The organism is Actinomadura roseirufa, from assembly GCF_900659635.1.
In the GTDB taxonomy this organism is placed as follows: domain Bacteria; phylum Actinomycetota; class Actinomycetes; order Streptosporangiales; family Streptosporangiaceae; genus Spirillospora; species Spirillospora roseirufa.
This window is the reverse complement of sequence record NZ_CAACVB010000040.1, coordinates 1-44590: the sequence shown is the minus strand read 5'-3', so window position 1 is coordinate 44590 and position 44590 is coordinate 1. Positions and strand designations below refer to the sequence as shown.

General features: G+C 71.7%; 44 protein-coding genes and 1 riboswitch. Of the genes, 26 read left to right on the top strand and 18 right to left on the bottom strand.

From position 1 onward, the window contains the following. Positions 1 to 439 precede the first annotated feature (439 nt). From E1291_RS11970 to E1291_RS43215, 3 genes are all read left to right on the top strand, one after another. Positions 440 to 1732, top strand: a complete 1293-nt coding sequence (locus E1291_RS11970; RefSeq protein ID WP_131737830.1) for a helix-turn-helix transcriptional regulator — start codon at positions 440 to 442, stop codon at positions 1730 to 1732. A gap of 719 nt (positions 1733 to 2451) precedes the next feature. Beyond that, positions 2452 to 3309 carry a tetratricopeptide repeat protein gene (locus E1291_RS11965; RefSeq protein WP_131737829.1) on the top strand — a complete coding sequence of 286 codons (858 nt, stop codon included), beginning with the start codon at positions 2452 to 2454 and terminating at the stop codon, positions 3307 to 3309. A gap of 808 nt (positions 3310 to 4117) precedes the next feature. Next, positions 4118 to 4669, top strand: a complete 552-nt coding sequence (locus E1291_RS43215; protein ID WP_207400693.1) for a hypothetical protein — start codon at positions 4118 to 4120, stop codon at positions 4667 to 4669. A gap of 713 nt (positions 4670 to 5382) precedes the next feature. On the opposite strand, the gene E1291_RS11955 is transcribed toward E1291_RS43215, so the two are convergent. Continuing rightward, positions 5383 to 6255: a LysR family transcriptional regulator gene (locus tag E1291_RS11955; RefSeq protein ID WP_131737828.1), complete on the bottom strand. Its 873-nt coding sequence runs from the start codon at positions 6253 to 6255 to the stop codon at positions 5383 to 5385. Positions 6256 to 6354: 99 nt separating this feature from the next. Between E1291_RS11955 and E1291_RS11950 the strand changes: the two genes are divergently transcribed. After that, positions 6355 to 7083 carry an SDR family oxidoreductase gene (locus tag E1291_RS11950; RefSeq protein WP_131737827.1) on the top strand — a complete coding sequence of 243 codons (729 nt, stop codon included), beginning with the start codon at positions 6355 to 6357 and terminating at the stop codon, positions 7081 to 7083. 6 nt (positions 7084 to 7089) lie between these two features. On the opposite strand, the gene E1291_RS11945 is transcribed toward E1291_RS11950, so the two are convergent. Next, positions 7090 to 8040, bottom strand: a complete 951-nt coding sequence (locus E1291_RS11945) for a LysR family transcriptional regulator (protein ID WP_131737826.1) — start codon at positions 8038 to 8040, stop codon at positions 7090 to 7092. Positions 8041 to 8125: 85 nt separating this feature from the next. On the opposite strand from E1291_RS11945, the gene E1291_RS11940 reads away from it, so the two are divergent. After that, on the top strand, positions 8126 to 8740 hold the full coding sequence (locus E1291_RS11940; RefSeq protein WP_131737825.1) for an ATP-dependent Clp protease proteolytic subunit: 615 nt from the start codon (positions 8126 to 8128) through the stop codon (positions 8738 to 8740). Here E1291_RS11940 and E1291_RS11935 read toward each other — a convergent pair. Both E1291_RS11935 and E1291_RS11930 read right to left on the bottom strand, forming a co-directional pair. After that, complete coding sequence (locus E1291_RS11935) at positions 8689 to 9402, bottom strand: FMN-dependent NADH-azoreductase (protein WP_131737824.1); 714 nt, start codon at positions 9400 to 9402, stop codon at positions 8689 to 8691. The genes E1291_RS11940 and E1291_RS11935 overlap by 52 nt on opposite strands. Before the next feature lie 90 nt (positions 9403 to 9492). Then, complete coding sequence (locus tag E1291_RS11930; protein ID WP_131737823.1) at positions 9493 to 9777, bottom strand: hypothetical protein; 285 nt, start codon at positions 9775 to 9777, stop codon at positions 9493 to 9495. Positions 9778 to 9854: 77 nt separating this feature from the next. On the opposite strand from E1291_RS11930, the gene E1291_RS11925 reads away from it, so the two are divergent. Next, on the top strand, positions 9855 to 10727 hold the full coding sequence (locus E1291_RS11925) for a sigma-70 family RNA polymerase sigma factor (protein WP_131737822.1): 873 nt from the start codon (positions 9855 to 9857) through the stop codon (positions 10725 to 10727). Between the two features lie 11 nt (positions 10728 to 10738). On the opposite strand, the gene E1291_RS11920 is transcribed toward E1291_RS11925, so the two are convergent. From E1291_RS11920 to E1291_RS11910, 3 genes are all read right to left on the bottom strand, one after another. Next, the gene (locus E1291_RS11920; protein ID WP_131737821.1) at positions 10739 to 11602 is read right to left on the bottom strand and encodes an Fpg/Nei family DNA glycosylase; all 864 of its coding nucleotides are present in this window, start codon (positions 11600 to 11602) and stop codon (positions 10739 to 10741) included. A 121-nt stretch (positions 11603 to 11723) separates the two neighbouring features. Next, positions 11724 to 12167 carry a hypothetical protein gene (locus E1291_RS11915; RefSeq protein ID WP_131737820.1) on the bottom strand — a complete coding sequence of 148 codons (444 nt, stop codon included), beginning with the start codon at positions 12165 to 12167 and terminating at the stop codon, positions 11724 to 11726. A gap of 121 nt (positions 12168 to 12288) precedes the next feature. Next, the gene (locus E1291_RS11910) at positions 12289 to 12483 is read right to left on the bottom strand and encodes a hypothetical protein (protein WP_131737819.1); all 195 of its coding nucleotides are present in this window, start codon (positions 12481 to 12483) and stop codon (positions 12289 to 12291) included. Between the two features lie 211 nt (positions 12484 to 12694). On the opposite strand from E1291_RS11910, the gene E1291_RS11905 reads away from it, so the two are divergent. Together E1291_RS11905 and E1291_RS11900 are read left to right on the top strand one after the other, a co-directional pair. Then, entirely contained in the window at positions 12695 to 13363 is a 669-nt protein-coding gene (locus tag E1291_RS11905) for a hypothetical protein (protein WP_131737818.1), read from the top strand. Next, on the top strand, positions 13360 to 14685 hold the full coding sequence (locus E1291_RS11900) for a WD40 repeat domain-containing protein (RefSeq protein WP_131737817.1): 1326 nt from the start codon (positions 13360 to 13362) through the stop codon (positions 14683 to 14685). The genes E1291_RS11905 and E1291_RS11900 overlap by 4 nt, the downstream gene beginning before the upstream one ends. 61 nt (positions 14686 to 14746) lie before the next feature. Here the strand turns inward: E1291_RS11900 and E1291_RS11895 are convergent, their stop codons facing one another. Further along, entirely contained in the window at positions 14747 to 15139 is a 393-nt protein-coding gene (locus E1291_RS11895) for a hypothetical protein (RefSeq protein WP_207400692.1), read from the bottom strand. Here E1291_RS11895 and E1291_RS11890 point away from each other — a divergent pair. Next, positions 15125 to 15466, top strand: a complete 342-nt coding sequence (locus E1291_RS11890) for a hypothetical protein (RefSeq protein ID WP_131737816.1) — start codon at positions 15125 to 15127, stop codon at positions 15464 to 15466. The two genes, E1291_RS11895 and E1291_RS11890, sit on opposite strands and share 15 nt — an antisense overlap. Here the strand turns inward: E1291_RS11890 and E1291_RS11885 are convergent. Further along, entirely contained in the window at positions 15455 to 16555 is a 1101-nt protein-coding gene (locus E1291_RS11885) for an endonuclease/exonuclease/phosphatase family protein (protein WP_242614093.1), read from the bottom strand. The two genes, E1291_RS11890 and E1291_RS11885, sit on opposite strands and share 12 nt — an antisense overlap. 642 nt (positions 16556 to 17197) lie before the next feature. Between E1291_RS11885 and E1291_RS11880 the strand changes: the two genes are divergently transcribed. The 4 genes from E1291_RS11880 (at position 17198) to E1291_RS11865 (ending at position 21559) form a co-directional block, all read left to right on the top strand. Then, a complete protein-coding gene (locus E1291_RS11880) occupies positions 17198 to 17404 on the top strand; it encodes a heavy-metal-associated domain-containing protein (protein WP_131737815.1) in 207 nt (68 codons plus the stop codon). Positions 17405 to 17437: 33 nt separating this feature from the next. Next, complete coding sequence (locus tag E1291_RS11875; protein WP_131737814.1) at positions 17438 to 18367, top strand: DUF8832 domain-containing protein; 930 nt, start codon at positions 17438 to 17440, stop codon at positions 18365 to 18367. 32 nt (positions 18368 to 18399) lie between these two features. Beyond that, the gene (locus E1291_RS11870; RefSeq protein WP_131737813.1) at positions 18400 to 20727 is read left to right on the top strand and encodes a heavy metal translocating P-type ATPase; all 2328 of its coding nucleotides are present in this window, start codon (positions 18400 to 18402) and stop codon (positions 20725 to 20727) included. A gap of 130 nt (positions 20728 to 20857) precedes the next feature. Continuing rightward, positions 20858 to 21559, top strand: coding sequence for a GOLPH3/VPS74 family protein (locus tag E1291_RS11865; protein ID WP_131737812.1), 702 nt, complete (start codon positions 20858 to 20860; stop codon positions 21557 to 21559). Between the two features lie 22 nt (positions 21560 to 21581). On the opposite strand, the gene E1291_RS11860 is transcribed toward E1291_RS11865, so the two are convergent. After that, on the bottom strand, positions 21582 to 22076 hold the full coding sequence (locus E1291_RS11860; protein ID WP_131737811.1) for a MarR family winged helix-turn-helix transcriptional regulator: 495 nt from the start codon (positions 22074 to 22076) through the stop codon (positions 21582 to 21584). 101 nt (positions 22077 to 22177) lie between these two features. On the opposite strand from E1291_RS11860, the gene E1291_RS11855 reads away from it, so the two are divergent. Both E1291_RS11855 and E1291_RS11850 read left to right on the top strand, forming a co-directional pair. Next, positions 22178 to 22570, top strand: coding sequence for a RidA family protein (locus tag E1291_RS11855; protein ID WP_131737810.1), 393 nt, complete (start codon positions 22178 to 22180; stop codon positions 22568 to 22570). Between the two features lie 30 nt (positions 22571 to 22600). Then, the gene (locus E1291_RS11850; RefSeq protein ID WP_131737809.1) at positions 22601 to 23683 is read left to right on the top strand and encodes an alkene reductase; all 1083 of its coding nucleotides are present in this window, start codon (positions 22601 to 22603) and stop codon (positions 23681 to 23683) included. Between the two features lie 4 nt (positions 23684 to 23687). Here the strand turns inward: E1291_RS11850 and E1291_RS11845 are convergent, their stop codons facing one another. The 3 genes from E1291_RS11845 to E1291_RS43880 form a co-directional block, all read right to left on the bottom strand. Continuing rightward, the gene (locus tag E1291_RS11845; RefSeq protein ID WP_131737808.1) at positions 23688 to 24296 is read right to left on the bottom strand and encodes a TenA family protein; all 609 of its coding nucleotides are present in this window, start codon (positions 24294 to 24296) and stop codon (positions 23688 to 23690) included. Between the two features lie 242 nt (positions 24297 to 24538). After that, complete coding sequence (locus E1291_RS11840; RefSeq protein WP_278045254.1) at positions 24539 to 26752, bottom strand: bifunctional polysaccharide deacetylase/glycosyltransferase family 2 protein; 2214 nt, start codon at positions 26750 to 26752, stop codon at positions 24539 to 24541. Between the two features lie 2 nt (positions 26753 to 26754). Then, positions 26755 to 27333 (bottom strand): hypothetical protein, encoded by a 579-nt coding sequence (locus tag E1291_RS43880; protein WP_242614096.1) that lies wholly within the window; start codon positions 27331 to 27333, stop codon positions 26755 to 26757. Positions 27334 to 27460: 127 nt separating this feature from the next. On the opposite strand from E1291_RS43880, the gene E1291_RS44590 reads away from it, so the two are divergent. Then, complete coding sequence (locus tag E1291_RS44590) at positions 27461 to 29131, top strand: sigma-70 family RNA polymerase sigma factor (RefSeq protein WP_278045253.1); 1671 nt, start codon at positions 27461 to 27463, stop codon at positions 29129 to 29131. After that, positions 29128 to 30030, top strand: a complete 903-nt coding sequence (locus E1291_RS11830) for a hypothetical protein (protein ID WP_131737807.1) — start codon at positions 29128 to 29130, stop codon at positions 30028 to 30030. Before E1291_RS44590 ends, E1291_RS11830 begins: the two co-directional genes overlap by 4 nt. Positions 30031 to 30489: 459 nt before the next feature. Here the strand turns inward: E1291_RS11830 and E1291_RS11825 are convergent, their stop codons facing one another. Then, positions 30490 to 30951 carry an SSI family serine proteinase inhibitor gene (locus E1291_RS11825; protein WP_131737806.1) on the bottom strand — a complete coding sequence of 154 codons (462 nt, stop codon included), beginning with the start codon at positions 30949 to 30951 and terminating at the stop codon, positions 30490 to 30492. A gap of 49 nt (positions 30952 to 31000) precedes the next feature. Here E1291_RS11825 and E1291_RS11820 point away from each other — a divergent pair, with 49 nt between their 5' ends. The 4 genes from E1291_RS11820 (at position 31001) to E1291_RS11805 (ending at position 35923) form a co-directional block, all read left to right on the top strand. After that, positions 31001 to 31333, top strand: coding sequence for a rhodanese-like domain-containing protein (locus E1291_RS11820; protein ID WP_131737832.1), 333 nt, complete (start codon positions 31001 to 31003; stop codon positions 31331 to 31333). 38 nt (positions 31334 to 31371) lie between these two features. Next, a riboswitch (TPP riboswitch) is annotated at positions 31372 to 31486 on the top strand. Continuing rightward, on the top strand, positions 31482 to 32888 hold the full coding sequence (locus tag E1291_RS11815; protein ID WP_131737805.1) for a purine-cytosine permease family protein: 1407 nt from the start codon (positions 31482 to 31484) through the stop codon (positions 32886 to 32888). It overlaps the preceding riboswitch by 5 nt. Positions 32889 to 33041: 153 nt before the next feature. Beyond that, positions 33042 to 34979, top strand: coding sequence for a sensor histidine kinase (locus E1291_RS11810; protein WP_131737804.1), 1938 nt, complete (start codon positions 33042 to 33044; stop codon positions 34977 to 34979). Between the two features lie 398 nt (positions 34980 to 35377). After that, complete coding sequence (locus E1291_RS11805; protein ID WP_242614092.1) at positions 35378 to 35923, top strand: ATP-binding protein; 546 nt, start codon at positions 35378 to 35380, stop codon at positions 35921 to 35923. Between the two features lie 256 nt (positions 35924 to 36179). Here E1291_RS11805 and E1291_RS11800 read toward each other — a convergent pair whose 3' ends face one another. Further along, positions 36180 to 37388: an arginine deiminase gene (locus E1291_RS11800; protein WP_131737803.1), complete on the bottom strand. Its 1209-nt coding sequence runs from the start codon at positions 37386 to 37388 to the stop codon at positions 36180 to 36182. A 67-nt stretch (positions 37389 to 37455) separates the two neighbouring features. Between E1291_RS11800 and E1291_RS11795 the strand changes: the two genes are divergently transcribed. The 5 genes from E1291_RS11795 (at position 37456) to E1291_RS41935 (ending at position 41622) form a co-directional block, all read left to right on the top strand. After that, on the top strand, positions 37456 to 38676 hold the full coding sequence (locus E1291_RS11795; RefSeq protein WP_165495080.1) for an MFS transporter: 1221 nt from the start codon (positions 37456 to 37458) through the stop codon (positions 38674 to 38676). A gap of 10 nt (positions 38677 to 38686) precedes the next feature. Next, positions 38687 to 38812, top strand: a complete 126-nt coding sequence (locus E1291_RS44585) for a hypothetical protein (protein ID WP_278045252.1) — start codon at positions 38687 to 38689, stop codon at positions 38810 to 38812. 138 nt (positions 38813 to 38950) lie between these two features. Further along, complete coding sequence (gene tuf / locus E1291_RS11790) at positions 38951 to 40132, top strand: elongation factor Tu (RefSeq protein ID WP_131737801.1); 1182 nt, start codon at positions 38951 to 38953, stop codon at positions 40130 to 40132. A 366-nt stretch (positions 40133 to 40498) separates the two neighbouring features. Next, entirely contained in the window at positions 40499 to 41413 is a 915-nt protein-coding gene (locus E1291_RS11785; protein WP_131737800.1) for an endonuclease/exonuclease/phosphatase family protein, read from the top strand. 44 nt (positions 41414 to 41457) lie between these two features. After that, entirely contained in the window at positions 41458 to 41622 is a 165-nt protein-coding gene (locus E1291_RS41935) for a hypothetical protein (protein WP_165495079.1), read from the top strand. Between the two features lie 19 nt (positions 41623 to 41641). Here the strand turns inward: E1291_RS41935 and E1291_RS43870 are convergent, their stop codons facing one another. The 3 genes from E1291_RS43870 to E1291_RS41930 form a co-directional block, all read right to left on the bottom strand. Continuing rightward, a complete protein-coding gene (locus tag E1291_RS43870) occupies positions 41642 to 42388 on the bottom strand; it encodes a class I SAM-dependent methyltransferase (protein ID WP_278045251.1) in 747 nt (248 codons plus the stop codon). A gap of 70 nt (positions 42389 to 42458) precedes the next feature. Then, positions 42459 to 44021 (bottom strand): long-chain-fatty-acid--CoA ligase, encoded by a 1563-nt coding sequence (locus E1291_RS11775; RefSeq protein WP_131737799.1) that lies wholly within the window; start codon positions 44019 to 44021, stop codon positions 42459 to 42461. Between the two features lie 88 nt (positions 44022 to 44109). Then, positions 44110 to 44280 (bottom strand): hypothetical protein, encoded by a 171-nt coding sequence (locus E1291_RS41930; protein WP_165495078.1) that lies wholly within the window; start codon positions 44278 to 44280, stop codon positions 44110 to 44112. Positions 44281 to 44590: the final 310 nt, after the last annotated feature.

Sequence of the window (44590 nt, the reverse complement as noted above, 5' to 3'; positions counted from 1 at the left end):
GCAAAACGCTCGGCTGGGAAACCCCAGCCGAGCGTCTCGCTAAGCTCCTCACACCAGCCAGTTGATCAACCGGTGTTGCGATCACCCCTAGAACCCAAGCCATATGCGTCGGGGTGCTCCACACTGTCGGGCGGTTCGAAGAGCTCCTCCCCACTCGCTTTGTTGCCCTTGCTCATAACTGGACCTCGTTTTCGGGCAGGCTCCGGTTTTCCCTGGTGAGAGCGCACCAGTCGGAGCGGGTCTGTCTTCATGGAAACGGCGATCATTAACTCCGGGGTACGGAGTCCGGCCGTGCTCTCAGTAAACCGCCGCGAAAGCGGTAACGGCCAGCGCGCAACCTGTGCATCATGGACCTGACGGCGAGGCAGTCCCGTGGCGTGATCAACGGTGATGCCTTTGTGGAGGCGGTCTCACGGCGGACCTGGGAGAAAGGTCACGAATGGCGTTGAAACGGCGCCGCCTGGCTCAACGACGGCGGTCAATGGGATATAGCCAAGAGGGCTTGGCCGAGCGACTCGGGGTGGAACGATCAACGATCGGCCGCTGGGAACGCGCTGACACCGATCCACTGCCCTACCTTCGGCCTAAACTCGCTCACGCGCTGAAGATCACGCTCGACGAGCTGACCGATGTCCTGAACGACATCGAAGAAGTCCGGAAGCGGTACGACGCACCCGGCATACCGGACGGTACCGTGGATCGGAGTCCAACTCCCGACCTCGGGGACGGCGACGTGAAACGTAGGGATCTTCTTCGCAACGCCACGGCTTTAACCGCGGGCGCGACCGTCGCGCCGGTCCTGACCACGCTCAATCAGGGGTGGCGGACCGGGGAGCGGCATCTACCTGGGGCGACGGTTTCCCAAGGCATGATCGATGATTGGGAGGACGCCTACGACATCCACGCGGCCAGCTATCGCTGCGATCCTCCCGGTGTCGTACTGGCCGCTCTTGCGGCGGACTGGTCCGACATCGCATCGCATCTCCCCCAGAACCAGCCCAAAGCGGTGGAACGCGACCTCGCGCACGCGGCCACTCGCCACGCGTTCTTGATCGCGGGCGGACTGTCGGAGATCGGGAATCGGCGCCATTCGCAACGCTGGTGGAACACGGCCCGGCACCTCGCGGACAAGTCACAAGATCGCGATCTCGCATCTCTGACCCGCAGTTTCGAGGTGACCACCCGGCTCAACGATGACCGCGCCGACCTCGGCCGCCTCATTCCGCTCATTCAAGACGCCCGACGTCTCGCGGGAACCCGTCCCACATACCCCTTGATCTACGCGGCGGCCGTAGAAGCAGAAGCACACGCAGGGGCCGGAGACTTCTCGCAGGCGATCACCGCGATCCGCGAGGTCGAAGCGCTCTTCGAGCGGCTTCCAGCGGCGGGCCCGCGCTGGGGTGAAGATCGCTTGCGTTGCAAGCAGAGCATGATCTACGCGTGGGCCGGGGACGTGAAGCGCGCCGACGAAGCCCAGGCCGCTGCCCGCGCCTACTTCGGGCCGAATGAGTACGCTGCCGTCCAGCTCAGCCTGCATGAGCCCCTGCTTCATGCACGAACCGACCCCGAACAGGCGCTCGGCCAAGCGCTCAACATCATCGACGCGGTTCCCAAGGAACGGCGCGTCGCGCGCATCCACGTGTACGCACGGCTGGTCATCTCGGTGCTTCCCGAGAAGGCACGGACTCTCCCGGCTGCGCGAGACCTGCGCGAGCTGACCACCGCCACCTGATCCCAAGGCACGACGCCCCCGGCCGTTCATCGCGACCGGGGCGTCGTCCTTGCGGGTTCATCACGCGCCAGCGCACGGGAACGAACGGCGATGGCCTCCTGTGTCGTGATGCACTGCGGCTGCTGCCGGGCCTGCTCAAAAGGCCGCACCCGGAGCCGGTGTTCATCACACACCGCTGCCCCGGACCGGGCAAGGCCCTGCCCCTGTGTCTGCCCCGACGCCGGTTGTGCCCGCCGGTCCTTTGGGCAGGCCCTCGTGCTGCTGTATGCCCACACTGCACTCGGCGGGCCGGGCACCGGCCGGGACTCGGACGAGCTGCGGCACTCGGCGCTGACTCAATCTCGGTGAGGGAGGCGCGAGCCCGCTGATGTTGATGGCCGAGTCCTGGCACAAGAAGCCCGAGAATGCGCGCCGCTACTTCCGCCCCTCGCCGGACGCGATCACCGGGGTCACCAGTCTGCTGGGCCCTGGCGATCGGTTGCCTTTTTCGAGTGTCCACCAGAAGCCGCACGGCGTCTCGGGCCGGTCCTCGGTTCCGTCGGGCGCGTAGTGCGAGCCGTGGCCGGCCCTCGCATCCTGGTCACCGAGACCAGCGCCATGCTGCGGCGCCTGGCCAGCGGCCATGAGCGGCACCGGCGAGTGGCGGAGTTTAGCCGGCGTCGAGGAGAATCCTGGCCTGTAACGCGGACTGTCCGCGACGTATGGGAGACTTCCGCTGTATGACGAACTGGCCCGAGCGTGTTCGGCGGTTGATCGACGCCAGGCGTCCGCCCCGCGAAATGCGGAAGGCATTGCAGGCGGATGCGGAGAAGGACCCGGATGCGGCACGAGACCTGGGGCACATGCTGCTGCAGGTGTCATGGTCGGATACGCAGACCGACGGTTACGGCTACCTTCCGGAAGCGGAGAAGTGGCTGCGACAAGCGGTGACGAAGCGGCCGCAAGACGCCGAGGCAACCCTCCTCCTGGCGACCTTGTTGTCGACGCAGTGTGGACAGCTCTCGGACATGGCTTTGGGAATGCGTCACCCAAAACGGTGGGACGAAGAAAGAAAGCGGAGGGCCAGCGAGGCATGTGACCTGTACGAACGGGCCCTGCAGTTCGATCCCCATTCCAGCGCCGCCGCCAGTGGGCTGGCCCTCCTCCACGAGACTCAGCGCCTCACAGGCCGTGACCGCTCAACTGTCAGTGCGGCCATAGACCTTGACGAAACCGAATCGTTTCGCTTCGACTACTTCGTCGTGCGGGCTGAGTTGCTGGTGACCAATAACGGAGACACGGTCACCCGATGGATCGTGCTACGCGACCTTGAGCAACTCTGGGGCTTTGAAATCTGCGCCTGGGAGATCAGCGAGCCAGTGACTTTCCAATACGAGCATGGGGTCCAGGTCGCACAGCATCGGCCAGCCCGGCTATCAGGCAGATCACTCTCCCAGCTCGCAGAGGAGTGGCTCGACAAGAGAGGCCCGGCGTCGCGGGCCACGCTCCTTCCCGTCGGACATCCAGCTCGCCATGACGGCGAGATTCTCCAGTACGGCGTCAACGGCGCCCAGATGGCGGACGGGTCTCTGTCGTGAACCCGACACTACGACTCCCGCGCCATCACCAAGACGGACAGGTGGTTACCTCGCCCCAGAGACCCTGGAAGCGGTGCCGCTGGGATAGCGCTCACGGGACCGGGTGCCCGCCGTCTGCTGATCGCCTCCCCTCGTCCTCGATCAGGGAGCGGGCCGTTGTGGTCCGGTAGGCCCGCGTGGTGGACGAGCGGCGAGGCTTGGATGCCCGAGGCGGGCGAGGATCCGGTTCGCGTGGCTCTTCACGGCCGGGGCGGTCAGGTTCGAACCGCTGCGTTCTTGACGCCATCAAGGCCCGCCTGGTGTCCCGCGGGCTGCCCAATGCGGACGTGACCTGCGGCTGGGAACCCCGACCGCGTCGGCGTCCTCGTGGCATTAGGCGTCCCTGCAAACGGCCTACGGCCATATAGGTCCGGCGACGTGTACAAGGTGCCGACCGTAATTGCCCTCGAAGCAGACCGAGAAGCCGTGCCGTGACCGTGACGGCGCTCTTTCTGACGACCCGGACAGCGGCCTCGGCCTTCGTGAGGACCACCCGGATGGAGGTCCACGGCGTGATCGTCAACCCCTGGAACAGGTGCTTGGGCAGGTTCGAGTGTCTCGTCCTCGAATAAATGTGAGAAAGATTCGGGATTGCTCGAACTTCTCCGTGCCGTTCGTAGATCCAGATGCCCGCATCGGGCGGTGAGTTCGTGCGGGAGCGGGTCGGGTTGATCACGTCCGGGCGGGCCAACCCCGCCGGGTGGTGTCCCATCTCACCCGGTACAGCGCGACCACGAGGGGCGCGCACCGAGGACGGGGAGCGGGACCCATGCGGAAGATCGTGATCACCGGTGTGGCGGCGGTACTGGCGCTCGGCCTGACGGCCTGCAACGGCACCGGCGACGGCAAGTCCGCGGCGGCGCCCTCCTCGCCGGTCGGCTCCGTGCCCGCGACGGGCGCCACCTCGACGCCGGGCGCCCCCAGCCCGGGCGGCGCCTCCACCCCAGGCGGCTCGTCCACTCCGGGCGGAGGGTCCACACCGGGCGGCTCGTCCGCGCCCCGGGGCTCGGGTGGGTCGGGTGCTCCGGTGGGCGAGCCCACCTCGCCCGAGCAGGCGGGCGGCAAACAGGTCAAGACGGCGTGGGGACGGCTGCAGTACCTGGCGCCGGGCAAGTTCACCGTCGGCAACGTCGTCTTCTTCACCGCCGGGGACACCGACCTGTACGTGGCGGGCGGCAAGTGCCCGGACGGCGCCGACACCCCGCCCGACGTCATGAAGTGCTCCATGACCGGGTTCGACGAATGGGTGCAGGCCGAGCCGCACAACGCGACCGTGAAGTTCTCCGGCCAGGCCGCCACCCTCATCCGGGAGACCCAGTAGCGACCGGCGCGCCGGCGAGCTCCTGTAGGCGCCGGGACGTCCGCCACCGGAATCCGGTCCGTGCCCCACGTGGGGCGTGGACCGGATTCGTGTTTTCGGCGTCACCTCAAAGAGGCTGCGGTCAGTCGTTGTGAGGCGATGTCCCATCGGGGCGTCAGGGGCAGGCGCCCGCGCCAGGTCGCCGCAAGCGAGATGTTAGGGCGCCTTTCTTACGATGCTGATGGATCTTCGCCAACGGATCCGGAAAGCGAGCAGGTCCATGAAAAGAACAGCACGCCTCGTGGCCGCGCTTGTGGTCGCGAGTTCCGCGGTCGTCACCCTGGCGGCTTCGCCGGCGTCCGCTACGGCGCCCGTTTCCAAGACAGATCCGTGGCCCGGATGTAGGGCGCACTATGTCCCGTGGGACCCCGACGAAGGGGCGGGTGCGGGGTGGAGCGACTGCACGACGCCCTACCAGGTCGCCTACCACATGATCGTCCTGAAGTGCTACTACGGTGGAGATTCCTATGGCAATTGGGCGCGGCCATGGGAAGCGTCGACTACGACCTGCGTGGACGGCAGCGGCGCGTATGCGAGTGCTGTCGCGGTCAAGTAGCTGAGCGCGCGATGCGAGGAAGCCCTGTCCCTCTGGTGAAGCGGAGGGCAGGGCTTTCCGGGCTTGTGCAGCAGAGCCACGTGACTACGAGTGCCGCCTTTCACCCGGAGACGTCACATCATGGCGGGGGGCCGGTGGTTTCGGCGATGGTGGCGAACTCGGCGATGAGCGGAGTGCGGCGCGCGGCGTCCCACACGAGGCTCACCTGGGACGGCGCCAGGTCAGCGACGGTGAAATAGGCGATGTCGGGACGGGTGTAGAAGGTCGCCACCGACAGCGGGACGATCACCAGGCCGTGACCCGCCGCGACATGTTCGAGTTTCTCCTCGACGCTGTGGAAGACGGGGGCGGGCTGCCGGGCCGGTGCGCGCATTTCCTCGGCGATGTCCCGCCATTCCGGGACGGCGTCGGGGTCCTGGAGCAGGTGCTCATAGGCGATCTCGGTGACGGGGACGTCCCGCTTGCCCGCCAGCCGATGGTCGGCGGGGACGACCGCGACTCGCGGCTCGGTGTACAGGCGCCGGATCGCCAGCCCGGTCCGGTCGACCGGCATGCGGACGAAGCCGACGTCGGCGCGGCCGTCGCGGACGACGTCGGTCTGGTCGTCCCACGTCGTCCGGACGAGGTGGACGGTGAGGTCGGGATGGCGCAGGCCGAGGGCCCGCACTGCGGCCGTCACGATCAGTCCGGGCATGAACCCGACGGTGAAGGTGCGGGGGCCGCGCGCGGCGCGCCGGACGCGCCGGGTCAGCGCGTCGGCGCCGGCCAGCAGCGGCCGGGCGTCCGCGAGCAGCTGCCGTCCGGCGGGGGTGAGCGAGGTCGAGCGCCGGTCCCGGTCGAACAGGGTCACCTTCAGCTCGTCCTCCAGTGCCCTGATCTGCCGGGAGAGCACCGGCTGGGCGATGTGCAGCGACTGCGCGGCGCGCCCGAAGTGCAGGTGCTCGGCGACGGCCACGAAGTACCGGAGCTTGCGGAGGTCCACGTCAGCCATGATGCCTTCAGGGTATTACAGCGGCGTGCACAGGTCTTGGACGCGCGAACCGGCCGGCACGCATCGTGGGAGGCGTCTCACCATCAGAAGGGAACCCCCATGTCTCTCGATGAACGGCTCACGGGCGAGCGCGTCGTGGTGCTCGGCGGCACGTCCGGGATCGGGCTCGCCGTCGCGTCGGCGGCGGCCGGGGCGGGTGCCGCCGTGACCGTCGTGTCCAGCCGGAAGGGCAACGTCGACGGCGCCGTTGAGCACCTCCCAGGCGCCGACGGCCGCATCGCCGACCTGACCGACGCCGCTCAGGTACGGGACCTGTTCGACGTGCTCGGCGACATCGACCATCTCGTGTACACGGCGGGCGATCCGCTCCTGCTCGCACCGGTCGCCGACCTCGACCTGGACGCGGCCCGGGACTTCTTCACGCTGCGCTACTTCGGTGCCCTGTCCGCCGTCCAGGCCGCCGCGCCGAGGATCCGCGCCGGGGGTTCGATCACGCTGACGACCGGCACGGCGGGGCCGCGTCCCGTCCCGGGCTCCTCGGTGACCTCCAGTCTCTGCGGCGCGCTGGAGGGGCTGACCCGCGCGCTCGCCGTCGAGCTGGCACCGATCCGGGTGAACGCCGTGATGCCGGGCGTGGTCCGCTCGAACCTGTGGAACCCACTGCCCGGCGACGTCCGCGAGCAGCTCTACAGCGACGCGGCCGCGGGCTCGCCGCTGCGCCGGATCGGCGAGGTCGACGACATCGCGGCGGCGTACCTGTTCTACATGACGCAGCCGCACGCGACCGGCGCCGTCCTCGTCCTCGACGGGGGCGCGGTCCTCGCCTGACGCGGGTCAGGGCCCGGCCTCCCGCGCCCAGCGGAGGTCGAGGGCGGGGAGCCAGAAGGACGGCCCGTCCGGCACGGCCGGGGGCTCCAGCAAGGCGAGCAACCGGACGAGGCTCGGCGCGCGGTTCTGCCGGTGCCAGACGATCGACCAGGGGAACAGCGGGACGGGCTCGACGATGGGAATCCGCACCATCCCGTCTCCGGAGGGAAGGGTCATCTCCTTCTCCGCGACGGCGACGGACCGGTTCTCGCGCTCCATCAGCTGCCGGTAGCCGAGCATGCCGATCGCGGGTTCGGCGAACCGGAGCGGGACGCCGAGCTCGGCGGCGAGCCGGGTCAGGTAGCCGTGCCACTCGGTGGAGGCGCCGGGATCGGGCATGACGATCCCGGCGTCCTTGAGCTCGGCGACGGTGAGCGCCCGCCGCGTCGCGAGGGGATGCCCGTCGAGCACGAACGCGTGCAGCGGGACGAGCGAGAACAACCGCCGGGCGAGCTCGTCCGGCCAGGGGCGGCCGAGGTCGTGGGCGCGGCCGAACGCCGCGTCGATCTCGCGGCGGAGCAGCGCGGGCACCGCCGCGGCGAGGCCCTGCCGCATGCTCGGCTCGACTGTGATCGACGGCTCCGCCGCGACGAGCCGGCGGATGGCCTCCATCGGCGTGAACCGCTCGTGGTAGACGTCGACGCGCAGCGGGACGGGCACGCCGCGGACCGCCTCGACGGCCGTGTCGAACGCGTCGAGCGCGTCGAGCGCGAGCGGCAGCAGGCGGTGCCCGGCGGGGGTGAGGGCGACCGAGCGCGTGGTGCGTTCGAACAGCGGCGCGCCGAGGGCCTCCTCCAGGCGGCCGATCCGCTTCGAAAGGGCCTGCTGGGTGAGGAAGAGCCGCGCGGCCGCCCGCCCGAAGTGCAGCTCCTCGGCGGCGGCCACGAAGGCCCGCATGCCCGCCAGGTCCGCGTCCATGCTCCCCAGATTAACAACCCCGGGTTGTGAAAGCGCCGGAAAATGTTGTTGGACGTGCGGTATGACCTGCGGATTTGCTGGGGACATGGTTGCTGACACGATCGCTCTTCACCGTCCTGCCGCCAGGGCCGAGGAGGCGGCGCTGGCCGCCGCCGAGCCGGTGTTCCAGCGGCTGCTGCGCCAGCGCATCATCGTCCTCGGACAGGAGGTCGACGACGCCATCGCCAACCGGATCTGCGGCGAGATGCTGCTGCTGTCCGCTGAGGACCGGACCCGCGACATCCACCTGTTCATCAACTCCCCGGGCGGCTCGGTGACCGCTGGGATGGCCATTTACGACATCATGCAGTTCGTCCCGAACGACGTCGTGACGCTGTCGATGGGATTCACCGCGTCGATGGGACAGTTCCTTCTGTGCGCGGGCGCGCCGGGCAAGCGGTACGCGCTGCCGCACGCCCGGATCCTGATGCACCAGCCGTCCGGCGGGATCGGCGGCACGGCGTCCGACATCAAGATCCAGGCGGAGAACATGCTGTTCACCAAGCGGCTGTTCCAGCAGCGGGTGGCGTTCCACACCGGTCAGCCGGTCGAGCGGATCACGGCCGACTCGGACCGGGACCGCTGGTTCACCGCCGAGGAGGCCCGCGACTACGGCTTCGTCGACCGCGTGGTGACGCACGCCGGGGAGGTCACCGCGTAGGCGGCGAGCTCGGTCACCGCCTCCCTCGCCGCGGTGAGGGAGGCTTCCCGATCGTCCTGGAAGGCGTGCAATGCCGGGATGTCCGCGGCCCGCGTGAACTCGGCGTGGACGAACCGCAGGTCCTCGACCCCGAGGTTGCCGAAGTATCCCCGCAGGTAGGGCTCCTGGAAGTCGAGGCCCTCGCGCGGCGCCCCGGGCCCGTAGGCGCCGCCGCGCGCGGTGACGATCACGACCCGGGTGCCGCGCAGCAGCTTGGCGCCCGTGTCGGGGTCGGCGAAGGCGCCCGGGAAGGAGAACCGGTCGATCCACGCCTTGAGAGCGGTCGTCACCGAGTAGTTGTACATCGGCGCGCCGACGAGCAGCGTGTCCGCCGACCGCAGCTCCTTGATCAGCGGCAGCGTCAGCGCCCACTCGCGCTCCTCGTCCGCGCCCTCCACCAGCGCGTGCACCTTCTCCAGCGGGACGACGCCGTGCCGCTCCACCCGGGTGCCGAGGGCGACGTAGGCCGGGGACACCATCGGGACGGGCTCGGCGAACACGTCGCGGTAGGTGTAGCCCGCCGTCCCGTTCCGTGCCCGCCAGACGTCGGCGAACAGTGCGGTCAGCCGCTTGCTGACCGAATCACCGGAATGGCTCGAATCCACGTGCAGCAGTGAGGTCACGTTCTTCCTTCTGAGTCGTTCTCGGGCATTCGAAAATCGCCTGCCGTCGGATGGCAGGCATAGGGATCAGAGTGATTACCGGGTGACCCCTTAAGCGTCGATAAGGTCGAAGGTCCGTGGCGTGGGCGCGTCTCCCATGACGTGCTCGGCCACGGCCGCCTGGGGCCTCCGAGCAGCCTCGATGTCCGGCAGCGGGTTGCCGGTGCCCTCGTCCAGGTCCGGCGGGGCCACGAATTCGGTGCCGCCCGCTGCGCGGTAGTATGCGTATCGGACGCCTTCTGGACGCCGTTCTTCCAGCGTGGAGAAAGTCTTCTGGACGGCGTCGGCGACTTCCGTCGCGCCTTTCTCGTCCACCTCGTATCTGATGATCGGCACGGCTCCCGTACCCCCTTCGATCTCGCCTCGTCGTACGTCCCACCGATATGACGACCGGCGTCGATGAGAGGTGACCCATGGACGAGCAGGACGACCTGGCCGCGCGGTTCGACGGCGCCCGCGCGCATCTGCGGAGCGTCGCCTACCGCATGCTCGGCTCGGCGGACGAGGCGGACGACGCCGTCCAGGAGGCGTGGCTGCGCGCCGACCGCGCGGGCGCCGCCGGGATCGCCAACGTGACGGGCTGGCTGACCACGATCGTCGGCCGCGTCTGCCTCGACATGCTGCGCGTCAGGCGCCGCCGGGCCGAGGAGCTCACCGGCCTGGACGGAGCCGGGGCGGCGCACGAGCCGTCCACCGGCCCGGAGGACGAGGCGGTGCTGGCCGACTCCGTCGGGCTCGCGATGCTGGTCGTCCTCGACACGCTCGGCCCGGCCGAGCGGGTCGCGTTCGTGCTGCACGACATGTTCTCGGTCCCCTTCGACGAGATCGCCGTGATCGTGGAACGGTCGCCGGTCGCGGCGAAGAAGCTGGCGAGCCGGGCGCGCGGCCGGGTCCGCGGGGCGCCCGCGACGCCCGCCGCCGACCTCGTCCGGCAGCGGACGGCCGTGGAGGCGTTCCTCGCCGCCGCCCGCTCCGGCGACCTGGACGCCCTCCTCGCCGTGCTGGCCCCGGACGCCGTCCGCCGGGTCGACTCCGGGACGCTCCCCATCGCCGAGATGCGCGGCGCCCGCCGCATCGCCGAGGAGACGGCCACCAACACCGCGCGCGCCCGCGTCTCCGAACCCGCGCTGGTGAACGGCGCGGTCGGCGTCGTCGTCGCGCCGCGCGGGCGCCTCCTGGTCGTCCTGGAGGTCTCGGTCGAGGAAGGGCGGATCGCCGCGTTCACGGTCGTCGCCGACCCGGCGCGGCTCCGGTCGATGGACCTCGCCGTACTCCCCCCGACGTAGCGGACGGGCCGCTACTTCAGGAGACGGGACATCCGGCGGTCGGCGAGCGGCTTGCCGCCGGTCTGGCACGTCGGGCAGTACTGCAACGACGAGTCGGCGAACGACACCTCACGCACGATGTCACCACAGACCGGGCATTTCTGGCCGGTCCGGCCGTGCACCCGCAAGCCGGTCTTCTTCTCGCCCTTCAGGTCCTGCGCCTCCAGCCCGCGAGAGCGCTCCACCGCGTCGCGCAGCGTGCCGACGATGGCCTCGTGCAGCGTCGCCACGTCCGCCTCGTCCAGCGACGACGCCATCTTGAACGGGGACATCCGCGCGACGTGCAGCACCTCGTCGGAATAGGCGTTCCCGATCCCCGCGACGATCTTCTGGTCGCGCAGCAGCCCCTTGATCTGGGTGCGCCTGCCCGCGAGGATCCCGGCCAGGGCCTCGGGCGTGAACGACGCGTCCAGCGGGTCGGGGCCGAGCGAGGCGACACCGGGCACGTCCGCCGCGTCCCGCACGACGTACACCGCGAGCCCCTTCTTCGTGCCGGCCTCGGTGAGGTCGAAGCCGCTGCCGTCATCGAGATGCACCCGAAGCGCCAGCGGGTTCTTACCCCCGGGACGGACGGGCCGCGCCGGGATCTCGTCCCGCCACCGCAGCCACCCGGCGCGCGCCAGGTGCACGACCAGATGCAGGCCGTCCACGTCGAGATCGAGGAACTTGCCATGCCGCGCCGCGCCGGTGACGGTCAGCCCGCCCAGCGCCGTCACGGGCGGGTCGTAGGTCTTCAACGCGGAGATGGCGAGCACATCCACCCGCGCGATGACATGGCCGACCACACGCTCGCGCAGGAAGGCCGCCAGCGCCTCCACCTCAGGCAGCTCAGGCATGTCCCCAGAGATCCCTTCCTAGGCGGACCACGATGACTGCAGGTCAAAGCGTATATCGCCACCCCAAACCCGACCCCTCCACAACTTGGTCGGGCGCCCGCGTCTGGCCCGGCGGGTTCTCCTAGGCGCGGTGGAGGTTCATGAGCATCGCCGGGTAGGGGCCGGCGGGTGCCTCGGGGGTGCCGTACTCGGGTGGGACGACGTTGTCCATGCGCATGGTCAGCTCGTCCGGTCCGGTGGGCTCGAAGACGATCCGCCAGGCGAACCCGCCTTCGTACTGGGCCTCAAGTACTTTGCCCGACAGCGTCATAGGGGCGGGCTTCTGGTGCCAGGAGTCGGCCCAGAGGGCGACGAGGGAGCCGTCCTCCTGCTCGCCGAGGGCGAGCATCCCTTCCTGGTCGCCGTCGTCCGGGTGTCGCCAGGTGTAGGCGACCGAGGTCAGGTGACCGCCCGCGCCGGGCGTCACGGTGAGGGTGGCGGGGTGCTCTGCGAGCGGATCAGAGGGCATCAGACGGAAGCCGTTGGTCCCCGCCCAGGAACCTGCGAACACGTCGAGAAACGTCACGGCCCCCACGCTAGACGCCCCCCGTCCCCCAAGCGGCCCATCCCAGACATCAGCAAACACGGTCAAGGCTTGGCCTGCACCGCACCGGCACCCTGTCCGGCTTCGGCCACCGGGCCCCCGGCTACTCGCTGGAGATGACCTGGTTGAACAGGGCGAGCGCGGCCCCGGCCGCGGCGCCGCCGGTCAGAACGCCGGACGCGAGGTCGTGTCCCGATCCGAGGGTGAGCAGGCCGGCTCCGATTCCGGTGATCGCCGCGAGCAGCAGCACCACGGCCGTCCGGAGGCTGATGAGGGACTTGTCCTGGGGGTCGGGCATTTCATCGCTCCCTATGTGGCTGGTCTTTCTGCCCTGGGGAGTAGGGCGTCTCTGGAGCCGGCCCCACGCCTGCGGCCGGATCGGGCCCCGCGCAGAAATCGCCGTGGGGTGTGCGGGGGCGTTGCCCTATTACTGCCAACAGGGACCACACGCCCAAAGGAAGGTGACAAGGTGATGAGCGCGGTCTGCTTTGGTGGCGGGAGAGGTGCGAATGGCGGGCGCACGTCTGGACGCCGACCGGCGCCTGGTGCGGTTCCTGAGCGAGCACGAGTTCACCGGGCCCGCCTACCGAAGGTTCGAAGAGGACATCGTCCGGTACGGGATCGCGGTGATCGGCGCGTGGACGCGCGAAAAGCTGATCTTCGACAAGTGCCGCGGGATCGGCATCGTCCTGCCCTGGCCCGGCGCCGAGTGGCCCAAGGACGATCAGCTGGAGCTGACCTGGGAAACGGTGGGCCGCGCCGCGGTCAAGCTCCGGGGCAGGCTGATCCGGGACGAGTGGGATCCCGGCGAGGGCGCGACGCTGAACACCTTCTTCATCCGCGGCTGCCTGTACGAGTTCCCCGGACCCTATCTGGCCTGGCATCGGGCCGAGAGCCGCCGCCGGGTCGAGGTCGCGGCCTTACCGGACCACCAGCAGGCCGACGGCCTGCCCGGACCGGAGGACATCCTGGTGGCGCGTGACGAGGCCCGGCGCAGCCTGTCCACCGTCACCGACGAGAAGGCGCGGACGGTGCTGATCCTGGCGGCGCGGGGCTATACCCACGCCGAGATCGCCCACCTCCTCGGGGACGGTGCCACCGCCCGGTCGGTCGAAGGGATGCTGTACCGGCAACGGAACCGGTTCCGCCGCCGACGAGCGGGGGGAGCGCGCTCATGACCGACGATGAGGCGCTCGCCGAGGTCGACCGGCTCCTCGCGGACAGTTCGCTCGGCGACGACCCGGCACGACGACTCCGCGACCGGGTCTCCCCGCGGGAAGCGCGATGGGCCCTGGAACGCGGGCGCCCCGACTGGACGGGCCGCACGACGCCCAGGGCCGCGTTCACCCCGCCGGCCGCACCCGAACCGCCCTCTCGGCCGAGAGCAGGGCGCGGCGCCGAACCGCCCGCGGTCCCGGCGAGGACGGCGAGTGGCGAGCTCACCGTGACACTGGGTTCTTCCGGCGCGGCCACCGGACACCGCCGCCGCTGGAGCAGCCCTGTGCTGCTGAGCGTCGTGGCCGTCCTTCTGATCGCTTTCGGAGTCGGCGAATCCTCCTCCGGATCGCCCACCACGCGGGAGCCGGCACTCATCACTCCTCTCGTGCCCTTCACCGGCTTCGCCGGCACGGTGGCCTTCAGCCCGGACGGCCAGATTCTCGCCACCGGCCCCGCCGAGGGGAGCATCAGCCCGGTGGAACTGCGGGACGCGAGAACCCGCCGCCCGCTCGCTCCGCTCCCCGGCACCTTCGATCACGTCAGGTCACTGGTCTTCAGTCCGGGCGGCGATCCCCTCGCCACCGGCGAGGACGGCGGCACCGTAGAACTGTGGGACGTACCGTCCCGTCGCCGGATGGCCCGGATCCGCTCCGACGGTGCCGGTGTCTCCGCCGGGCTGGCGGCGTTCAGCCCGGACGGCAGGATCCTGGCCACCAGCGGCGGCGGCAGTGCCGTGGTGACCCTGTGGGACATGCAGGTTTCACCGATCCCCAGGAGATTCGGCCGGCTCACCGGCGCTGCCGATCGCATCCGGGCACTGGCGTTCAGCCCGGCGGGCCGGATCCTGGCCACCGGCGGTGATGATCACACGGTGCGGCTCTGGGACATCGGTTCCAGCAGCCCACTCGGCACGCCCCTCCTCCCCGTTCACAGCGGCGGCGTCCTCTCGGTGGCGTTCAGCCCGGACGGCCGCACCCTGGCCTCGGGTGACCAGGACGGCACGGTGCGGTTGTGGGACGTGGCCACCCACGCCCAGATCGCCGAACTCACCGACCACAGTCCGGCCGTGAACTCGGTGGCCTTCAGCCCGAACGGCAGGATCCTCGCCACCGGAGACGAGGGCGGTTTCGCCCGCCTGTGGGACGTCGGCGCCCGCAAACCACTCATCAAGTTCACCGCCCACACCGGCGCGGTCGAGTCGGTGACCTTCAGCCCCGACGGCACCATCCTGGCCACCACCGGCCACGGCGAAACGGTGCACCTATGGCGCCTACGCCCCTAACCCGACCGGCGAACAGATCATCGCGCCGGCCGTGAGGTTCGACCTCGAATTCGTCGTCCGGTCAGGAGCCGGGCGCGTGCCTCAGTTCGTGGAGTTGCTCGGAGAAGTTCCGCGTCATCTGGTCGGCCGGGTACCGCTCGCTGATCTCCTGCCGCAGTTCGTCGGCGACCAGTAACAGCGATGGGAGGCACTTGCGGTCGGCGTGAAGGGCGTCCTGACCTCGCTGGACGGCCTCCTCCAGTTCCCCAGCGCGTGCCGCCACCGCTGCGAGGGTGATGCGGGCCTCGGCCATGCGCATGGGCGCCAGGTCCTCACCGTCCGGGCCGCGCCCGGTGCGCAGGACCTCGGTGGCATGGGCCGCCGCGCGGTCGTTGGCTCCCAAGACCCGGTAGGCGTCCATCGCGTAGAACCTGACGCCTATGCGCGGCTCGGTGCTCTGATGTCGCGGCGTCACGCGTTCGGGCTGGAGACCGTTCTGCAGCGTCGCAAGCTGATCGTGATCAATCCGAAGGCGCCGGGGTGCTGCCCGGACGTGCCGCGTCCGGCGGACACGGTCACGTGCAAGCCGCGTGCGGAGGACGGCGAAAGGTTGTGGTTCTTCACGTCGTGGGGGAAGCCGATCGCCGAGGCCGATCGCATCGTGGACGCGGCAGAGCTCCCCGCGTCCACTTCGTCCGGGGAGCGATTGACGGAACTGGCGCTGCTGATGAGCAGGCGGTTCTCCGGCATCGCGCCGATACTGCCCTCTGGGACGGAGATCCGTGCCGGGTCACCAGGTTAGGCCGGCGGCTACTGGTAGGTGGTCGCTGCTGGTGGAGGGGAGGACCCACGAGCTTCTTGGTTTTACGCCTCTGACCAGGATCTGGTCGATTCGTACCATCGGGAACTCGGCCGGCCAGGTGAAGCCGAAGCCGTCGCCGGCCTTTTCCTGGGCCGAGTGCAACTGCGAGGTGAGGCCGGTGAACGCGCGGTCGTTCATGGTGCCGTTCAGGTCGCCGAGCAGGACCACGCGCTCGTTCCGCTCGGCGGCGATGGCCTTGCCGAGCGCCTGCGCGTTCCTGTCGCGGTCCGCCGTCGAAAAGCCCGCTCTGGGATTCACCCGTGCGGAGCCCAGGTGGGCCACGTACACCGCCAGCGGGCCGTGAGGCGTGGCGACCGTGGCGCGCAGTGAGCGCATGTCGGCCAGTTTGACGTCGAGCGGTTTGGTGGCCGCCAGCGGTCCGACGTCCATCATGGTGTCGATCGGCCGGGTGTCCGACAAGGGGCGCTTGCTCCACAGGCCGACCGTGCCCTGCACCGTGTGGTACGGGTACGCCTGCGCCAGCGCGTTCTCGTAGGTGCCCCGGGCCTGCTCGGTCAGCTCTACCAGCGCCAGCACGTCCGAGCGGGAGGCGATCAGGGCGCGGGCGGTGCCGGCCGGGTCGGGGTTGTCGGCGCCGACGTTGTGGCCGACCACGATGAGGTCGGCGCCCGCGTGGGACTTGTCGCTCAGCAGGCCGCCGAAGAGGTTCAGCCACACGACGACCGGCAGCAGCAGCGCGACCAGCGCGGAGGCGGAGCGGCGCCACAGGGCCCCGGCCAGCAGCACCGGGACGAGCAGGCCGAACCACGGCAGGAATGTTTCCGTCAGGCTGCCGAGGTGACCGATCCGGTTCGGGATCTGCGCGTGCAGCAGCATGAACAGGCCCAGCAACAGCGCGAGCGCCGCGAGGACCAGGCCGCGCTTCCAGGGGCCGGGCCGGGAGCCGATGTTGATCGCCCGGCGGACGCCTTTGCGCCAGGTGCCCGTGTCCCTGTCGTGGATGCCGTCGTGTTCGGTCTCCAGTATGTCCACCTGCGGCATCGTCTGGCCTTGCTCGCTGCCGGTCACTGTCGCGTCCTCGGGGCCTGGGTGGGGTGGGCGTGCCCACGGCGGGTGACCACGACCGAGTGCGGGCGAGCCGGACGAGGAGTTCTGCGAACGGTGGGTCGTCGTTCGTGCCGATGGTGGGGTTCGGGTCATGCTGCCAGTTAAGGCGGCGTGGTGTTGTCAGCACGTATGCGGTTTTCCATACGCGGACGATATGTGGCCTGTGGCGGCGACCTCGGCCGGACGTCCCGTCGCGAACTTCAGTGATTCGGCGTGGCTGTTGGGGATCATCGCTCTCGGTGACGTCTCGTGCCTCAGAATCATCAGGGGGGTTGTGCGGAGTCGTCCACAGGGCTGTGGAAGCCTGTGGAAAACCCTGTGCGCAACCATGGATCCGCCTGCGGTTGCGGGCATCTCGTGGGAGATACCTCGACAAATGTCGACGGACCGTCGAGACGGGGTCGGTCCGGAAGATCCCGGGGGTGTGGATAACTTCCGCGTAACGACCCACCGGTTCGCCTGCCGGACGGGGGGCGGCGATGCCCGGGAGTGTGACCGGAGTCTCGAAACAACCCCTACCCCCTAGGGGTTGTTCAGACTGCCGGGTTATGGCAGCATGAGGGCGTCGGGATACCCCCCCAGGGTAAATTCGAGGAGGACGAGATGAGCACCGCCACCTACACCGTCACCGGAATGACCTGCGGCCACTGCGTGAACGCGGTCACGGAGGAGGTCGAGCAGGTCGCGGGCGTCACCGCAGTGGACGTCCAGCTCGACTCCGGTCTCGTGACCGTCACCAGTGAGAGCCCCGTCGACGTCGCCCTGATCAAGGACGCCGTCGAGGAGGCCGGGTACGAACTCAAGCCCTGACACCGGGGCGCGGACGACGGGGAGTGAAAGACGATGAACACCGCGGCAAAGCTGGGGGTCTACACGCTGGGCCTGGCCGTCGCCTTCGGGGGCGCGATCGGGATCGGCAAGATCGTCGGACCGGTCGGCGCCGAGGCCGACACGGGCGGGCACGGCGGGCACGGAGGCGGGAGCGGGCACGCGCACACCGGCGCGGCGATCCCCGGGGGCCTCCAGGTCTCGCAGAACGGCTACACGCTGAGCCCCCTGCAGACGACGGTCAAGCCCGGCGAGCTGACCGACTTCCGATTCACCATCAAGGGGCCGGACGGCAAGCCCGTCACCCGGTTCAAGCCGCTGCACGGCAAGCGGCTGCACCTCATCATCGCGCGCCGTGACCTGTCGGGGTTCCAGCACCTCCACCCCGAACAGCTCGGCGGGGGCGTGTGGGCGATCGCGCTGGTGCTGCCCAAGCCGGGGGCCTACCGGTTCTTCACCGACATCCAGCCCGTCGGCGCCAAGGAACAGCTCACGCTGGGCACCGACATCATCGCCCCCGGGGAGTTCCAGCCCGAGCCGCTGCCCCAGCCCGAGCAGGCCGCGTTCGTCGACGGCTACGAGGTGACGCTGGCGGGCGGGCTCGCGCCCGGGAAGACGTCCAAGCTCACGCTCACCGTGAGCAAGGGCGGTCAACCGGTGCGGGACCTGGAGGTGTACCTGGAGGCGTACGGCCACCTGGTGGCGCTGCGCAGCGGTGACATGGCCTACCTGCACGTCCACCCGGACGGGGACCCCGGCGACGGCAAGACCAGGCCGGGTCCGGAGATCACGTTCTACGCCGAGGCGCCGAGTGGCGGCGCCTACCGTCTCTACCTGGACTTCCAGCACGAGGGGAAGGTCAGGACGGCCGAGTTCACCGTGTACGCCGGGGCTTCGGGCGTGCCCGTGGAGACGCCGGGGGACGGCCACACCCACACCCACTGACATCCCGGAACGAGCCAGGCGGAGGAGGAGCGATGACGACCGGCGCCGTATCGGACGCGGAACCCGGCCGGATCGAGCTGCTGATCGGCGGTATGACGTGCGCGTCGTGCGCCGCCCGCGTCGAGAAGCGGCTCAACAAGATCGAGGGCGTGACCGCGACCGTCAACTACGCGACCGAGAAGGCCAAGGTGGAGTTCCCCTCGGGGGTATCCACGGCGGACCTGATCGCCACCGTCGAGAAGGCCGGCTACACGGCCGAGCCGCCTCCGCCGCCCAGGCCCGAACCGTCGGCCGGGGACGAGGCGGCGGACGAGCCGGAGCGGGACGAGGCGCTGCGCGCGCTCCAGGACCGGCTGGTCACCGCGATCGTGCTGTCGGTCCCGGTCATCGCGATGGCGATGATCCCGGCGCTGCAGTTCACGAAGTGGCAGTGGTTGTCGCTGGTCCTGGCCTCGCCCGTCGTGGTCTACGCGGGCTGGCCTTTCCACCGGGCCGCGTGGACCAACCTGCGGCACGGCGCCGCGACCATGGACACGCTGGTGTCGGTCGGGACGCTCGCCGCCTACGGCTGGTCGCTGTGGGCGCTGTTCTTCGGCACCGCGGGCGAGCTGGGGATCAAGCACGGCTTCGAGTTCTCCATGTCCCGCTCGGACGGGTCGATGAACATCTACCTGGAGGCCGCGTCCGGGGTCATCGCGTTCATCCTCGCGGGCCGCTACTTCGAGGCGCGCTCCAAGCGCCGCGCGGGGGCGGCGCTGAAGGCACTGCTGGAGCTCGGCGCCAAGGAGGTGTCGGTCATCCGGGACGGGCGGGAGGAGCGCGTCCCGGTCGGCCGGCTGGCGGTGGGGGACCTGTTCGCCGTCCGGCCGGGCGAGAAGATCGCCACCGACGGGACGGTGGAGGAGGGCTCGTCCGCGGTGGACGCGTCGCTGCTGACCGGCGAGTCCGTCCCGGTGGAGGTCGGGCCGGGCGACGCCGTGGCGGGCGCGACCGTGAACGCGGGCGGGCGGCTGCTGGTGCGCGCGACCCGGGTCGGCGCCGACACCCAGCTCGCGCAGATGGCGCGGCTGGTGGAGGAGGCGCAGACCGGCAAGGCGCAGGTGCAGCGGCTCGCCGACCGGATCTCCGGGATCTTCGTGCCGGTGGTGATCGCGCTGGCCCTGGCCACGCTCGGGTTCTGGGTCGGCACCGGCGCCGGGGCCGGCGGGGCGTTCACCGCGGCGGTCGCCGTGCTGATCATCGCCTGCCCGTGCGCGCTGGGCCTGGCCACCCCGACCGCCCTCATGGTCGGGACGGGACGCGGCGCGCAGCTCGGCATCCTGATCAAGGGGCCGGAGGTGCTGGAGTCGACCCGCGCCGTCGACACGGTGGTGCTCGACAAGACCGGGACGGTCACGACCGGCCGGATGGCGCTGGTCGAGGTCGTCACCGCGGACGGCGTGGACGCCGACGAGGTGCTCCGGCTGGCCGGGGCGCTGGAGGACGCGTCCGAGCACCCGATCGCGCAGGCGATCGCCCGCGGCGCGCGGGAGCGGGTCGGGACGCTCGGCGCGGTCGAGGACTTCGCGAACGTCGAGGGCCTCGGCGTCCAGGGGATGGTGGACGGGCGCGGCGTGCTCGTCGGCCGCCCGCGGCTGCTCGCCGAGTGGTCCCAGCACCTGACCCCCGAGCTGGAGCGGGCGCTGGAGGACGCGCAGGCGCTCGGTCACACCGCCGTGGCGGTGGGCTGGGACGGCGCCGCCCGCGCCGTGATCACGGTCGCCGACCAGGTGAAGCCGACCTCGGCGGAGGCGGTGGCGCAGCTGACCGCGCTCGGGCTGCGGCCGGTGCTGCTGACCGGCGACAGCGAGGCCGTCGCCCGGACGGTGGCGGCCGCCGTCGGCATCGAGGAGGTCATCGCCGAGGTCCTGCCGCAGGACAAGGTCGACGTCGTCAAGCGCCTCCAGGGCGAGGGACGGACGGTCGCGATGGTCGGCGACGGCGTCAACGACGCGGCGGCGCTCGCCCAGGCCGACCTGGGGCTGGCCATGGGCACCGGCACCGACGTCGCGATCGAGGCGTCCGACCTCACGCTCGTGCGCGGCGACCTGCGGGCCGCGGCGGACGCGATCCGGTTGTCGCGGCGCACGCTCCGCACGATCAAGGGCAACCTGTTCTGGGCGTTCGCCTACAACGTGGCGGCCCTGCCGCTGGCGGCGTCCGGCCTGCTCAACCCGATGATCGCCGGTGGCGCGATGGCGTTCTCCTCGGTCTTCGTGGTGAGCAACAGCCTGCGGCTGCGCCGGTTCAGGCCGCTCACCGCCGACGCGGCCGCGGTCCCCGCCGAGGTGGCCCGGCCGGAGGTCCGGGCGGCCCGCTGACGGTCTTCGCCCGATCACGCGCGGTCCTCGAAAAAGGGGGGCCGCGCGTGAACGTTTCCATGCCTTTCTGGCAACCTGGGGCGAACCAGCATCGTCACACGGGGGTGAGGGCGAAGGGAGCACGACCACGATGAGGATCGCCGAGGAGCTTCTCCTGCTGGCCATTCATCCGGTCGGCGGGCGTCCGGTCATCGGGGCCGGGCGGCTCGATCTCGCCCTCGCCGGCGCGATCCTGGCGGACCTGGCCCTGGCCGGCCGGATCGTGGTCGACGGCGGCCGGGTGCGGGCCGCCGCGCCCGGCCCGGTCCCGGTCCCGGCGCCGCCGCGCGATCCCGAGCTGGACGGCGCGCTGGCGATGATCGACGCGGTTCCGGGCGTGCCCGCGGCCTTCGCGGTCGTCCGGCTGAGCGGCGCCGACCTGCGGGTCCGGCTGCGCAACGGGCTGATCGGGCTCGGCATCCTGGCGGAGGAGGAGCAGCGGATCCTCGGGGTGCTGCGCTCCAGCAGCCACCCGGAGCTGAACCCGGCGCCGCGCCGCGTGATCCTGGCCCGCCTCGACGCGACGCTGGCGGGCCGTGCGCCCATCGAAGCGCCGGCCGAGGCGCCCGCCGTAGCGTTCGCCGCCCGGACGGCGGCGCTGCTGGTCGTCGCGCACGCCTGCGGCCTCGCCCGCGCGCTCTACCCCGAGCACCCCGACCTGGACCGGCGCGTCGGCGACATCGCCGCCACCACCGTCGCGTGGACGGCCCACGCCGTCGCCAAGGCCATCGCCGACACCCGGCCGGGGACGACGGCGTCCCCCTGCGCCGCGGGAGGAGCCCCCGCCACCTGAGGCCGGGCGGGCGCGGGGCCGATCAGGCGTCGCGCAGGGTCGCGACCAGGGAGGCCAGGGACGGATCGGCCGCGGCCTCGTCGAGGGACTCGGCGAGCGTCTCCCGGTAGGTGGGGGTGGCCTCGGCCACGAGGTCGCGGCCCTCCTCGGTGATCACCGTGTAGACGCCGCGGCGGTCCCGCGGGCACATGTCGCGGTGGGTGAACCCGGCGTTCTCCAGGCGGGCGACGAGGCGGCTGACCGAGCTCTGGTTGAGCCCTATGAGGTCGGCGAGCTCCTGCATGCGCAGCTCGCCCTCGTCGGCGCGGGTGAGCCGGCACAGTGCGCGGAACTCCGAGAGCCCGATGCCGTGCCGCCGTTGCAGCGCCTTCGACAGGCGGTGCTCGACGCGGCCGTGCAGGGTCACGACGCCGTCCCAGACCCTGGCGTCCGGAACCGCCCGGGGGTTCACAGCGACCGCCGCTTGTTCAGCGGTCTCGGCGTCCTCGACGGACGCGTCCTTCACGACAGGGATCATCCCGCCACCTCGGCTTCCCGTTGACAGCACTCTACATGCAGTGCCAATATCTGCATGTACATGCAACTCATGCAGGTACATGCAAATTTCTGGAGGACGTCATGGGAACCGAGATCGAGCGCATCGCCACCACCCCCGACTGGTACGAGCCGTACCGCATCTCCCAGGCCATCAGGGCCGGTGGATTCGTCTACGTGTCCGGGCAGGCGGGCTTCGACGAGCAGGGCCGCACGGTCGAGGGCGGCTTCCTCGAACAGGGACGGCAGGCGTTCCGCAACGTGGAACGGGTGCTGGCCGAGGCGGGCCTGGGCCTCGGCGACATCGTCAAGATCGGCATCTTCGTCCGGGACATGGCGGCGGACCTCGACGACGTCATCCGGCTGCGCGAGGAGTTCCTCAGCGAGCCCTACCCCGCCGACACCCTCCTTGAGGTCTCCTCCCTCGCCCAACCCGACTGGCGGATCGAGGTCGAGGCCATCGCCCTCGCCCGCTGACCCCCGTCCGACCGACGAAAGGCCACGATCATGGACAGCCCCCTCCTGCGCCCCTACGAAGGCCCGCACCTCACCCTGCCCAACCGGATCGTCATGGCGCCGATGACGCGCGAGAGGGCGGACGACGCCACCGGCGTCCCGTCCCCGCTGACGAAGGACTACTACGCCCAGCGCGCGACGGCCGGGCTCATCGTGACCGAGGGGATCTGGCCGAGCCCGATCGCCAAGGGCGGCCCCGGCGTCCCCGGGCTGGCCACCGACGCGCAGGTCGCGGGGTGGCGGGAGGTCACCGGCGCCGTCCACGCCGCCGGCGGGCGGATCTTCGCCCAGCTCTGGCACGTGGGACGGATGACGCATCCGCTCATCCTGGACGGCGGCGTCACGCCCGTCGCGCCGTCCCCGGTGCGGATCGTCTCCGAGCAGATCTGGACCGCCGAGGGCTGCGCCGAGCACGTCACGCCGCGCGCGCTGACCGCCGCCGAGATCGAGACGACGGTCGCGGACCTGGCCGCCGAGGCGCGCAACGCGATCCGCGCCGGCTTCGACGGGGTGGAGGTGCACGGAGCGAACGGCTACCTGATCCACCAGTTCCTCGCCGAGAACACCAACCGCCGCACCGACGGGTACGGCGGCTCGCTCGCCGGGCGGCTGCGGTTCGCGGTGGAGGTGGTCGAGGCGGTCGCCGCCGAGGTCGGCCCCGGCCGCGTCGGCCTGCGGATCTCTCCCGACAACCCCGAGAACGAGCTGGTCGAGGAGGACCCGCAGGGCACCTACCGCGCGCTCGTCGCGGCGGTCGAGCCGCTCGGGCTCGCCTACCTGCACGTCATCGAGCGTGGCCGCTACCGCGCCCTCGCCGACCTGCGGCCCCGCTGGGAGGGCACCCTCGTCGCCAACTTCAACGGCCCGCGGCCCACCGGACGGGCCGCCGCCGAGGAGGCGCTCTCGGCGGGCCTCGCCGACCTGTTCTCCTTCGGCCGGCTGTTCATCGCCAACCCCGACCTGCCCGCGCGGTTCGCCGCGGACGCGCCGCTGGCCGAGCACGACCCGGCCCTCGTCCACGGCGGGGGCGCCGAGGGCTACACCGACTACCCGGCCCTGGCCGTCCGGCGCTGACCCGTCAGCGTGGGACGTCCCAGAAGGCGATCTCGTGGCGCATGCCCTCCAGGAACAGGGCCTCGGCGCGGCCGGGGTCCCCGCCCGCCTCGTCGATCATCTGCGCGACGCGGCGGGTGAGCGCCGCGAAGCCGGGGTCGGCGTAGGTGTCGACCCAGCGGCGGTAGCGGGGCTCGGCGGGCGGGTCGGCGGCCAGGCGGGCGCCGAGCGTGGAGTAGCCCCACATGCAGGGGTAGAGCGCGGCGAGGCCATCGGCGTAGGACGCGGCGCCGTCCAGCAGGAAGGCGGTGTAGGCGGCGCAGGCGGGCCCCTTCCGGGCGCCGTCCAGGTCGGCGCCGAACCCGGCGGACAGCGAGCGGTGCAGCTCCAGCTCGTCGTGGTAGGTGGCGTGCGCGAGGTCGACGAGGTCGCCCAGGTGCGCGGCGGGCGCCTGCCAGGCCAGCCGGGAGAAGACGCGCACGTAGTCGAGGAGGAACAGGTAGTCCTGCTCCAGCCAGGAGCGGAACACCGCCTCGCCGAGGTCACCGCGGGCGATGCCCCGGACGGTCGGATGGTCGAGCTGCTCCTCGACCAGCGGCAGGCCGAGTTTCTCCAGATGGGCCGCGAGACTCATGCCCGCAAGTCTCCCATCAGGGACGAGACGGGCCTCACCGGACCGTGACGGCCCGGTGAGGCCCATGGGCCGGTGCGCGGGTCGCCTCTCGGCGTATGGCACAACACGGCTCCAGCCGGACGGTATTCCGTGAAGGCGAAAGGTGAGGCCCGGGGACACCAGGCACACCGGCTTACCCTGTTGAACCAACGTGCCCCGCGGGTTTGTTCCCGGCCCCGCGTCCGTCTCGGCGGGGGCCGGGATCACTTCGAGGTCGGCTGGACGCCCGGCGCGTCCGCGAACGTGCCCGTGCGCCGGATCGTGTGCCAGCCCAGCCGGGCGCCGAGCAGCGCGGTGACCGCCGACTGCACGACGACCAGGTACATCAGCTGCCGGTAGACGACCTGCTGGAGCGGCAGGGCCCACAGCGGGCGCAGCCGCTCGCCGTCCAGCCACAGCGCGTAGCCGCCCGCCGCCGTCTGCGCCCCGACGAAGGCCGTCCACATCAGCACGGGCGCGACCGGGTCGAGGAAGAGGACCCCGTACAGGGCGAACAGGTCGACGGCGGGCGCGAAGAGCGGCAGCACCACCTGGAACACCGCCAGGTAGGTCAGGCAGCGCCGGCCGAACCGTCCCGACTCGCCGTGCTCCACGACCGACCGGCGGTGCTTCCACATCGCCTGCATCGTGCCGTAGCACCAGCGGTAGCGCTGCCGCCACAGCTGCCGCAGCGACGACGGCGCCTCCGTCCACGCGATGGCGTTCTCCTCGTACACCACGCGCAGGCCCGTCCGGCAGATCGCCATGGTGAGGTCGGTGTCCTCGGCGAGCGTGTCACCGGGGACGCCGCCCACGCGCGCGAGGACCGACCGGCGGAACGCGCCGATGGCGCCCGGGACGGTCGGCATGCACCGCAGCACGTCGAACATGCGGCGGTCGAGGTTGAACCCGATCACGTACTCGAGGTGCTGCCAGCGGCCGATGAGGCCGCGGCGGTTCGCGACCTTGGTGTTGCCGCTGACGGCGCCGACCCGCGGGTCGGCCAGCGGCGCGACGAGGTGGCGCAGGGTGTCGCGCTGGAACACGGTGTCGCCGTCCACCAGCACCAGGACCTCCGCGGACGCCGCCGCGATCCCCGCGTTCAGCGCGCTCGGCTTGCCGCCGTTGACCTTGCGGATCAGCCGGACGCGGGGCAGCGCGAGCCCGGCGACGATCGCGGCGGTGCGGTCGGCGGACCCGTCGTCCACCACGACCACCTCGATCTCGCCCGGATAGTCGGTGTCGAGCAGCGACCGGACCGTCGCCGCGACCCCCGCCTCCTCGTTGTAGGCGGGCACGATCACCGACAGGGGCGGGAACGGGTCGGGCGGCAGCTCGTCGTACCCGGGGACGCCCGGCAGCACCGGCGCCCCGCGGACGCGCCCGTCGCCGCCCGGCGGGGACCGCCGCGCCCGCCGCCTGCCCCGGGGCAGGTCGCGGCGGACCCGGCGGACGTGCACGTGCGCGAGCGCCAGCAGCAGCAACAGCCGCGCCGTGTACAGGACGCCCGCCACCCCGAACAGCCCGCCGAGCGCTCCCGTCAGCGCCGCCGCGGTCTGCTGCGCGGCCACGAACGTCCAGCCTGCGGCCCGTTCCCGTCCCGCGACCGGCACGTCGGCGGCGGGCAGGCCCAGCGCCCGGGTCAGCGTCGTGAAGCGGTAGCCGCGCGGGCCGAGCCGGTCGATGATCTGCTCGACCGCCGCGAGGGTCTGGGTCCGGTCGCCGCCCGCGTCGTGCAGCATCACGACCGCGCCCTCGCCGCGCCGCTGCGCCGCGAGCGCCGCCTGGACGATCTTCTCCGTGCCCGGCTTCGCCCAGTCCTCGGTGTCCCGGTCGGTCAGCGCGATGATGTACCCGTCCTTCGCCGCCCGCCGCGCCGCCCCCCACTCGGGCGCCGTCAGGCCGTCCGGACCGGACGAGTACGGCATCCGCATCAGGTTCGTGTGCACTCCCGCCGCGCCCGCGAGCGCGCGCTGCGTGAGGTCCAGCTCCAGCTTGTTCCGCCAGGACGGAGCCGTCGCCATGTCCACGTGCGTGTACGTGTGCGAGCCGATCTCGTGGCCCTCGCGGAGGATGCGCCGCGTCAGGTCCGGATGCTCGGCGACGCGCGCGCCGACGGTGAAGAAGGTCGCGTGCGCGCCCTTGCGCCGCAGCACGTCCAGCAGCCGCGGCGTCCACTCCGGGTCGGGGCCGTCGTCGAAGGTCAGCGCGATCGTCCGGGCGGGCATGCGGAGGCTGTGGGGCGTGCCGTCCACCAGCTTCACCACCGGACCGCCCGAGGTCACCTCGGCCGGCGCGGGCACCGGGTGCGCCGGTTCCTCGTGCGGCGCCTCACCGACCGCGCCGTGGGCGTAGCCGTCCAGCAGCAGGCACACGGTCAGCGCGAGACCACCGAGCAGGAGCAGGACCCAGTGGCCGCGCGGTTCACTGCGCCGCACCGTCAGCGGGGGTTCTTCGAAGTGCCGGGCGTGGTCGTCTGCGCGTTGCCCGGACGGGTCGTGGCCGGGGTGGGCGTCGCCGTCGCCGTCGGCCTGCTCGTGGAGTGCGGCGTCGACCGGGACGTCGGGTTCGCGGCGGTCCTGCGCCTTCCGGTGGGCGTGGCCGCCGGAACACCTGGCCGCCGCGCCGCGGGCACCGGCTTCGGAGCGCCGCGCTTGATGGCCTTGCCCTCCGCCCGCCCGGGCGCGTGCTCCCTCGGCCGCGTCTTGCTCGTGCGATGCTCGCGGGGCTGGTCGTGCCAGGCCGTCAGCGGGACGTCCGCGCCGGTCGCCACGCCCATGCCGAGCGCCCCGAGGAACACCGCGATGAGCGCCGCGGCGGCCACCCCGAGGCGGCGGCCCACGCGCTGCCGCCGGCCGCTCAGGTCGACGAAGACGGGCGAACCCGGGGCCGTCCCACCGCCGTCCGGGGCCGGTGCCGCGGGGGTGTCAGGGAGCGGCTCCGCGGGCGCGGCGGGCGCCCCGTCCACGGCCGGCGACTCGTCCGGCACCGGACGCTGTGCGGGGGCATCGCTGATCATCTTTACCGTCACTTCGCGCGGTGGAGGGAACCGGCCCGGAAGCGCTCTGGCCTTGGGCGTTCACACCTTCAGCGCCGGACCCGGGCTTCCCGTCACATCAAACCGGAAATCCCTGCACAATGTGGCGGTGACAAAAGCGGAGGCGCGAGGAGAAGGTACCGGGAAGGAGGACGAGCTCGACCATGCTCTGCGGGCGGCACAGCGCGGCGACGAGGCGGCCTTCCGGTTGCTCTACCGCGACGTCCAGCCCCGGCTGATCCGCTTCGCGGGCGCGCTCGTCGGCGCGGACGCCGAGGACGTCACCTCCGAGGCATGGCTGCAGATCTCCCGTGACCTGCCCGCCTTCCGCGGTGACCTGGACGGATTCCGCGGCTGGACCGCGACGATCACCCGGCATCGCGCCCTGGACCACCTGCGCCGCAAGTCCCGCCGCCCCGCCGCCGACCTGCCCGTCGAAGAGCTGGTCACGGTCGCCGCCGAGGCCGACACCGAGTCGGTCGCCCTGGACGGCATCGCCACCGAGGACGCGCTGCGGCTGATCGCCGGACTGCCCCGTGACCAGGCCGAAGCCGTCCTGTTGCGCGTGGTGATGGGCCTGGACGCCAAGTCGGCGGGCAAGGTCCTCGGCAAGCGCGCGGGCGCCGTCCGCACCGCCGCCTACCGCGGCCTGCGCCGGCTGGCCGACCGCCTCGCCGCCACGGGCGACCCCCGTCCTCCGGCCGCCTCCACCGTCGTCCCGGCCCCGCGCGCCGCCCCTACCGCGCCGGAGCGTCCGCCCGCTGACCAGGCAGAACAGCCGATTCCCGTGACGCGTCCGGCCACGGGCGCCCCATCACCGGGTGCGCTGGGACGTCCGGCGCACCGTCCAGAGGAGCGCGGACCGGACGAGCGCGAGCCAGGCGGCGCGGCCCGTCCGCAGGTCCGTCCTTCCGCACCGCGGACGGGCGCGGCGGACCGTCCATTACCCACCACAGAGGGTCCGGCCGCAGCCGAAACGGAACGCCGACCGGCTGGTCACAGCGCGAATAACTGGCCACTTCCGGTCGTGACGAACGACACGCACTCGGGCGTGGCGAGCCGCCCGGCCGCCGATGCCAGCGCTCGCCCGAGCGCCTCCACGGCAGGGGATCCGCTCCCGGACGGGCCGGTTCGGGATGCTCCGGCCGCGACCGGAGGTCCGGCCCCCGCCGAAGCGGTAGACGCTCCGCCGGGTGGAGCGGACCGTTCAGCGCCCGCCGCCGTGCCCGATGAGACGGGTTCGCCCCGAGGGGAGCCGGAGCGACGATCGCCTGGTGTCGAGGGTTCGGTTCAGGCTGCCGCAGAGGGCTCGTCCGTGGGCGAGGCGGAGCGGCAGGGGCCGGGTGCTGAAACTCGTCCCGAGGACGGAGAAGCGGGCGAGGAGCAGAGTTCCGCTGGTGCAGCCGGACGTCCTGACCCCGGGGCGGTGGCCACGAGTGCATGTCCGGCCTGTGCCGAGGCGGAGGCGGTCTCCGAGGGTGAGGCGAAGCACGAGGCGTCGGGCGCGACACCCTCCGGTTCTAGCGCGGACGGTGAGAGTGGGCGCGCGGCCCAGGATGAGGCGGAGCCGTCCTTCACCGTGGTCTGTCCCATAACCGGCGTGCCGATGAAGGCGGCGGCCGAGAGGGTGCCGTCCGATGGGCCCGGCGGGGCCGGGGTCCCGGCGTCGAGGGGGGCGGTGAAGACCGGAGGCGGCTGCCCGTCCGGGGGGACGGCGGGGGCGATTCCCGTGTGCCGGGGTGACAAAGGCGGCGGGAGCGGCGCTGAAGGTGTGAGATGAACGACTACCACGGGGCCGGACGGCTCGATCCCCGGACCGCCGAGCGGCTGCTCGACGGGGCGGTGTCCGACGTTGCCCGGGATAGGGGCGCCCTGCGGACCGAGGACGTTCCTCCAGGTCCCGTGGGGCTGCGTGAACTGCTGGCGGCCGCCGCCGCGCCCGCCGCCCCCGAAGAGCTCGCGGGCGAGGACGCGGCCGTCGCCGCGTTCGTGTCCGCACGGTCCGCCCAGGCGCCCAGGCGGGCGCGGGCGTACAGGCCCCGCGTGGCCCGGTTCGTGACGGTCAAGGTCGCGGTCGCCTCCGTCGTCCTGGCCGTGGGCGGCGGGGTCGCCGTGGCGGCGGGCACCGGCCACCTGCCCGGCCAGGAGCCGACACCGGCGCCGACGCACCGTCCGCCGCGGATCATCGACGACCGGTCGTACGGACCGCTCCGGTCGAGCGGCCCGTGGTCGCCGCCGGCGCCGGGGACGCCGCCCACCAGCCCCACTCCCAGGTCGAAGCAGGACGAGGGCACCGACGGCAAGGGCAAGGACGGCGAGAAGAAGACCAAGGAGCCGAAGCCCAAGAAGTCAAAGAAGGCCAAGAAGCCGAAGAAGCACGAGCAGAACGGCGACGACGGCGGACCGAACCAACCGGGCGACATGAACGATCCCGCGGGTCCCGGTGGACCGAAAGCCCCGGACCAGCAGAACGGCCCGGACCAGCAGAACAGCGGCTACGGCGGCGCGCCCAGCCCCACACCGGACGGGAACGACGGCAACGGCAGCAGCCCCTCACCGGACGTCGCTCCCACCGACCAGCCGAGCGCCAAGAGAGCCGGCGCCCACCCCGACCGCCGGCAGAGCGACCAAGGACGAGGCCACAACAAGGCCCCCCACCCCCGCGGCAAAGCCCACTAGAACACCGCCCCCGAGCACCTGACCCGCCGGGAGACCACGGCAAAGGGCCACAACCTGAAAGACCAGGATCCCAAGCCCCGTAGAGGGACGATCCTCAGCCGTCACGCGAGCGCATGACCTCCCCGGGGCCGGGACCGCAACGAGCCCGACTTGGAAGGTCTTGAAGGCCAAGGGCGGGGGCACGGCCAAGGACCACGACCTGAAAGACCTGGATCCAAGGCCCGTTTGACCATGGTCCTCGGCCGTCACGCGAGCGCGCCCCCTGAGCGGCGGGGCGATGCCGAAGGCGAGCCCCGCCGGGAAGATCGCGAAGCGATTCGCGCTCGCACAAGAACGGTCACGGGCGAGCCGCCAGGCGAGCTCGTGGGCCGGGCTTGCAGTGAACACAGCGCGCTCGCACCAAGATCGGTCACGGAGCGAGCCGCCAGGCGAGCGCAGTGGGCCGGGCTTGCAATAAGTTCAGCGGACCTTGGGGACGTCGCCGAACAGGGCGCCGACCGCGCTCCAGCGGTGGAGCTGGCAGCCGTTCTGCCGGGTGAAGCGGGTGTCGATCCGCTTGCCCTCCCAGGTGCCCTTGACCGTGGCGATCTCGGGACCGCCGTAGATCTCGGTGCAGATCTGGTCCTTGGGCACGGGCTTGAAGGGTTCCTTGGTCTTGGCGAGCGCCGCGCAGGCGTCGGCGGCCTTCGGGTGGTCGCCGCCCGTGGGGGCGCAGTTGAGGGTCCAGGTCTTGGCGGGGGCCTGCGCGGAGGCCTTGACCTGGATGGTGAGCGCGTCCGCCGGCGGGCCGGAGGGCTGGACGGTGGCGGGCCCCGAGGGTCCGTCGGCGAAGTGGCTCGTGGACTGTTCGTCGCCGCAGGCGGCCAGTGAGAAGATCATGGCGAGGCCGGGCGTCGTGAAAAGGAGCGTCCGATACCGCATACGTGATTCGACGCGGCGGGGGTTCGCGCGGTTCCATGGGGGTGTGATGATTTTCGGGGACGACGTGCCGGCGGTGGTCGCGGCGGACGTTCCGCAGGACGCTTACCTGCTGGATGTCCGTGAACAGAACGAATGGGACGCGGGGCACGCGCCCGCGGCCGTCCACATCCCCATGGGTCAGCTGGGCGACCGGGCCGCGGAGGTTCCGCGCGACCAGGAGGTCTTCGTGATCTGCCGGTCGGGGGCGCGGTCGGCGCAGGTGACGGTCGCGCTCAACCAGGCGGGGTGGCTGGCCCGCAACGTCGACGGCGGGATGAAGGGCTGGGCCGAGGCGGGCCGTCCGATGGAGAACGGCGGCGACGGACCCCCGTACGTGGCCTGACCGCTTTCAGGGTTTTGTGTCCCTGTACCATCGGTTCGACCGATATACGCGGGAGCTCGGGCCAGACCGGGCTGAGAGGGCGGCTTCAGGGTGCCGCCGACCGCCTGAACCTGTCCGGGTAATGCCGGCGTAGGGAGCGTGACCCCCCATGACGTCCGCCGTTGACGAGCGCCCGCGCGACGAGGTGCCGTACACCCTCGACGAGCCGGCGCCGAAGGTCCTCGGGTTCTGGGACCAGAGCGCCTTCTGGGCGAACCTCGGCGTCAGCCTGTTCGCGTTCTCCGGCGCCTACACCGTGCTGGCCCCCGACGCGGACGGCAAGCCCACGCTGTCGATCGTCGCGGGGATCGTCGCGATGGCCGTCGGGACGATCCTGGGCGGGTTGATGCTCGGCCTGGCCGCGGCCCCCGGCGCGCGGACGGGCCAGCCCGCGATGGTGCTGCTGCGGGGGCTGTTCGGAGCGCGCCTGTCGTACGCGCCGACCGTCCTCAACGTGGCCCAGCTCATCGGCTGGGGCACGTTCGAGCTGATCGTCATCGCGGACGCGGCGCGCGCGCTCTGGGACGGCGTCCCGCGCTGGACGTACGTGGTCGTCGCCGGAGTCATCACCACCGTGCTGACCATCTGGCCGTTGGGCTCGGTGCGCTTGCTGCGCCGATACGTGACCGTGGCCGTGATGGTCGCGCTGGTGTACTTCTACGTCCAGCTCGTGCGGGAGCCGCTGCCCGATCTCACGCAGGGGTCGTGGGGCGGGTTCTGGATCGGGGCGGACGCGGCGCTGGCCGTGTCCATCTCGTGGGTGCCCGTGGCCGCCGACTACACACGGCACGCCCGGAGCGCGCGCGGGGCGTTCGGGGCCGCGTCGATCGGCTACTCCGTCACGCAGATCATCGCCTATGTCCTCGGGTTGCTCGCCCTGGCGCTCGTCGCGGGCGACTCCACGAAGGTCTTCGACCCGTTCCTGGGCGTCACGCTCGGCGTGCTGTTCTTCGCCGTGTTCGTGCTGCGCGAGGCGGACCAGTCGTTCGCGAACGTGTACTCGACGGCGGTCTCGATCCAGAACCTCGTCCCGCGCGCCGACCGCCGCGTCCTGACCGTCGTGCTCGGGGCGGGCATCACGGTTCTCGCGTTGGTGCTGGACATCGGCGACTACGCGGGCTTCCTGTCGCTGATCGGCTCGGTGTTCGTGCCCATGCTGGGCGTCCTGGCAGCGGACTTCTTCGTCGGCCGCGGCCGCCGCGCCGAGACGGACACGCCTGCCCCGGCGGACGGTCCGGCGGACGGCTCGGCGGACGGCTCGGCGGTCGTGCGCGGCTGGGACACCTCCCGCACGGCACCGTCCCGGTGGGGCATGGTCGTCGCTTGGGCGGCGGGGATCGTGACCTACCAGCTGATCAACCCGGGCACGGTCAGCCGGTGGGCCGGCTTCTGGACGGATGTGCGGGACGCCCTGCACTTCACGCCGCAGAGCTGGATGAGCGCCTCGCTGCTGTCGTTCCTGGTGGCCGCCGCCGTCGCCCTACTCGCCGGTAGGTTCGTTCGCCCCGGACGCTGAGCGGAACGTCGCCGACGGCCCGCGGATCCGCCGTTCTTGGCTGTTTTCGACGTCTCCAGGCCCCTGAAGTGGTGTTCTTCCGCCCACCGCCGAGCAGCGGTGGGAACTTTTCGGCATGGGTTGCCCGGCGCCGCCCCCGGGTCCGGTGGCACCATGACAGGCGTGCAGCACCACGTCCACGATCCGATCGCGCGCGCCGTCATCGAGAGCGCCGCCGACGCGATCGTGGCCGTCGACCAGCGGCACCGGGTCACGGTGTGGAACCCGGCGGCCGAGCGGATGTTCGGCTGGTCCGCCGACGAGATGGTCGGGCGCGTCCCGCCGATCGTCCCGGACGAGCTGAAGGCCGAGCACAACGCCGTGCAGGAGCGGCTGCTCACCCGGCGCGCCGGGGAGGGCGAGAGCGCGCAGATCTCCATCGCGACGCGCCGCTTCCACCGCGACGGCCGGCTGATCGACGTGCGCATCGACACGAGCCTGCTGAAGGACCCCTCGGGCAGGCCGCTCGGCTGGGTCGGGGTGTACCACCCGGTGGAGGACGACGAGATCGTCCAGCACCACATGGCGGAGCGGGCACGGCTCGTCCGGCGGCTGAACGACATCGTCGCCGACCTCAACGCCGAGCTGGACCTCGGTACCGTGCTCGACCGGATCACCACCGCGCTGATCGAGCTGACCGGCGCCGACGCGGGCGGTTTCGTCCGGATCGAGGGGGACCGGCTGCGGCTGGTGACCATCTCCGGGCTGCCCGAGCACCTGCGCGGCACGTCCGCCGAGCTGCGTTCGAGCCTGGTCGGCGAGCTGCTGCGCTCGGGCAAGACCGTCAAGCTCGCGACCGGCGACCGGCGCCTCGGCGATCTCGTCTGGTCCGAGCTGGAGGGCCTGCACACGATCGCGCTCGGCCTGTCCTACCTGCAGAACCGGCCGTACGGGGCGCTGTACGCGCTGTTCGCCGGGCGCAACGCCGGGCACACCGAGCTGGAGCTGCTGGAGCTGCTCGCCGGGCACGCCGGGGTCGCGGTCGGCAACGCGGTCGCCTACGCCGAGGTCGTCCGGCAGCGGGCGCACGAGCGCGCGGTGGTCGACTCCAGCGCGGACGGCATCGCGGTGCTGGACCACGACCTGGTCGTCCGGCAGTGGAACCCGGCCGCGCACGTGCTGACCGGCATCGCGCCGGAGGAGGCGATCGGCCGCCCGCTGCCGTTCGCCATGCCCGCGCTCGGCGAGGACCTCACTTTCCCGCTGGAGTCGGGAGTCTGGCTGAACGTGCTGGCCGCCGAGATCGAGGAGACCGGCGAGCTGGTGGTCGACTTCCGGGACGTCTCGGAGGCGAAGGCGCTGGAGGAGGCCAAGGACCTGTTCCTGGCCACCACCAGCCACGAGCTGCGCACGCCGATCACCGTCGTGCAGGGTTTCGCGTCCACGCTGGTCAACCGGTGGGACGAGCTGACCGACGCCGACCGGCGCGCCGCCGTCGCGACGATCGCCGAGCGGGCCCAGTCGCTCGGCCGGCTCGTGGAGCATCTGCTGCTGGGGTCGCGGGCGGGCGCCGACGAACTGGCCGTCACGATCGAGACGTTCGACCTGAGCCGGGTGCTGGAGGGCGTGGTGGCGGGTTTTCGGTCACTGTCGGATCTGCACCGCGTCGAGCTGGAGATCGCCCCCGGCCTGCCCGCCGCGCGCGGCGACGCGATGGCGACCGACATCGTGCTCGGACAGCTGCTGGAGAACGCTTTCAAGTACTCGCCGGACGGCGGGACGGTCCGCGTCCGCGCCCGCGCGGAGGGGCCGGACGTGGTGGTGACGGTCGTGGACGAGGGCATCGGCATCGCCCCGGGCGACCACGAACGGATCTTCGAGCGTTTCGTCCAGGGCGAGGCGGGCGACCGGCGCCGTTTCGGGGGTATCGGGCTCGGCCTCTACATCGTGAAACGGCTCACCGAGGCCCAGGGAGGGACGATTTCGGCCCATCCGGCCAAGGTTCACCGTGATGCATTTCACACGAAGGGTCATGAGCAGGGAGAAGGCGGGGCGAGATTCTCAGGCTCGACCGGCACGTGCATGCGGCTCGTCCTCCGGAGCGCTCCATGAGGGGCCCGGGGAGCCGCGGTCCGGCGGTCACTGACCGTACGGAGACAGAGGTCGCGTGGCCGGGTGAGCCCGCCGTGGCCCCGCTTTTCGCGATCTTGACTGGTGGGAACGCAGACCCCTGCGGGAAAGGGCGGTGCCGCGCCGGTGTGATGGACGAAACGCGCGCGTGAGGAGTAACCGGCCGTTGGCTGGATAGATCCATTGTTGGCCGTCGTTGGGGATGGGATTCCATTCCGACGCCGCGAACGGGGGGTGATCACCGTGACCGGATGCCCGATGACTCGTTGTGCAGGTGGCAAACTGGGGCGTCCAGGTTTCCGGTTCGTACCATCAGGGCATTTCGGTCGTACCGGAAGAGCGGCGGCGGGTCTCGTCCGAGTCAGCGGAAGCACGGGGAGGTGAGGGCGTCGAGCGTCGTACTGCTGCCACACGCACCGTCCAGTGTCGCGGTCGCCCGCAGGCGCCTCAGCTCGGAACTGGTCGCGTCGGGCGTCTACGAGTCCATCGTGGACGATGCCAGCGTCATCGTCAGCGAACTCATCAGCAACGCGCTGCGGCACGCGCGGCCGCTGCCGTCGGGGCAGGTCAGGGTCTGCTGGCTGCGCCGCGGTGACCTGCTGGAACTTGAGGTCAGCGACGGAGGAGCCATGACCGAGCCGCGCCGCGGCCCCGGCACGCTCTCCTCGCTCGGCGGGCGCGGCCTGGGCATCGTCGAGGCCCTCTCCGAAGGCTGGGGCGTGCGCCACGAGGACGGCGCCACCACGGTCTGGGCCATCCTGCGCGCCCCCCGCTCACCGCAGGGCAACGGCGTCGTCTCACCCACGGGCGCGCACGCCGTCGCCCCCGATCAGGTCGAACTGCCCGATGTCCTGGACGAACCGGACGGAGGGCTCTTTGACGGCACCAGGTTCGGAGCCGCATCGACTAGGGCATACCCCGCGTAGAGGGACCAACCTCGCACCCGGTAGGGTCCTCGCAAGCTCGGGCGCTGTCGTGCCCCCGTCGACACCGCCCGAGCGCCATCTTTATTGCAAGCTCGGCCCACTTCGCTCGCCTAGCGGCTCGCTTCGTGACCGGGCTTGTGCGAGCGCGAATCGCTTCGCCTGCGGGTGTCCCTTGGTGGGCACGCTCAGGTTCCCTTTGGAAGCTGTCCTGAGGGCGTGCCTGACAGATGAGCCCCTTGGACAGGTTGGGCCGGGGTCATGCTGGCGGGTCTCTGAGGATGGGGCAGGACATGCACCTGGGGCCGCCTCGGCCGGTGCCCAGTTCGCTGCCGCTGATCCGGATGACCTCGATGCCCGCCGCTTCGAGCTGGGCGTTCGTCTCGATGTTGCGTTCGTAGGCCACGCAGAGTCGCGGCGCGACGGCGAGGGTGTTGTTGCCGTCGTCCCACTGCTCGCGCTCGGCGGTGACCGGGTCCAGCCCGGTGTCGATGACCTTCAGGCGGTCCAGGCCCATCGCGGTCGCCGCCGCCTCCAGGAACGGGCGCGACTCCGTCACCCGCAGGTCGCCGCCGTCCAGCGTGACCGTGTAGGCGGTCAGCGAATGCGCGACCGGCGGGTACATGACGACCGTGTCGGTGTCGACCATCGTGCACACCGTGTCCAGGTGCATGGTCGCGCGCTCCTGCGCGATCGGGACGGCCAGGACGGTGTGGGCCAGCCCCGCGCCGATCACCTGCCGGGCGAGCCGCTCGACGCCCGCCGGGGTCGTCCGCTCGCCCGTCCCGACCGCGATGACCCCGGGGCCCAGCAGCAGGATGTCGCCGCCCTCGACATGCTCCAGCTCCGGCGAGTACACCGGCCGGAGCCCGTCGAACCGGGGGTGGTGGGCGTAGATGAGCCCGGTCAGCGCCGCCTCCCGGCGGCGCGCGGGCATCGCCAGGCTCGTCACCGCCACCCGGTCGCCGATCCACGCGCTGTTGTCGCGGGTGAACAGCAGGCCCGGCAGCGGGTCGACGATGAAGTCGAGCCGGTCCATCAGCCGGTAGACGAGGCCGTGCCCGGCCTTCAGCTCCTCGTGCGCCAGCCCCGCGATCAGCGTGTGCGCGAGGTTCTCCGGGTCGAGGTCGCGCAGGTGGGCCTCGACGACGCGGCGGAGCTGGTCGCCGAGCCGCAGGTCGAGGACCGCGTCCGCGATCGCCCGCTCCCGCGCCGCCTCGTACTCCAGCGCGTCCTGGAGCAGCTCCGTCACGTACAGCACCTCGACACCACGCGACCGCAACGCCTCGGCGAACGCGTCGTGCTCCTCCTGGGCCCGGCCCACCCACGGGATCGCGTCGAACAGCAGCTTGTCGCTGTTGCGGGGAGTGAGCCGCTTCAGCTCCGCTCCCGGACGATGCAGCAGGACGGTCCGCAGCCGCCCGACCTCACTGGTGACCCTGTGCTCGTGCGCTGTGGTTTCCGTCACGTCCGAAATTCTAGGCGGGGCTTGATCGGAACGAACCCCCGGACCGGCGCTGTGGCACGATTCGGGAGTGATCGGCAGGAGCGCCGCCCTTCCGCTGCACCTGGCGGCCGCGACGCCGCTGCGGGTCTCCGCCGAGGGCGTGGCGACGGCGCTGATCCTGACCGTCCAGGCCCGGACGGGCCACGCCGCGACCGCGGGCTACCTGCAGACCGCGATGACGCTCCCGTACGTCCTGAGCGGCCCCGTCATCGGGCTCGCCCTCGACCGGGCGGCGCGGCCGCGGCGGATCGCGGTGGCCCTCGCCGCCTGCTACGCCGCCGCGACGGCACTGCTGCTGATCGTGGCGGGACGCGTGCCGGCGGCCGTGGCGCTGCCGGTCGCCGCAGCCGTCGGCTGCACCGAGCCCGTCGTCGTCGCGCTGACCTCCCTGCTGCCGCGGTTCGTCCCGGCCGGCCGGCTCGCCCGCGCGTACGGGCTGGAGGCGTCCAGCTACAACCTCGCCGCGATCGCGGGCCCCGGCCTCGCCGCCGTGGTCGCCGGAGCCGCGGGCGGGCGGTACGCGGGCGTCGCGATCGTGTGCAGCGCCCTCGTCGGCCTGCTGGCCCTCCCGCTGCTGCCGTTCCCCGGCACACCCGAGGAAGAGGACGAACCGGACGGTCCGGGGTGGCGTCAGGCGGTCGCGGGCGGCCTCGTCGTGCTCGCCGAGGGGCGTGTCCTGCGGGCCGTGACCGCGGCGACGACGCTGGCGTGGACCGGTTTCGGTGGCGTCGCGGTGAGCGCGGTGCTGCTCGCCGGACACCTCGGCGCCCAGCCGAGCACCGGCGGGCGGCTGCTGGCGGCGATGGCGGCCGGCATGCTGCTCGGCTCCCTCGCGGCCAGCCGGTGGCTGACCCCCCGGCACGCCCAGGCGGTGCTGTTCGGTGGGCTGGCCGCGTTCGGGGCGTCCCTGGCCGCCCTCGCCGCCGTCCCGTCGGTGCCGTGGGCGGTGGCCGCGTTCGCCGCCGCGGGCGCGTTCGAGGGCCCGGTGTTCGCGGCGACCCTGATGATCCGCCAGCGCGAGTCGCCGCCGGGCCGGCTCGGCCAGGTGAACACCACCGCGGGCAGCCTGAAGATCGGCGCGTCGGCGGTCGGCGCCGCGCTGACCGCCGCGTCCGCCGACGCTGCCGGGCCGGTCGGCCTGTTCCTGGCGATCGGGACGTTCCAGGTCGCGGGCGCCGCGCTCGGGCTCGCCATGCTGCGCCGTCCCGCGCCCGGAAAATCGGTCGACTTCGCCGCGCCCGGCTCGTAGCGTGCGAACCATGTTCTTCGCAGCCGGCACCCGGACGCTCGCGGACCACGGTCCGCTGAGCGCGGTGCCGGCTGCCTTCCCCACGGCGGCGCACCTCGCACTGAACAACGCCGCCGACGACGGCGCGCGAAGCTGACCCCTCTCCGTCCCGCCCCCGGAGAACCAGCGGAGGGGGGTCGGGACGGACCGCGAGCCCCGCACGCCCCCGCGAGGGGGCCGGCGGCGCACGCGCGGGTTCTCACGATCCGTATGGAGCACGAGTGAGGACGAGACCATGGCCAAGCGGCTGTACGAGCGCGACAAGCCCCACCTGAACATCGGCACGATGGGGCACGTCGACCACGGCAAGACCACCCTCACCTCGGCGATCACCAAGGTGCTCGCCGAGCGCGGGCTGGCCTCCGCCGTCCCGTTCGAGGGCATCGACCGCGCCCCCGAGGAGCGCGACCGAGGCATCACGATCAACGTCGCGCACGTCGAGTACGCGACCGCGACCCGGCACTACGCCCACATCGACATGCCTGGTCATGCCGATTACATCAAGAACATGCTCGCCGGGGCCGCGCAGGTGGACGGCGCCGTGCTCGTCGTGTCCGCGCAGGACGGCGCGATGCCGCAGACCCGCGAGCACATCGTCCTGGCGCGCCAGGTCGGCGTCGAGCACGTCGTGGTCGCGCTCAACAAGTCCGACATGGTGGAGGACACCGAGCTGCTCGACCTCGTCGAACTGGAGGTACGGGACCTGTTGTCGGAGTACGGATTCCCCGGAGAGGAGGTTCCGGTGGTGCGGGTGTCCGGCCTGCGGGCACTGGAGGGCGACCCGTACTGGACGGCCCGGATCGTCGACCTGCTCGACGCGATCGACGCGTACGTGCCCGTCCCCGAGCGGATCCTGGACCGGCCGTTCCTCATGCCGGTGGAGAACGTCCTCACCATCACCGGGCGCGGCACGGTCGTCACCGGTGTCGTCGCGCAGGGCGCGGTCCGCCGCGGGGACGCCGTCGAGGTCGTCGGGTTCGGCGAGACGATCGCCACGACCGCGACGGGGCTGGAGACGTTCGGCCGCTCCATAGAGCACGCCGAGGCGGGTGACAACACCGCCGTGCTCCTGCGCGGGGTCCACCGCTCGCAGGTGCGCCGCGGCCAGGTCGTCGGCACCCCGGGCACGATACGTCCGCACACCCGGTTCCGGGCCCGGGTCCGGGTGCTGACCGCCGCGGAGGGCGGCCGGAGCGGGCCGTTCTTCCACGGCTACCGGCCGCAGTTCCACTTCCGCACGGCGGACGTGCCCGGCGCCGTGGACCTCGGCGGCGACGGCGCCATGGCCCTGCCCGGCGACTCGGTCGAGATGGCCGTGGAGCTCGGCAGGCCGGTCGCCATGACCGAGGGCCTCGGCTTCGCGATCCGCGAGGGCGGCCGCACCGTCGGCGCCGGGACGGTCGAAGCCGTCCTCTGAACGGGATCGGCCGGGTGCTCGCCTGAAGGGCTCGCACCCGGCCGATTCACGGTATGGATTCGCTGGTCAGACGCTCGTGTGCGCGGCGCCGTCCCAGAGAGGCCCGGCCCGGCATGGTCCGCTGAGCCGTTTCCCACCCGGGTGCCTGACGCGAATGTACGGCCACTTTGGGGGATTTCTGCTGGTGTGGTGGTTTTGAGGCGGGAGCCGGGGGCGGGGTACGGTGAACGCGCGTGACGGTGGGAGTGCTGGGATTTGTCACATTCCGCGCACCCGCGGTCGCGAACGGCTGGCGGAGCCGATCTTGATGTGGTGGGATTTCCGCATCGCCCCCGCAAGTACCGTTCCACACTTCCTGGAGAACGTGTGCGATCTCCCCGCGCCCTGATCCCCCTCCTCTCGGTCTGCGGAGCCGCCGCGGTGGTCACCGCGGCGGGCGCCGGCGCCGCCATCGACGGCCTGTCCGGCAGCGGCCCCGCCCACGCCGACGGGGAACGCCGGGCGCCCGCGGTGACGATCAAGGCGATGACGTGGAACGTGTGCGGCGGGGCGGCGGTCGGCTGCCCGCTCGGCGCCCGTCCCGCCGAGCTCTCCCGGCGGATCGCGCTGCAGCTCAACAACGTCGAGGTCGGCGGCCGAAAGATCCGGACGAACGTGGCCCTTCTCCAGGAGGTCTGCGCGGGGCAGGTCGAGACCCTGAAGAAGAGCGGCCGGTTCGGCACATGGAGCTGGGCGTTCGCGCCGTTCACGCGTGGGCCGTCCTGCGCGGACGGGCAGGGCCGCCTCGGCGTCGCCGTCGGCACGGAGGCGGCGCTCAGCGGTGTCCGGCAGTCCCGGCTGCCGTCGCCCACGCGGATCGGACGCGTGGCACTGTGCGGGGACGTCGCGTCCTGGGGCGTCCGGGTGTGCGCGACCCAGTTCAGCTCCACCGACGACCCCGGCGGCCAGTGGCGCCGCAAGCAGGCCCATACGCTGGCGTCCCTCGCGGGCGGCGGACGCGTCGTCGTCGGCGGTGACCTCGCCGACGAGCCGGGCGCGCCGGCCCTGGACACCCTGTACCGCGACTACTCCGAGTGCGACCAGGGCCCCGGACCCGCCCGCACCGGCGCGAAGACCGTCCAGGACTGGCGGGGCGCGGCCGTGCAGAAGACCGACTACCTGTTCCTGTCCAAGACGACCGGCGTCTCCTGCGGCGTGCCCGTGAGCGCCGTCCGGTCGTCCGACCACCGCCCAGTGTCGGCGGTGATCCGTTTCCGCCAGGGCGCCGAGTCCCAACGCTGACCGCGCGTCCCCCAGGGGACCTCGGCCGTGAAAGCATGCCGAGCATGGACGGGACCTCCCCGTACTTCGTCATAGGCGACGGCTACGCGCTCCACCAAGGTGCCGTCCTGGAGGGCGCGCTCCATCGGCACGCCGCCTTCCAGGTGGCCATCGGCGTCCACGACGAGGTGGCCAAGGACGACGCGTCCGGCACCACGGCGCGGCGCTGATCGTGCCGCCGATGGCGGGTCACCGGCTGCTCCCGGCGGGGACGCTGCGGACCTTCTTCATCGAGCCGCACTGCGCGTTCGCCGACCGGCTGCGGCCGCTGTGCGGCGATGGCATCAGCCCGCCCCCGGGACTGAGCGCCCTGCGCGAGGAGGACGTCCGGCCCGCCGGCCGCCGCCCGTCGAACGATCTCGACGGGCGGCTGGTGGAGGCGATGCGCGCGCCGGCGGACGAGCGGATCCCGCTGACCGCCGTGGCCGCCGGGGTCGGGCTGTCGCCCCAGCGGCTCCGCGCCCTGCGCGGCTCAGCCGCGGCGCGCCGTGGCTGCACCACGCGCAAGGCCAGGCGCATCAGCCGGGTGCGCTGCGCCCCGAAGTCGGCGATCACCAGCCTGCCGCCCGGCCGCAGGGTCTCGCGCATCGAGACGAGGATCGCCCGCTTCATCGCCACGGGGCACTGGTGGAGGACGAGGCTGGACACGACGACGTCGGCGGTCCCGGCGGCCACGACGTCCGTCAGCGCGTCGCCCATCCCGGTCCGCCACTCCACCGCGCCGGTGCCCGCCGCCTCCGCCTTGCGCCGGGCGCGCGCGAGCACCTCCGGGTCGGGGTCGACGCCGATCACGCGGGCTCCGGGCTCGACGTCGTGCGGGAGCAGGGCCAGCGACCCCGTGCCGCAGCCGACGTCGACGACGACGTCGCCGGGCCTGAGCGCCGTGTGCATGACGAGCATGCTCCGCCAGAGGCGTTCCCGCGTCAGGGCGATCACGGCGTCGTAGACGCGGGGGAGAGAGAAGCGGCCCAGGGCGGGGGCGGCCTCGGCGTCACGGAAGCGCGCCTCAGTGGACGGCGCGGTCCCGGCCTCCCCAGTAGGGGGCGCGCAGCTCCCGTTTGAGGATCTTGCCCGTGGGGTTGCGGGGGATCGCCTCGCGGCGCTCGACCGAGGTGGGGCACTTGAAGTGCGCGAGCCGCTCGCGGCAGTAGGCGACGAGCGCGGCGCCGTCCACGTCCCCCGACAGCACGACGATGGCCTTGGGCGTCTCGCCCCACCGGTCGTCGGGGACCCCGATGATCGCGCAGTCGCTGACCGCCGGATGGCCCATGAGCACGTTCTCGATCTCGGCCGGGTAGATGTTCTCCCCACCAGAGATGATCATGTCTTTGACGCGGTCGTGGATGTAGAGGTAGCCGTCCTCGTCGAGGTAGCCGGCGTCGCCCGTCCGGAACCAGCCGCCCGGCAGCAGCGCGTTCGCGGTCTCGGTGGGCATCCCCCAGTAGCCCTTCATGTTCTGCGGCGACCGGCACAGGATCTCGCCGACCTCCCCGGCCGGCAGCTCCCTCTGCGTGGCCGGGTCGGCGATCCGCAGCGTGCAGGACGGGTTGGGCAGCCCCGCGCTGCGCAGCCGGCGCGGGTGCGGGCCGTCCGGGTCGTGGTCGGCGTGCGGCAGCGAGGTGATCGCGCCCGTCGTCTCCGTAAGGCCGTAGACCTGCATGAACTCCGTGGTGGGCAGCATCCGCAGGGCACCGCGCAGGACGTCCTCGCTGATCGGGGACGCTCCGTAGAGCAGCACCCGCAGGCTCGACATGTCGGCCTCGGCCACCTCGGGGATCAGCTGCATGAACCGCAGCAGGGCCGGGACGAGGAAGGTGTGCGTGACCCGGTACCGCTCGATCGCCCGCGCGAGCGCGGCGGCGTCGGGCTCGCGCGCGATGACGCCGGTGATGCCGTCGAAGATCACGCAGATGGTGAGGGCGCTGCCCGCGACGTGGTACATCGGCATCGCGACCAGCAGCACGGTGGTGTCGTCGATGTCCCAGGTCTCGTTGCTCAGGGGCAGCGCCGCGTTGAAGTTGTCGTGCGTCAGCATCACGCCCTTGGGCAGGCCCGTGGTGCCGGACGAGTAGAGCTGGACGAACACGTCCGAGGTGGCGGCCGTGTCCATGCCGTCCGGACGCGTGTTCTCCGCCGCGTCCACCCAGTCGGCGTAGTCGAGCCGGCCGTGCCCCTCGCCGCCGATCACGACGAGGTGGGCGGTGTGCTCCAGTTTCTCCGCGACGGCGTCTAAGACCGGGACGAACTCGGAGCCGGTGATGAGCACCTTCGCGCGCGCGTTGTTGACGATGTAGGCGACCTCGGCGGGTGCGAGCCGGTAGTTGATCGGCACCTGCACCGCGCCGACGCGCGCCGCGCCGAACAGCTGCTCGGCGTACTCCAGGGAGTTCTTGTCGAGGATCGCGACGCGGTCGCCGCGGCCGACGCCCGCCGCCGCCAGGGCGGCGGCGGCGCGGTCGACGCGGCGGTCGAAGTCCCGGTAGGTGACGCGGACGTCACCCACGATGAACGCGACACGATCGGGATGCAGGTCCGCGCGCTCGCGCAGAACCTCGGTCAGACCCTGCACGAAAGGTCCCTTCGCCGCCGGCCGCCATGGTGTGGGGGCATCATGCGGTCAACGGCGAAGGCCCGGCAAGGGTTGGGAGCCGCTCCGTCTAACGGCTTTTCGTCAACTTCGAGACGGCGGTCACCGCCATCACCACGACGACGGCGACGAGGCCGATGAAGAAGAAGAGCTTCAGCATGGAGAAGATGGCGCCGATCACGCTGGTCACGAGCCAGATCGCGAGTACGACGCCGACTATGGTCAGGATCGTCTTTGCCATGGTCCCCACCGTAGCCGCCGCCTCGGACGGCGGGCATCAGCCTCCGGAACGACCTTCACAGGGCTCGGGCGGGCCGTTCGGCGGAGAGCCACCCTGAGGTTCCCCGAGGCTGGACCCTGACCCCGCCCGAAATTGAATCACTTCCTGGCGGGGCCCGATGCAGACATGTCGACAAAGCGGTATATCGCCCAACCTTTTCCCGATGATCAGAGAGCCGTTTCCATCCTGGGAAGGCTGGTCACGAGCTGGCTGCGGTTCGCCGGTTGTGATCGCCAAGTAGTGAAGCTCCCGGTAGATGCGGAGTCGACCA

What these genes read in the sequence shown, in the direction of transcription:
- E1291_RS11810 (WP_131737804.1), top strand. Translation starts at nt 33,042, where the DNA reads ATGACAGGCGTGCAGCACCACGTCCACGATCCGATCGCGCGCGCCGTC.
- E1291_RS11905 (WP_131737818.1), top strand. Translation starts at nt 12,695, where the DNA reads ATGGCGGGCGCACGTCTGGACGCCGACCGGCGCCTGGTGCGGTTCCTG.
- E1291_RS11870 (WP_131737813.1), top strand. Translation starts at nt 18,400, where the DNA reads ATGACGACCGGCGCCGTATCGGACGCGGAACCCGGCCGGATCGAGCTG.
- E1291_RS11845 (WP_131737808.1), bottom strand. Translation starts at nt 24,296, where the DNA reads ATGAGTCTCGCGGCCCATCTGGAGAAACTCGGCCTGCCGCTGGTCGAG.
- E1291_RS11900 (WP_131737817.1), top strand. Translation starts at nt 13,360, where the DNA reads ATGACCGACGATGAGGCGCTCGCCGAGGTCGACCGGCTCCTCGCGGAC.
- E1291_RS11925 (WP_131737822.1), top strand. Translation starts at nt 9,855, where the DNA reads ATGGACGAGCAGGACGACCTGGCCGCGCGGTTCGACGGCGCCCGCGCG.
- E1291_RS11815 (WP_131737805.1), top strand. Translation starts at nt 31,482, where the DNA reads ATGACGTCCGCCGTTGACGAGCGCCCGCGCGACGAGGTGCCGTACACC.
- E1291_RS44585 (WP_278045252.1), top strand. Translation starts at nt 38,687, where the DNA reads ATGTTCTTCGCAGCCGGCACCCGGACGCTCGCGGACCACGGTCCGCTG.
- E1291_RS43215 (WP_207400693.1), top strand. Translation starts at nt 4,118, where the DNA reads ATGCGGAAGATCGTGATCACCGGTGTGGCGGCGGTACTGGCGCTCGGC.
- E1291_RS11945 (WP_131737826.1), bottom strand. Translation starts at nt 8,040, where the DNA reads ATGGACGCGGACCTGGCGGGCATGCGGGCCTTCGTGGCCGCCGCCGAG.
- E1291_RS11875 (WP_131737814.1), top strand. Translation starts at nt 17,438, where the DNA reads ATGAACACCGCGGCAAAGCTGGGGGTCTACACGCTGGGCCTGGCCGTC.
- E1291_RS11890 (WP_131737816.1), top strand. Translation starts at nt 15,125, where the DNA reads ATGTCGCGGCGTCACGCGTTCGGGCTGGAGACCGTTCTGCAGCGTCGC.
- E1291_RS11860 (WP_131737811.1), bottom strand. Translation starts at nt 22,076, where the DNA reads ATGATCCCTGTCGTGAAGGACGCGTCCGTCGAGGACGCCGAGACCGCT.
- E1291_RS11940 (WP_131737825.1), top strand. Translation starts at nt 8,126, where the DNA reads ATGGTTGCTGACACGATCGCTCTTCACCGTCCTGCCGCCAGGGCCGAG.
- E1291_RS11970 (WP_131737830.1), top strand. Translation starts at nt 440, where the DNA reads ATGGCGTTGAAACGGCGCCGCCTGGCTCAACGACGGCGGTCAATGGGA.
- E1291_RS11880 (WP_131737815.1), top strand. Translation starts at nt 17,198, where the DNA reads ATGAGCACCGCCACCTACACCGTCACCGGAATGACCTGCGGCCACTGC.
- E1291_RS11955 (WP_131737828.1), bottom strand. Translation starts at nt 6,255, where the DNA reads ATGGCTGACGTGGACCTCCGCAAGCTCCGGTACTTCGTGGCCGTCGCC.
- E1291_RS43880 (WP_242614096.1), bottom strand. Translation starts at nt 27,333, where the DNA reads ATGATCAGCGATGCCCCCGCACAGCGTCCGGTGCCGGACGAGTCGCCG.
- E1291_RS11855 (WP_131737810.1), top strand. Translation starts at nt 22,178, where the DNA reads ATGGGAACCGAGATCGAGCGCATCGCCACCACCCCCGACTGGTACGAG.
- E1291_RS11910 (WP_131737819.1), bottom strand. Translation starts at nt 12,483, where the DNA reads ATGCCCGACCCCCAGGACAAGTCCCTCATCAGCCTCCGGACGGCCGTG.
- E1291_RS11920 (WP_131737821.1), bottom strand. Translation starts at nt 11,602, where the DNA reads ATGCCTGAGCTGCCTGAGGTGGAGGCGCTGGCGGCCTTCCTGCGCGAG.
- tuf (WP_131737801.1), top strand. Translation starts at nt 38,951, where the DNA reads ATGGCCAAGCGGCTGTACGAGCGCGACAAGCCCCACCTGAACATCGGC.
- E1291_RS41935 (WP_165495079.1), top strand. Translation starts at nt 41,458, where the DNA reads ATGGACGGGACCTCCCCGTACTTCGTCATAGGCGACGGCTACGCGCTC.
- E1291_RS11830 (WP_131737807.1), top strand. Translation starts at nt 29,128, where the DNA reads ATGAACGACTACCACGGGGCCGGACGGCTCGATCCCCGGACCGCCGAG.
- E1291_RS11965 (WP_131737829.1), top strand. Translation starts at nt 2,452, where the DNA reads ATGACGAACTGGCCCGAGCGTGTTCGGCGGTTGATCGACGCCAGGCGT.
- E1291_RS11865 (WP_131737812.1), top strand. Translation starts at nt 20,858, where the DNA reads ATGAGGATCGCCGAGGAGCTTCTCCTGCTGGCCATTCATCCGGTCGGC.
- E1291_RS11825 (WP_131737806.1), bottom strand. Translation starts at nt 30,951, where the DNA reads ATGCGGTATCGGACGCTCCTTTTCACGACGCCCGGCCTCGCCATGATC.
- E1291_RS11850 (WP_131737809.1), top strand. Translation starts at nt 22,601, where the DNA reads ATGGACAGCCCCCTCCTGCGCCCCTACGAAGGCCCGCACCTCACCCTG.
- E1291_RS41930 (WP_165495078.1), bottom strand. Translation starts at nt 44,280, where the DNA reads ATGGCAAAGACGATCCTGACCATAGTCGGCGTCGTACTCGCGATCTGG.
- E1291_RS11950 (WP_131737827.1), top strand. Translation starts at nt 6,355, where the DNA reads ATGTCTCTCGATGAACGGCTCACGGGCGAGCGCGTCGTGGTGCTCGGC.